General features: G+C 36.6%; 59 protein-coding genes, 1 pseudogene and 1 riboswitch (2 of these 61 cut by a window edge). Of the genes and pseudogenes, 39 read left to right on the forward strand and 21 right to left on the reverse strand.

All coding sequences use genetic code 11. The features are described 5' to 3' along the window. From QQZ16_RS20915 to QQZ16_RS20925, 3 genes are all read right to left on the reverse strand, one after another. Positions 1 to 315 carry the 5' end (the start) of a sugar kinase gene (locus QQZ16_RS20915; protein WP_031537670.1) on the reverse strand. Its footprint begins 651 nt before the window's first position, so only the first 315 of its 966 coding nucleotides appear in the window; it begins with the start codon at positions 313 to 315; its stop codon lies off the left edge, out of view. Further along, positions 302 to 1087, reverse strand: coding sequence for a hypothetical protein (locus tag QQZ16_RS20920; RefSeq protein WP_284561750.1), 786 nt, complete (start codon positions 1085 to 1087; stop codon positions 302 to 304). Before QQZ16_RS20920 ends, QQZ16_RS20915 begins: the two co-directional genes overlap by 14 nt. Positions 1088 to 1845: 758 nt before the next feature. Further along, complete coding sequence (locus QQZ16_RS20925; RefSeq protein ID WP_284561751.1) at positions 1846 to 3210, reverse strand: MATE family efflux transporter; 1365 nt, start codon at positions 3208 to 3210, stop codon at positions 1846 to 1848. A 346-nt stretch (positions 3211 to 3556) separates the two neighbouring features. On the opposite strand from QQZ16_RS20925, the gene QQZ16_RS20930 reads away from it, so the two are divergent. The 4 genes from QQZ16_RS20930 to QQZ16_RS20945 all read left to right on the forward strand — a co-directional run bounded on the left by QQZ16_RS20930 (position 3557) and on the right by QQZ16_RS20945 (position 8690). Further along, on the forward strand, positions 3557 to 4756 hold the full coding sequence (locus QQZ16_RS20930; protein ID WP_031537673.1) for an MFS transporter: 1200 nt from the start codon (positions 3557 to 3559) through the stop codon (positions 4754 to 4756). Positions 4757 to 5347: 591 nt separating this feature from the next. Then, entirely contained in the window at positions 5348 to 6367 is a 1020-nt protein-coding gene (locus QQZ16_RS20935) for a PTS transporter subunit IIC (RefSeq protein WP_235251738.1), read from the forward strand. Between the two features lie 255 nt (positions 6368 to 6622). Beyond that, on the forward strand, positions 6623 to 7981 hold the full coding sequence (locus tag QQZ16_RS20940; RefSeq protein ID WP_031537676.1) for an FAD-dependent oxidoreductase: 1359 nt from the start codon (positions 6623 to 6625) through the stop codon (positions 7979 to 7981). A 106-nt stretch (positions 7982 to 8087) separates the two neighbouring features. Next, complete coding sequence (locus tag QQZ16_RS20945) at positions 8088 to 8690, forward strand: DNA-3-methyladenine glycosylase (protein ID WP_031537677.1); 603 nt, start codon at positions 8088 to 8090, stop codon at positions 8688 to 8690. A gap of 56 nt (positions 8691 to 8746) precedes the next feature. Here QQZ16_RS20945 and QQZ16_RS20950 read toward each other — a convergent pair whose 3' ends face one another. Further along, positions 8747 to 9718: a bile acid:sodium symporter family protein gene (locus tag QQZ16_RS20950; RefSeq protein ID WP_235251737.1), complete on the reverse strand. Its 972-nt coding sequence runs from the start codon at positions 9716 to 9718 to the stop codon at positions 8747 to 8749. Between the two features lie 272 nt (positions 9719 to 9990). Here QQZ16_RS20950 and QQZ16_RS20955 point away from each other — a divergent pair, with 272 nt between their 5' ends. The 4 genes from QQZ16_RS20955 to thiW all read left to right on the forward strand — a co-directional run bounded on the left by QQZ16_RS20955 (position 9991) and on the right by thiW (position 13656). Beyond that, positions 9991 to 10758, forward strand: a complete 768-nt coding sequence (locus QQZ16_RS20955; protein ID WP_031537680.1) for an ABC transporter ATP-binding protein — start codon at positions 9991 to 9993, stop codon at positions 10756 to 10758. 16 nt (positions 10759 to 10774) lie between these two features. Then, positions 10775 to 11584 (forward strand): ABC transporter permease, encoded by an 810-nt coding sequence (locus QQZ16_RS20960; RefSeq protein ID WP_031537682.1) that lies wholly within the window; start codon positions 10775 to 10777, stop codon positions 11582 to 11584. Positions 11585 to 11747: 163 nt separating this feature from the next. Further along, complete coding sequence (locus QQZ16_RS20965; RefSeq protein ID WP_109768776.1) at positions 11748 to 12770, forward strand: ABC transporter substrate-binding protein; 1023 nt, start codon at positions 11748 to 11750, stop codon at positions 12768 to 12770. 119 nt (positions 12771 to 12889) lie between these two features. Further along, positions 12890 to 12999, forward strand: a riboswitch (TPP riboswitch). 159 nt (positions 13000 to 13158) lie between these two features. After that, a complete protein-coding gene (gene thiW / locus QQZ16_RS20970; protein ID WP_048717435.1) occupies positions 13159 to 13656 on the forward strand; it encodes an energy coupling factor transporter S component ThiW in 498 nt (165 codons plus the stop codon). A 477-nt stretch (positions 13657 to 14133) separates the two neighbouring features. Here thiW and QQZ16_RS20975 read toward each other — a convergent pair whose 3' ends face one another. Next, complete coding sequence (locus QQZ16_RS20975; RefSeq protein ID WP_048717433.1) at positions 14134 to 14859, reverse strand: GntR family transcriptional regulator; 726 nt, start codon at positions 14857 to 14859, stop codon at positions 14134 to 14136. 269 nt (positions 14860 to 15128) lie between these two features. Here QQZ16_RS20975 and QQZ16_RS20980 point away from each other — a divergent pair, with 269 nt between their 5' ends. The 9 genes and pseudogenes from QQZ16_RS20980 (at position 15129) to QQZ16_RS21020 (ending at position 24290) form a co-directional block, all read left to right on the forward strand. Further along, entirely contained in the window at positions 15129 to 15437 is a 309-nt protein-coding gene (locus QQZ16_RS20980) for a PTS sugar transporter subunit IIB (RefSeq protein WP_048717431.1), read from the forward strand. 4 nt (positions 15438 to 15441) lie between these two features. Beyond that, positions 15442 to 16800, forward strand: a complete 1359-nt coding sequence (locus QQZ16_RS20985) for a PTS sugar transporter subunit IIC (protein WP_235251736.1) — start codon at positions 15442 to 15444, stop codon at positions 16798 to 16800. 91 nt (positions 16801 to 16891) lie between these two features. Then, a pseudogene (locus tag QQZ16_RS20990) lies at positions 16892 to 17163 on the forward strand (PTS lactose/cellobiose transporter subunit IIA). After that, positions 17160 to 18491 (forward strand): 6-phospho-beta-glucosidase, encoded by a 1332-nt coding sequence (locus QQZ16_RS20995; RefSeq protein WP_235251735.1) that lies wholly within the window; start codon positions 17160 to 17162, stop codon positions 18489 to 18491. The pseudogene QQZ16_RS20990 and the gene QQZ16_RS20995 overlap by 4 nt, the downstream one beginning before the upstream one ends. A gap of 60 nt (positions 18492 to 18551) precedes the next feature. Beyond that, positions 18552 to 19253 carry a chitin disaccharide deacetylase gene (chbG, locus tag QQZ16_RS21000; RefSeq protein WP_031537685.1) on the forward strand — a complete coding sequence of 234 codons (702 nt, stop codon included), beginning with the start codon at positions 18552 to 18554 and terminating at the stop codon, positions 19251 to 19253. 315 nt (positions 19254 to 19568) lie between these two features. Further along, positions 19569 to 20810, forward strand: a complete 1242-nt coding sequence (locus QQZ16_RS21005) for a helix-turn-helix domain-containing protein (RefSeq protein WP_031537688.1) — start codon at positions 19569 to 19571, stop codon at positions 20808 to 20810. A 163-nt stretch (positions 20811 to 20973) separates the two neighbouring features. Continuing rightward, positions 20974 to 22110 carry an alanine dehydrogenase gene (ald, locus tag QQZ16_RS21010; protein ID WP_031537689.1) on the forward strand — a complete coding sequence of 379 codons (1137 nt, stop codon included), beginning with the start codon at positions 20974 to 20976 and terminating at the stop codon, positions 22108 to 22110. 255 nt (positions 22111 to 22365) lie between these two features. After that, positions 22366 to 23307, forward strand: a complete 942-nt coding sequence (locus QQZ16_RS21015; protein WP_235251734.1) for an ABC transporter ATP-binding protein — start codon at positions 22366 to 22368, stop codon at positions 23305 to 23307. After that, complete coding sequence (locus QQZ16_RS21020; protein WP_048717420.1) at positions 23304 to 24290, forward strand: ABC transporter permease; 987 nt, start codon at positions 23304 to 23306, stop codon at positions 24288 to 24290. The genes QQZ16_RS21015 and QQZ16_RS21020 overlap by 4 nt, the downstream gene beginning before the upstream one ends. A 324-nt stretch (positions 24291 to 24614) precedes the next feature. Here the strand turns inward: QQZ16_RS21020 and QQZ16_RS21025 are convergent, their stop codons facing one another. After that, positions 24615 to 24752, reverse strand: a complete 138-nt coding sequence (locus QQZ16_RS21025; protein WP_192840934.1) for a hypothetical protein — start codon at positions 24750 to 24752, stop codon at positions 24615 to 24617. 250 nt (positions 24753 to 25002) lie between these two features. On the opposite strand from QQZ16_RS21025, the gene QQZ16_RS21030 reads away from it, so the two are divergent. From QQZ16_RS21030 to QQZ16_RS21050, 5 genes are all read left to right on the forward strand, one after another. Then, positions 25003 to 25329, forward strand: coding sequence for a MerR family transcriptional regulator (locus QQZ16_RS21030; protein WP_016202571.1), 327 nt, complete (start codon positions 25003 to 25005; stop codon positions 25327 to 25329). A 533-nt stretch (positions 25330 to 25862) separates the two neighbouring features. Beyond that, on the forward strand, positions 25863 to 26627 hold the full coding sequence (locus QQZ16_RS21035; protein ID WP_048717417.1) for a threonine/serine exporter family protein: 765 nt from the start codon (positions 25863 to 25865) through the stop codon (positions 26625 to 26627). Between the two features lie 15 nt (positions 26628 to 26642). Next, on the forward strand, positions 26643 to 27101 hold the full coding sequence (locus tag QQZ16_RS21040; RefSeq protein ID WP_031537695.1) for a threonine/serine exporter family protein: 459 nt from the start codon (positions 26643 to 26645) through the stop codon (positions 27099 to 27101). Between the two features lie 226 nt (positions 27102 to 27327). Next, positions 27328 to 28656, forward strand: coding sequence for a 6-phospho-beta-glucosidase (locus QQZ16_RS21045; protein ID WP_031537696.1), 1329 nt, complete (start codon positions 27328 to 27330; stop codon positions 28654 to 28656). Between the two features lie 154 nt (positions 28657 to 28810). Then, the gene (locus QQZ16_RS21050) at positions 28811 to 29719 is read left to right on the forward strand and encodes an NAD(P)/FAD-dependent oxidoreductase (protein ID WP_048717413.1); all 909 of its coding nucleotides are present in this window, start codon (positions 28811 to 28813) and stop codon (positions 29717 to 29719) included. Positions 29720 to 29754: 35 nt separating this feature from the next. Here the strand turns inward: QQZ16_RS21050 and QQZ16_RS21055 are convergent, their stop codons facing one another. Continuing rightward, the gene (locus QQZ16_RS21055; protein ID WP_235251733.1) at positions 29755 to 30477 is read right to left on the reverse strand and encodes a class I SAM-dependent methyltransferase; all 723 of its coding nucleotides are present in this window, start codon (positions 30475 to 30477) and stop codon (positions 29755 to 29757) included. A gap of 153 nt (positions 30478 to 30630) precedes the next feature. On the opposite strand from QQZ16_RS21055, the gene ybaK reads away from it, so the two are divergent. Further along, positions 30631 to 31107, forward strand: a complete 477-nt coding sequence (gene ybaK / locus QQZ16_RS21060) for a Cys-tRNA(Pro) deacylase (RefSeq protein ID WP_031537701.1) — start codon at positions 30631 to 30633, stop codon at positions 31105 to 31107. A gap of 56 nt (positions 31108 to 31163) precedes the next feature. Here ybaK and QQZ16_RS21065 read toward each other — a convergent pair whose 3' ends face one another. The 5 genes from QQZ16_RS21065 to QQZ16_RS21085 form a co-directional block, all read right to left on the reverse strand. Further along, complete coding sequence (locus tag QQZ16_RS21065; RefSeq protein WP_235251732.1) at positions 31164 to 32087, reverse strand: DMT family transporter; 924 nt, start codon at positions 32085 to 32087, stop codon at positions 31164 to 31166. A 198-nt stretch (positions 32088 to 32285) separates the two neighbouring features. After that, positions 32286 to 34019 carry a thiol reductant ABC exporter subunit CydC gene (gene cydC, locus QQZ16_RS21070; RefSeq protein ID WP_048717407.1) on the reverse strand — a complete coding sequence of 578 codons (1734 nt, stop codon included), beginning with the start codon at positions 34017 to 34019 and terminating at the stop codon, positions 32286 to 32288. A 12-nt stretch (positions 34020 to 34031) separates the two neighbouring features. Continuing rightward, positions 34032 to 35732, reverse strand: coding sequence for a thiol reductant ABC exporter subunit CydD (gene cydD, locus QQZ16_RS21075; protein WP_235251731.1), 1701 nt, complete (start codon positions 35730 to 35732; stop codon positions 34032 to 34034). After that, complete coding sequence (gene cydB / locus QQZ16_RS21080; RefSeq protein ID WP_031537709.1) at positions 35732 to 36748, reverse strand: cytochrome d ubiquinol oxidase subunit II; 1017 nt, start codon at positions 36746 to 36748, stop codon at positions 35732 to 35734. Before cydB ends, cydD begins: the two co-directional genes overlap by 1 nt. Then, complete coding sequence (locus QQZ16_RS21085; RefSeq protein WP_396953887.1) at positions 36741 to 38138, reverse strand: cytochrome ubiquinol oxidase subunit I; 1398 nt, start codon at positions 38136 to 38138, stop codon at positions 36741 to 36743. Before QQZ16_RS21085 ends, cydB begins: the two co-directional genes overlap by 8 nt. Before the next feature lie 461 nt (positions 38139 to 38599). Between QQZ16_RS21085 and QQZ16_RS21090 the strand changes: the two genes are divergently transcribed. The 3 genes from QQZ16_RS21090 to QQZ16_RS21100 all read left to right on the forward strand — a co-directional run bounded on the left by QQZ16_RS21090 (position 38600) and on the right by QQZ16_RS21100 (position 41065). Next, positions 38600 to 38908 (forward strand): hypothetical protein, encoded by a 309-nt coding sequence (locus QQZ16_RS21090; protein WP_235251730.1) that lies wholly within the window; start codon positions 38600 to 38602, stop codon positions 38906 to 38908. Between the two features lie 292 nt (positions 38909 to 39200). Continuing rightward, positions 39201 to 39407, forward strand: coding sequence for a hypothetical protein (locus tag QQZ16_RS21095; RefSeq protein ID WP_284561752.1), 207 nt, complete (start codon positions 39201 to 39203; stop codon positions 39405 to 39407). A gap of 803 nt (positions 39408 to 40210) precedes the next feature. After that, positions 40211 to 41065: a Cof-type HAD-IIB family hydrolase gene (locus tag QQZ16_RS21100; RefSeq protein ID WP_235252517.1), complete on the forward strand. Its 855-nt coding sequence runs from the start codon at positions 40211 to 40213 to the stop codon at positions 41063 to 41065. Positions 41066 to 41153: 88 nt separating this feature from the next. On the opposite strand, the gene QQZ16_RS21105 is transcribed toward QQZ16_RS21100, so the two are convergent. The 3 genes from QQZ16_RS21105 to QQZ16_RS21115 all read right to left on the reverse strand — a co-directional run bounded on the left by QQZ16_RS21105 (position 41154) and on the right by QQZ16_RS21115 (position 43617). Further along, positions 41154 to 41804 (reverse strand): TetR/AcrR family transcriptional regulator, encoded by a 651-nt coding sequence (locus tag QQZ16_RS21105; protein ID WP_284561753.1) that lies wholly within the window; start codon positions 41802 to 41804, stop codon positions 41154 to 41156. A 66-nt stretch (positions 41805 to 41870) separates the two neighbouring features. Further along, positions 41871 to 42893: an ABC transporter permease gene (locus tag QQZ16_RS21110; RefSeq protein ID WP_235252519.1), complete on the reverse strand. Its 1023-nt coding sequence runs from the start codon at positions 42891 to 42893 to the stop codon at positions 41871 to 41873. After that, positions 42883 to 43617, reverse strand: a complete 735-nt coding sequence (locus QQZ16_RS21115; RefSeq protein WP_235252521.1) for an ABC transporter ATP-binding protein — start codon at positions 43615 to 43617, stop codon at positions 42883 to 42885. Before QQZ16_RS21115 ends, QQZ16_RS21110 begins: the two co-directional genes overlap by 11 nt. 210 nt (positions 43618 to 43827) lie before the next feature. Between QQZ16_RS21115 and QQZ16_RS21120 the strand changes: the two genes are divergently transcribed. Both QQZ16_RS21120 and QQZ16_RS21125 read left to right on the forward strand, forming a co-directional pair. Beyond that, positions 43828 to 44277, forward strand: coding sequence for an SRPBCC family protein (locus QQZ16_RS21120; protein WP_031540212.1), 450 nt, complete (start codon positions 43828 to 43830; stop codon positions 44275 to 44277). A 264-nt stretch (positions 44278 to 44541) separates the two neighbouring features. Further along, a complete protein-coding gene (locus tag QQZ16_RS21125) occupies positions 44542 to 45492 on the forward strand; it encodes an alpha/beta hydrolase (protein ID WP_235252523.1) in 951 nt (316 codons plus the stop codon). 60 nt (positions 45493 to 45552) lie between these two features. On the opposite strand, the gene bshB2 is transcribed toward QQZ16_RS21125, so the two are convergent. From bshB2 to pdxK, 3 genes are all read right to left on the reverse strand, one after another. Further along, complete coding sequence (gene bshB2, locus QQZ16_RS21130) at positions 45553 to 46218, reverse strand: bacillithiol biosynthesis deacetylase BshB2 (RefSeq protein WP_031540220.1); 666 nt, start codon at positions 46216 to 46218, stop codon at positions 45553 to 45555. 52 nt (positions 46219 to 46270) lie between these two features. Further along, positions 46271 to 46618, reverse strand: coding sequence for a YojF family protein (locus tag QQZ16_RS21135; protein ID WP_031540221.1), 348 nt, complete (start codon positions 46616 to 46618; stop codon positions 46271 to 46273). A 111-nt stretch (positions 46619 to 46729) separates the two neighbouring features. Next, positions 46730 to 47551, reverse strand: coding sequence for a pyridoxine/pyridoxal/pyridoxamine kinase (gene pdxK / locus QQZ16_RS21140; protein ID WP_031540222.1), 822 nt, complete (start codon positions 47549 to 47551; stop codon positions 46730 to 46732). 269 nt (positions 47552 to 47820) lie between these two features. Here pdxK and QQZ16_RS21145 point away from each other — a divergent pair, with 269 nt between their 5' ends. From QQZ16_RS21145 to QQZ16_RS21155, 3 genes are read left to right on the forward strand one after another with little or no spacing between them, the layout of a single operon-like run. Further along, positions 47821 to 48282, forward strand: a complete 462-nt coding sequence (locus QQZ16_RS21145) for a molybdenum cofactor biosynthesis protein MoaE (RefSeq protein WP_031540223.1) — start codon at positions 47821 to 47823, stop codon at positions 48280 to 48282. Then, on the forward strand, positions 48279 to 48512 hold the full coding sequence (gene moaD / locus QQZ16_RS21150; RefSeq protein WP_031540224.1) for a molybdopterin converting factor subunit 1: 234 nt from the start codon (positions 48279 to 48281) through the stop codon (positions 48510 to 48512). The genes QQZ16_RS21145 and moaD overlap by 4 nt, the downstream gene beginning before the upstream one ends. A gap of 18 nt (positions 48513 to 48530) precedes the next feature. Next, positions 48531 to 49553, forward strand: a complete 1023-nt coding sequence (locus QQZ16_RS21155) for a MoeB/ThiF family adenylyltransferase (protein WP_284561754.1) — start codon at positions 48531 to 48533, stop codon at positions 49551 to 49553. 639 nt (positions 49554 to 50192) lie between these two features. Here QQZ16_RS21155 and QQZ16_RS21160 read toward each other — a convergent pair. After that, positions 50193 to 50519, reverse strand: coding sequence for a general stress protein (locus tag QQZ16_RS21160; protein WP_031540142.1), 327 nt, complete (start codon positions 50517 to 50519; stop codon positions 50193 to 50195). Positions 50520 to 50718: 199 nt separating this feature from the next. On the opposite strand from QQZ16_RS21160, the gene QQZ16_RS21165 reads away from it, so the two are divergent. The 7 genes from QQZ16_RS21165 to QQZ16_RS21195 all read left to right on the forward strand — a co-directional run bounded on the left by QQZ16_RS21165 (position 50719) and on the right by QQZ16_RS21195 (position 55265). Beyond that, on the forward strand, positions 50719 to 51468 hold the full coding sequence (locus QQZ16_RS21165) for a DUF4230 domain-containing protein (protein WP_235252525.1): 750 nt from the start codon (positions 50719 to 50721) through the stop codon (positions 51466 to 51468). A 14-nt stretch (positions 51469 to 51482) separates the two neighbouring features. Beyond that, a complete protein-coding gene (locus QQZ16_RS21170) occupies positions 51483 to 52160 on the forward strand; it encodes a uracil-DNA glycosylase (RefSeq protein ID WP_048717304.1) in 678 nt (225 codons plus the stop codon). Between the two features lie 190 nt (positions 52161 to 52350). Continuing rightward, positions 52351 to 52530 carry a hypothetical protein gene (locus QQZ16_RS21175; RefSeq protein WP_031540148.1) on the forward strand — a complete coding sequence of 60 codons (180 nt, stop codon included), beginning with the start codon at positions 52351 to 52353 and terminating at the stop codon, positions 52528 to 52530. Next, positions 52527 to 52820 carry a YwdI family protein gene (locus QQZ16_RS21180; protein ID WP_031540149.1) on the forward strand — a complete coding sequence of 98 codons (294 nt, stop codon included), beginning with the start codon at positions 52527 to 52529 and terminating at the stop codon, positions 52818 to 52820. Before QQZ16_RS21175 ends, QQZ16_RS21180 begins: the two co-directional genes overlap by 4 nt. Before the next feature lie 67 nt (positions 52821 to 52887). After that, positions 52888 to 53259, forward strand: a complete 372-nt coding sequence (locus tag QQZ16_RS21185) for a DUF423 domain-containing protein (RefSeq protein ID WP_048717306.1) — start codon at positions 52888 to 52890, stop codon at positions 53257 to 53259. Positions 53260 to 53364: 105 nt separating this feature from the next. After that, positions 53365 to 54504, forward strand: a complete 1140-nt coding sequence (locus tag QQZ16_RS21190) for a YibE/F family protein (protein WP_419181476.1) — start codon at positions 53365 to 53367, stop codon at positions 54502 to 54504. Further along, positions 54501 to 55265, forward strand: coding sequence for a YibE/F family protein (locus QQZ16_RS21195; protein ID WP_235252527.1), 765 nt, complete (start codon positions 54501 to 54503; stop codon positions 55263 to 55265). Before QQZ16_RS21190 ends, QQZ16_RS21195 begins: the two co-directional genes overlap by 4 nt. Positions 55266 to 55395: 130 nt before the next feature. On the opposite strand, the gene gerQ is transcribed toward QQZ16_RS21195, so the two are convergent. Together gerQ and hemQ are read right to left on the reverse strand one after the other, a co-directional pair. Continuing rightward, complete coding sequence (gene gerQ, locus QQZ16_RS21200; protein ID WP_235252528.1) at positions 55396 to 55863, reverse strand: spore coat protein GerQ; 468 nt, start codon at positions 55861 to 55863, stop codon at positions 55396 to 55398. Between the two features lie 395 nt (positions 55864 to 56258). Next, a complete protein-coding gene (gene hemQ, locus QQZ16_RS21205) occupies positions 56259 to 57014 on the reverse strand; it encodes a hydrogen peroxide-dependent heme synthase (RefSeq protein WP_031540155.1) in 756 nt (251 codons plus the stop codon). Between the two features lie 346 nt (positions 57015 to 57360). Between hemQ and pta the strand changes: the two genes are divergently transcribed. After that, positions 57361 to 57671, forward strand: partial view of a phosphate acetyltransferase gene (pta, locus tag QQZ16_RS21210; RefSeq protein ID WP_031540156.1) — the 5' portion only. The gene runs 667 nt beyond the window's last position; the window shows 311 of its 978 coding nt (coding positions 1-311); it begins with the start codon at positions 57361 to 57363; the stop codon falls past the right edge of the window.

The following is a 57671-nucleotide window of genomic DNA, read 5'->3' on the forward strand; positions in this document are numbered from 1 at the left end:
TTGTACTTCTGGATCCCCTTGTGTCACACGTGATTTTAATTGAAAGCCTGTTGGAAAAAGGGTGTCTGTTAGGATTTGATCTACTTGAACATGATGTTTCTGTAATTTCTCCATTATAAATTTTCCGAAGGCATCTGCACCTACTTTACTTACAAAGCTTGCATGGTAGCCTAATTTAGCTAAGCCTATTGCCACATTTGTTTCCGCTCCTGCAAGTTCCATTGTATAGTGATTTATCTCATGTAATGGGCCACAAGAATCAGCAATAAACATAGCCATTGCCTCACCGAAGGTAATAACATCAATTGATTGCATGTGAATTTTCCCTCCTTTGATTTGTTTGAACAATATCTATATATTTATTCATTTCCTCTAAAGATCTCTCTAAGGAAAACTCTAATGCTCTCGGAATCGAGGCTGGAATCCATTGATCGAACTGTCGCCAATAAGCGTCTTGTTCAATTGGTAAAGACACGGTAAAAAAATGATTATCCTCTTTACATACATGCTTCAAATGAAGATAGAAAATAAAGGGTTGGAAAATTTGAAAAGCTTCATAAGCATCTTCGTTTTGAAACGCCCAATTACCGATATCAAATGTCATGCTCACTGGAATATCTATTTTAGAAGCGTTTTCAAAAAAGGATGCTAGTGGCTGTATTTTTCCTCCTTCCAACGTTTGGTCATTTTCTACTAATAAAGTGACATTTGGATGGTTCTTTAAAATCTGCCATAATGATTGGAAATCTGACTTATCCTCTATATAATGACCCAAGGGAAGCTTCACCCATTTTGCTGAAATACAGTTACTTTCTTCAAAGATAGTTTGAAGTGCCTGTTCGTTTACTGACCCTGTGCTATTCCAAACGGGAACAGGAGCGGAGTAAACGGTAGCTAAGTTAGCTTTGTGAAGAATGGGTTGTATATTTTGTAAGATAGATAGTAATTCCTTTTCCTTTAATAATTCTCTTCTAATTTCAATTCCAGATGCTTTTGATTTTCCAACGATTGAAATAGCTTGAAGTAGGTCTTTCATTGTTATTTTTTCAGCAAATAAAGAATTTAGAGGAATATATATTTCTGACATTTAACATTACACCTCGCATAAAACGATTTAGTAAACCGGTTTAGTTGTATTATAATCGGTATGAAAGCGCTTTTCAATACCTAATTTGAAAAAATTCAATAATTAGGGAAAAAGTCGGAGGAGAAAGATTTGCGGATAACTAATTTGATAGCAAAACAAAAAAGAGGCTAGGACAAAATAAATAACTAATCTTTAAAGACGAACAATCTCTAATTTAGCTCTTAAATAAAGACACTTTCTCAAGATGGTTATCTATGTTTTTAAGTATGGTCAGGTGTAAAAACTTAAGTCGTTCCATTGCGAGGCCACTGAAAAAGTGAATTACCTGGTGAATCGGTAGTTACCAAACCATTCTAACTTAGTGTAGGCTTTTGTTTTCCGAGGCTTACCGCACGACTCACCGGGGCGAGCGCCGAGCCGCTTCACAGCTCACGCTCCTGCAGGGTCTCGGACTTTCTCGCATCTCCCGTAGGAGTCGAGCGGACACCTCTCCAAACCAACTTATTATTTGCTTTCAAATAAATAAACCTCATTTAATTTGGAGAACTAGACTTTTTCAGTGCCCTCTTCCATTGCGCTGCGGGGTCTAAAGCGTCTCTATTTCCCGCAGGAGTCGATCGTCCTCCACTCCAGTTCATTTCATTTTTAACCCCTTTTCTAAAATAAAAACACGAACGATTATGCGGACTTATCACATAATCGTTCGTGTTTATTGTTAGCTGAAATGTTTATGTCCCAGCCTCTTATGAAAAAATGAATTATGCATGCTCCTTCATTGCGCGATTAACCCTTACTCTTTCCCAAGGCTTTGATTTCCAGCGTCTAAAGGCGAATATGCCTCTGAACCATTCATCCATTCCTTGTGCAAGCCAAACTCCGAGTAACCCTAATCCTAATGTAATTCCTAAGGCATAGCTCAGTGTAACGGCGATTCCCCACATCGAAATAATGCCAATGATGACAGGGAAACGGACGTCTCCAGAAGATTTTAAGGAACTCATTAATACGATATTCATTGCTCTTCCAGGTTCTGTGAATACAACTGCCCATAAAATAGGCAAGCCGATGGCAATAATTTCATAGTTGTTTGTAAATAGCTCTAAAATTGGTTGACCGATAAATGCCATTACCAATGCTGCTACTAATGAAACCATCATTGCAAGTCTAAGGGTTTTGATTCCGCGTTGTAGGGCACGGTCAAATTGCTTTCCGCCAATATAGCGAGCAACAAGAAGCTGAGTACCTTCAGCAATAGCCAAAGTAAATAAGTAGCAGATCATAGAGATATTACTAATATATACTCTTGCCGCTAAAGAAGCATCTCCAAATGATGCAACGATTGCAGTAATCATTAACTGCGAAAATTGATAAGATAAATTTTCACCAGCGGAAGGAATGCCAATATATAGCATATCACGAATGTCTTGTTTATTAACCTTAATAAAATCTTTTATTGAAAAAGTTAAAGCAATTCTTTTATAAACAAGATAAAGCAAGACGAGAACAGCAAATGCTCTAGCAACAACAATCGTCCAGGAAACTCCGATTACACCTGTAATAGGTAAACCAAAAATGCCTAAAATACTGATAGCATAACCTAATACGCTTATCACATTCATTAAAACACTAACAATCATGGATTCTTTTGTAAAACCGTGGCTTCTTAATACAGCACTAAGTGCAAGTGAGAGAGATTCTAAGAAGAGGGACGCACCACATATACGAACAAATATTAATCCGTATTCTAATACTTCACCGCGTATATCAAAAAGTTGTAATAAATGTTCACCGAAGACAACAACGAGGGCTGCGATTATTATTCCAAACCAGAAGTTTAGACCAACTGCAGATCGGGCAAATCTTCTAGCTTTGTTAAGCTCATTAGCTCCTAGTTTTTGTCCAATTAAAATCATAGCGGCGATAGATGTTACGTTGAAGACAAGGATAAAAATTCCAAGAAGTTGATTGGCAACCCCAACCCCTGCTGCTGCGCCATCGGAATAATGGCTTAACATTAAAGTAGCGGTAACTCCCATCCCCATGTGTAAAGCAAGTTCAATAAACAATGGCCAAGATATATTAAAAAGAGACTGATTTTGTATTTTTGTTGTTGAAACGCTCAACAGTTAAGCTCCCCTTTACATTTAATAATTGCAAACATAAGAACCATTTTATGCTTATTTAGAAGAAAGTAAAGGGAAATACAATAAATTTTTTAGGGAATTTTTCAAAAATCTTGAATAAAATAATAGTTACGCCTTTTTAACCTAAATTTATGGAATCAGTCCATTATTTACCACAAGGAAATAGCCTTCAAAGAGTAATTAATGACTGATTAATCTTTAAAAATTTTTTTCGAGAAAATAGACGAAATGTAATGATGGATGTCATGACAAGTGTTACTATAGTAGATAGTTTTCATAAATAGGATACATATGGGAAGCCTAAGAAAAAACTGGGAGGAATAAGATGAAAAAGGAAATATCAAATAGAAAAGTTCTTGGTATTGCAGGACTAGGGTGGATGTTCGATGCAATGGATGTCGGAATGCTTTCCTTTATTATTACTGCACTCCAAGCAGATTGGGGATTAACGGTAAAAGAAATGGGCTGGATAGGCAGCATGAATTCCATTGGAATGGCAGTCGGGGCTCTTGTTTTTGGGTTAATGGCAGATAGAGTAGGAAGAAAACATGTATTTATGATAACATTGTTATTATTTTCCATTGGGAGTGGGTTGTCAGCCTTCACTAGTTCATTAGCAATCTTTTTAATCCTACGTTTCTTTATTGGAATGGGACTTGGTGGAGAATTGCCAGTAGCGTCTACACTAGTTTCGGAAAGTGTTCCAAAGGAAAAAAGAGGAAGAGTGGTAGTACTACTTGAAAGCTTTTGGGCTTTTGGCTGGTTACTTGCAGCAGTAATTTCCTATTTTGTTATTCCAAAGTATGGATGGCAAGTAGCATTATTAATTAGTGTACTTCCAGCATTTTATGCCATCTATTTACGATTGCATTTGCCAGATTCACCAAAATTTTTAAAAGTAGATAAAGAAAAGAAATTAACGATTAAAGAAAGCATGCAAGCAGTTTGGTCAAAGGAAAACCGGAAGCAAACGGCAACACTATGGATTTTATGGTTTTGTGTAGTGTTCTCTTATTACGGAATGTTTTTATGGCTTCCAAGTGTAATGGTTTCACAAGGTTTTAGTATGATTAAGAGCTTTGAATATGTTTTGATTATGACATTAGCACAATTACCAGGCTATGCAGTTGCAGCTTATTTAATTGAAAAAGCAGGAAGAAAATTTGTACTAGTATTATTTTTAGTTGGTACAGCAGGAAGCGCGTTTATGTTTGGGCTAGCTGATAGCACAGCAATGTTACTTACGTCAGGAATTCTTTTGTCCTTCTTCAATTTAGGAGCATGGGGAGCTCTTTATGCCTATACGCCGGAACAATATTCAACGAAGGTTCGGGGAACAGGTGCAGGGATGGCAGCAGCTATAGGAAGAGTTGGCGGAATCTTAGGACCTTTATTAGTGCCTTACTTAACAGCACAAAATGTATCGATTCCATCTATCTTTACCATTTTTTGTATCGCTGTTTTAATTGGTGCTGCAGTTGTACTTTTCTTCGGAAAAGAAACAAAGAATACAGAAATTATCTAAGAGTGGCTAGCCACTCTTTTTTTGTGTTAAATATTCTGACAAAACTTCATTTTATTAAATAATATCCATTCTATCCTTCAAATCGATCATGTTTATCTGAAATACTAATCATTTTATCCACAAATAAAAAAACAATTTTACATTCTGATTTTAATGATAACGCTTTAATATATTCTGAAATAAAATAATTATTTACATTTTCAGAATATTGGTGATATTATAACTACACACTAATTAAACGGTTTAGGAGGAGCATATCATGAAGATCAAAGCAAATACATTACCGATTATTATACTCATATTATGCTCTTAGGATTAAATGATCCCTCTTTATTATACCGGGAATTGTTTAGTCCAGTTTTTGTTATTAAAAAACAAGGCGCTAAACAGTTTGAAAGACTTGAAGGTGCCTATCCAATATTGGACAGGTTTTTTTTGTTTTTATTGGCTGTTTGTAAAGATTGTTGCTTCTATAATTATTTGAAATTGCGAGTATGGTGTAAACCCACTTCTATCAAAAAACAAGATAGGTGAAAACAGTTTTTTAAATTTATTTTATAGAATTATTTTTTAATAGAGGAGAAGAGAACGATGAAAAACAAAGAGTATTTTATGGAACGAATGTATAAAGCTTCAGCAGGAATGTCTAATGCAGTTCTTGTTACATTGGGAATGGGATTGCTGTTGGAGTCAATTGGTAAAGCATTTGGCTGGGATGTATTGATTCACATTGGCGGAGTAGCGAAGGTATTACTAGCACCTGCATTTGGGGCAGGAATTGCCTATCAATTAGGCGGAAACACATTAGTAATTTTTAGTGCAATGGTCTGTAGCACGATCGGAGGAAATGCTCTTCATGCAACAGATGCAGGAATGGTACTGGTTTCTGGCCAGCCAATCAGTGCAGTGCTAGCAGCTATTGTTGCAACATACGTCGGTAAAAGGGTGAACGGAAAAACAATCTTAGACATGGTAGCTATTCCAGCCGCAGCTATTTTAGTTGGAGGAATGGCGGGAGTTGGTTTAGCAGCAGTAACAACACCAATGCTAGAATGGATTAGTGCACAAATTACTTCTTCTGTTCAAGGCTATCCATTAGTAGCACCAATGGTTATCTCATTAGTATGGAGCATTCTACTAATGACTCCAGCATCATCGGCAGCTTTAGCAATTGCATTACAAATGGATCCTGTTTCAAGTGCAGCTGCGTTAATCGGTTGTACTGTACAATTTGTCGGATTTACAGCAATGTCTCTGCGCCAAAATGATTTAGGAGGATTTCTTGCTCAATCGATCATTACACCGAAAGTGCAGTTTCCGAATTTGGTGAAAAATCCGCTATTAATCATTCCACCTTTTGTAGCAGCGGTTATTTGTGCCCCTATTGCTACATTAGGATTTGGGTTCACGGCAACGTACGAATTGGCAGGATTAGGATTGAATTCTTTAATTGCCCCAATCAGTATTTTAGCCACACAAGGATTACAGGGATTCTTAATCTATGTGGCAGTAGGGATGGTCCTTCCAATCGTGATTACACTACCTCTATATTTTGTAATTCTTCGAGTTGGTTGGGTGAAAACAGGAGATTTGGCTATGCGAGTGCAGTAATATTTGATGATTAAAAGAGTCGCCAGTTTAAGGCGACTCTTTTAATGTGTGAAGAATGATACAAAAAAGTTAGGGAAATATAGGAAGGGATAATTTTCTTGTGAATTCTATCACAAAATAGTTGCAATAAGAAATATTCGATGTATAATAAAGGTGTGAACGAAATGTGAATTCTATCACAATATATGTGATTTTTTTCACTAATTAAGTGAAGTTTTTCACATTATAATCTATTACAAAAGGAGTTTTTAAACGATGAAAGTAGTTGTAATTGGATGTACACATGCTGGAACAGCAGCAGTAAAAACGCTAGCTAATTTAAATAAAAACATAGATATAACGGTTTATGAAAAAAACAATAATGTTTCCTTTTTATCTTGTGGAATTGCTTTATATGTCGGTGGTGTGGCAAAGGATGCTAGTCAATTATTTTATTCCTCACCAGAAGAACTGAAATCTCTTGGAGCAACTATGCATATGGAGCATGAAGTATTAGAGGTTGATACAGTAAACAAGGAAGTACATGTGAAAGACTTAACTACAGGGGAAGAAAAGATTGATCATTATGATAAATTGGTGATGACAACAGGCTCTTGGCCAATTATTCCGCCAATTGATGGCATTAACTTAGATAATATTTTGCTATCAAAAAACTATAATCAAGCAAATGAAATTATTGAACGATCCAAGAATGTAAAGAGCGTGACAGTAATCGGAGCTGGATATATTGGTGTAGAGTTAGTTGAAGCATTTGCATTAAATGGAAAAAACGTAACGTTAATTGATAGCGAAGAACGCATCTTAAATAAGTATTTAGATCAAGAATTTACAGATGTGGTAGAGGCTGAATTTGCAGAGCGCAATATTAACTTAGCTTTACAACAAACGGTAACAAAATTTGAAGGAAATGAGCAAGGAAAAGTAACAAAGGTTTACACAACAAAAGGGGAATATGAAACAGATTTAGTTATCCTATGTGTCGGCTTTAGACCAAATACGAATCTTTTAAAAGGAAAAGTAGATCTATTACCTAACGGTGCGATTAAGATTAATGAGTATATGCAATCAAGCAACCCAGATATTTATGCAGCAGGTGATAGCTGTGCGGTTAATTACAATCCAACAGGAGAAAAAGTATATATCCCTCTTGCGACAAATGCTGTTCGAATGGGAACATTAGTAGGACACAATATTGCGGGGCATCCATTGAAGTATATGGGGACACAAGGGACTTCAGGATTGCATATTTTTGGATTGAATATGGCATCGACTGGTTTAACAGAAGTAACTGCAAAGCATAATAATATTCCTTATGAAGTAGTAGAAGTTATTGATAATGATCGCCCTGAATTTATGCCAACATTCCATGAAATTCGCTTAAAAGTTCTTTTCCATAAAGAGACTAGAAACATTTTAGGAGCACAATTGATTTCAAAAGCAGATGTTACTCAAATGATGAACACATTATCTGTATGTATTCAAACGAAAATGACGATCGAAGAATTAGGATTTATCGATTTCTTCTTCCAACCACATTTTAATAAACCGTGGAACACATTGAATCAGGCAGGATTAGCTGCTTTAGCGAAAAAGAAAGAACTTATTGAGCAATAGGTATTTAGAAGAAATGGAATCATCTCTATAATCAAAGGGATGATTCTTTCTTTTTGGGGGAAAAGAAACGTATACTAGTAAGAAATAATTGAGGAGACGGACAATGATTGATTACATAAACCAGCCAACAGAAGACATTGCAAGAAAACTGTTAGGAAAGATTCTTATTCACCAGACGCCGACTCATTCGTATAGTGGTTATATTGTGGAGACAGAGGCTTATATTGGGGTGGAGGATATGGCTTGTCATAGTTATGCTGGAAGACGCACCCCTAGGTTAGAATCCATGTATAAAATAGGGGGGACAATTTATATTTACACAATGCATACCCATCAGATGCTAAATATTGTAACAAAAAAAGTGGGTGATCCGCAGGCTGTCCTGATTCGAGCAATTGAACCCCTTGGCGGAATAGAATGGATGGAACGTAATCGAAAAACAAAAGGGGTAACAATCTGTAATGGCCCTGGGAAATTAACGAAAGCAATGGAAATCACAAAAGCTTTAGATGGAAATGTAATAAATGGAACGTCATTATTTATTACGGATGGAAAAAAACCATTACAAATAGAAGAATCAGCAAGAATCGGTATTCCCAATAAAGAAGAGTGGACTTCAAAACCGTTACGATACTATGTAAAAGGGCATCCTTTTGTTTCAGGGATGAAAAAAGGAGAGATGGATTTAAAAGGAGAATTATGGAAATGAAAAAGTAGGGTAACTTTCTCTATAGAAAGAGTTACCCATTTTTCCTTTGAATGAATTCACAACATTTTCCCTTCCTTGACTTTTCCAATGAAAGGTTTCTCATACACTAATTTGATGAAGTAGCCATATAAAGCTGCTAAGATTTGTTGGAATAGCATGCCGATAACGACAGGAACAGCTGCTGCTGGAGGGAAGAAGCTTACAGCAAGAACTGCCCCTGCACTAATATTTCTCATGCCCCCAGAATAAATCATTGCAACAATTTCCTCTTTCCTTCTTCTCGTTAAGATTCCTAATATCCATGCGAAAAAGTAACCAGATAATGAAATGATAAAAATAGTAAGTGTTACTTGAAGGAACTTCTTATCAATATTCCGCAAATAAGGTGCCACGACAGAACTATTAATACTAACAACAAGCGCTAAGCCAATTTTGGAAAAGGGAGAAAGTGTCTGATTCCATGCTTTTGCTTTTTCCTTTGAAAATTGATTAACAAGCATACCGGCAATCGAGGGCAAAACAATCATTCCAAGAAGCCCCTTCATCATTCCCCAAACTTCTAATTCAACAGCTTCTCCAACAAATAAACTCATACTTAAAGGGACAAGAAATGGAGAAAGTAAAGTATCTAATAGAATAATAGCAAGCGTAAGCGCGATATTTCCTTTATATAGACTAACCCAAATAACACTTGTAATCCCAGTAGGAATAACAACAGCCAAAGTAAGACCAGTAATGGTATAGGCATCCCCTTGGAAAAATAGATGTCCGATTAGAAAAGCCCATAAAGGAGTGACGATATGAAGAATAGCCAGTGTTAACAGTAAAGAAAGCGGGTGAGTAATCGTATATTTCACCGATTGAAAGTTAGATGTCAAGCTACCTACAAAAGTCATAATCGCAAAAATCCATGGTACTAAGTAAGCGGCATGATGCAATACACCGGCTAGCAATACACCAATGACTACACTCACAGGGGTTAAAATCGGCATCCACTTTCCAAGAAAAGCATTCATTTTTTGTAACATGTACAGGACTCCAGTTCTTGAAAAAAAATATACGTTCATTTTAACACATAATTTATCTGTGTTTGTTATAATTTTCAGATTATTAAAAAAGCAGAAGAAAGGTTTTTTTAACTAGATAGCTTTTTTCTATAATAATTATCCCATTCGCCTATTTTTACATATAGTATAGCAAGAGCAAGTTTAGAAATGTGGAACGTTCATTGAAAATCTAGAATTTCTATGTAAATAATACGCAAATACAATGAATATTTCAGAATGGGGAGGGATGCAGGTTGTACAAATTAGAGGTAATAAAAAGTGGTAAGGTTTTTCGGAAAAATGGAAAAGAATTTTTCGCATTAAAGGATGCGAATTTGCAGATTCCAGAGGGGAAATTTGTCAGTATCATTGGTCCTAGTGGTTGTGGAAAATCAACGTTATTTAATATTATTGCTGGATTAATAAAACCATCTACTGGTCATGTCTTTTTAGACGGAAAAGATATTGTTGGTAAAAGTGGGCATGTCGGCTATATGCTCCAAAAAGATTTGCTCCTGCCGTGGAGAAATATTCTCCATAATGTGATTTTAGGATTAGAAGTAAAAGGTGTTCCGAAAAAAGAGGCAATCCAAAGAGCCTTGCCTTTGTTAGAAAGATACGGATTAGAAGGATTTGAGAAACATTTCCCAGAGGAATTATCTGGAGGGATGAGACAACGAGCAGCTTTGTTAAGGACTTTGCTTTATGATCAAGATGTTATTTTATTGGATGAACCTTTTGGAGCATTGGATGCACAAACGCGATTGCTTATGCAGGAATGGCTTTTACAAATATGGGGAGATTTTAAGAAAACGATTCTCTTTATCACACATGATATTGATGAAGCCATTTTTTTATCTGATGAAATATATATTCTCACACCAAGACCGGGAACGATTAAGGAAAAGGTATCCATTCATTTACCGAGACCACGAACTGAACAAACCCTTCTGGACCCTGCGTTTATTCAATTAAAGGAATATGTTCTACAAGCGCTGAAGTCGAATGAAGAAACAGAATAAGGAAGGAGGGCTATGTATGGAAACAAAAAGAGAATTTTATATCGAGGATGAAGAAGCCATTGCGAAAAGGAGAAAGAATTTTACCCGGATAGGACAATGGAGCTTTGGAATTCTTTTTCTTCTAGCATGGGAACTGCTGTCCAAATGGAAGGTTATTGATTCCTATTATTGGAGCAGTCCAACTACGATATGGAAAACAGGTTATATAGCTTGGACAGAGGGCTCGTTATGGAATGATTTAATATACACATCAGGGGCAACCATCTTTGGTTTTGGATTAGGAACCTTTTTTGGCGCCTTATTAGGGCTTTCCTTCTGGTGGTCCTACTATTATTCTCGTATTTCAGAACCGTATTTAATTGCATTTAATGCCGTCCCGAAGCTAGCTTTGGCACCGGTCCTTGTTATTTTATTTGGAATAGGCTTTGGCTCCAAAGTAGTTCTCGCTTTTATGATGACCATTATTACTACAGCTCTTGCGGCATATAGTGGTGTGAAGGCAGTAGATAAGGATTTGGAAAAATTAATGTATTCTCTCGGTGCCAAGAGATGGCATGTCTTCACAAAAGTTGTCATACCAACTACGATGCCATGGATTGTAAGTAGTTTGAAAATAAATATTGCTTTAGCTTTGGCAGGTACCATCGTTGGCGAATTTATAAGCTCCAGACAAGGCATTGGCAGAATGATTCTATATGCAGGCCAAATTATGAACATTAATCTCGTCTGGGTCGGAGTAGCAGTATTGTCCATCTTATCGATTGTTATGTACTTTGCTACTGTATGGATAGAAAAGCTTCTGTTAAAAGGGAGAAATGTTGAATAAGATATTTTCCTTTTGGAAAGCACATAATGAGAAAAAATGCTCCATATATATGAAATAGAATAGTTAGTTCCATCATCCACATTATACTTCTTATTCATCTTCCTTTTTCAATCCACTAATCATTTTTCCCATTCTATTTATATATAAAAAGGGGGCATTACCTTTGAAAAAGTGCAGGATTTTTTTACTTGCATGTCTTAGTATTGTGTTGATCCTTTCTGGATGTAGTTCACATGAGGGGGCAAATGAAACGAAGGATGGTTTGCGAAAGCTTGTTATCTCTGAGCCCGTTCACTTGATTGGCTATCTTCCACTATATGTTGCGATAGAGGAAGGTTATTTTGAAGAAGAGGGACTGGAGGTAGAAGTTATAACAGCAACAGGAGGTGCTCATGTTACTTCTGTTGTGAGCGGAGATGCTTGGGGAGTAATTGGCGGACCAGATTCCAATCAAATGGCGAATCTGGGAAGCTCTGATCCTATTCAGTCAGTAGTCAATGTTGTCAATCGAGCAAATGTCTATTTGATGGGAAATTCAGATGAACCAGTTGATAGTGAGAATGAGGAAGAGCTGGCAAATTATTTAAAAGGAAAAACGATTGCTGCGGGTCGATATGGAGGAAGCCCCAACCTGTTGACAAGATGGCTGTTAATGGAGTTAGGATTGGATCCTGAAAAAGATGTAACACTAGAAGAACCAGCTGATGCAAGTGCAGTTGTGTCCCTAGTGGAATCTGGGAATGCTGATATTGCAAACGGAGGAGAACCACAAATTACAGAAGGAATGAACAAAGGCGTCTGGAAAGAACCGTTTTATAGCTTCGCTAGTTTAGGAGATTATCCGTATTCAGTTGTCAGTGTCAAAAAATCCACAATAGAAAAAGAGCCAGAAGTAGTGGAGAGCTTTGTCAGAGCAGTATTAAAGGGATTAGAAACAGTGGAGGATAATCCGGAACTATCCATGCAAGTGCTAAAAGCGGAATTCCCTTCCACATCAGTGGAAAGTCTGCAGGCTTCGCTAGATCGAGCTTATGCAGATGAATTATGGAGTAAAGATGGCTATATTTCCGAAGAATCTGTAGCAAAACCAATGGATGTCGTAGAAAAGACGGGTGTATACACAGAAGGCTATAACTACGATGAATTAATCGACATGCAGTTTGTGGATAAATTGTCAGAAGAGTAAAGTAGTCTAGAAGTGTTCTATACTAGTTAGTTGAAAGGATACTCCAATACCTTTAATTAAAGAAAAATAGTGCTTTTTGTTAGAAAGGAAATAAGTTACAATAAAGAGCATAAGCATATATTGACTACTAGGGGTGCCAGGTGATGGCTGAGAGAAAAACCTGTTCGTTTTTTAACCCTAAAGACCTGATCTGGATTATGCCAGCGTAGGGAAGTAGCAGATTAACTCTATTTCTTTTTGACTTTATCAGTCAGGTCTGTTTAGATCTGGCTTTTTTGTTGTTTATCAATGGTCAGTATGTAAATAGACGATATTCATGTATTCATTCCTACGTATCAGTCGGTGCCGTTACTTTTATGCTTAAAATGATTAAGAGGAGGAAATGAATTTGAAAAGAACGAAACTTCTAGTGTTAATGGCTATGTTTACTGCTATTGGCACATATGGTTCCACCCTTCTTTGGTTTCCAGCAGGTATTGCCAAAGCATACCCAGTTCAACATGCGTTAAATGTAATAGCTGGAGTCATACTCGGTCCAATTCCGGCAGTGATCATTGCCTTTGCAACTTCACTGTTAAGAAATTTATTAGGAACTGGATCTTTATTAGCCTTCCCAGGAAGTATGATTGGTGCACTTTTGGCAGGTTATCTATTTCATAAAACCTCGAAGCCGATTTTTGCTGCATTAGGAGAATTTGTTGGAACAGGAATCATTGCTTCTTTAGTTGCAGTGCCTTATGCTTCCGTTTTGTTAGGCACAAAGACAGGGGCATTATTTTACCTGCCATCCTTTGCTGTTAGTAGTTTTGCAGGGGCTATTATCGGTTTAGTGCTAGTCAGTCGTTTGGTAAAAATAAAGTCGTTTCAAATGTTAAACCAAAATTAATAGAATAGATATTAGGACCGGTTAGGAAAGTCATGTGACTTGTGCTAATCGGTTTTTTTGTGAGTAAGTCGACTGCTTTTGTGGATAAAATGTGGATAATATAGTAAATTTGGTGCTTCTGTGGAAAAATAAGTGGTAATGAGAAAGAAATATTCGGTCGGAAAACTGGCATTAGGAATTTATTGTGGAAAAAAACTGTTTGGTGAAGAGCTGAAAGGGTGTAATGTGGATTATTTGTGGAAAAAAGAGTTTTCATAAAGAGGATGAAAGCCATATTTAATAGGTTGGTTGAGAAAAAGGGTGTTCATAAAGAGCAAGCAAGCTTTTACTAGATTCGTATAGAAAAGAAGAGTTTATAAAGAAAAATAACTTTAGCCAAATCCCGGAGTAAAAGTCACCAGAAGTTACTTCATTAGAAAACCATCTTTTAATCCAGGCGGATATTTGTAGTAACAAATACCCACCTATTCTTACTAATTAATAATTCCGTTCAATGACAAAGTGCGCTCTGTCACCTCTATAAATCGTCTTTGAATATTCAATAGCTGTTTCATCCTCTGCATAAGCAAAAGTTTCCAATAAAAAACAAGGGGAGCCAGCTGGTATCTTTAACATCTTAGAAATCGTGTCATCTGCCAAAATCAATTCAAGATGCTCTACTGTTTTGCTTATCTTAATATTGTATTTTGTTTCAAGCATTTTATATAAGGATTTTTCACATGCCGAACTATCTAATCCAGGTACTTTATACCAGGGTAGATAAGAGATTTCATATTGAAGAGGAGCATCGTTTACATAACGCATCCGTTCTAGGCAGTTAACTGGTTCTCCTATGTTTTGGTTAAATTGTTTGGCAAGGAAGTCTGTGGCTTCTATGACTTTAAGCTGTAGTACTTTTATAGATGGATCTTTCCCCTGCATCATAATTTGTTCAGAGAACTGTTCCACTGTACTAGTTAAAGATTGTTTTACTTTATTTTCCGCAACAAAGGTACCTTTCCCTTGCACTCGGTACACATATCCTTCCACCGTTAGCTGTTGCAGTGCAGTGCGGATGGTTGTTCTACTAACTCCAAACGTTTTGCAAAATTCTGCCTCAGTTGGCAATTTAGTATCCGGTTGATATTCGCCACTTTTAATCATGTTGATAATAGACTCTTTTACAATGGAGTGCAGTGCAGCTTCTTTGTTTATTTCTTCCACAATCGTTTCCCTCCGTAATATCTATATGTATAGAATATCTTTTCTAATCTTAATAAGCAAACAATTAATAAATTTGTAATAACAAATAAAAATATATTGAAATATAAACAATTTGTTATTACAATATAGACAAGGGTTTTCCCTATTTCTTTATCTCACTTAAGAAAGCAGACTAGCCGAGGAATTCGCAAGTAAAATAATCAGAAGGGATATCCGTTTTTTTAAAATTAAAAGTCAGAATAATCTATCAATTAAAAGGGGATGAATTATTGAATATTCTATTATGTTGTTCAGCTGGAATGTCTACAAGTTTATTAGTTTCGAAGATGGAACAAAGTGCAAAAAAACAAGGGATAGACTGCAAGATTTGGGCGATAGCAACCTCTGAAGTAAATGACGAGATAGAGAACGCTGATGTCGTTTTGTTAGGCCCTCAAGTACGATTTCTATTGCCTCAAGTAAAAAAAGCAGGCGATCAAAAAGGGATTCCTGTTGCAACCATTAACCCGCAAGACTACGGACTATGCGATGGTGAAAAAGTGTTGGAACAAGCCACTACTTTAATTAAGGGGGAATAAAGAAATGATGGGATTTATTGAGAAATTTATTATGCCATTTGCATTAAAGCTCGGTAATCAAAGACATCTGCTTGCGATTAGGGATACATTAATTGGTATGATTGCTATTACTATTGTAGGTTCCTTTGCAGTACTTTTTAATAATCTTGGGCAAATTATTCCGCCATATGGAAGAATGATGGAAGCAATATTTGGTCCAAACTGGTCAACGCTAGGTGGGGATATATGGTTTGGAACATTTGCTTTTCTCTCCGTTTTTGCGGTATTTGGAATTTCTTATAAATTGGCTAGATCTTATGGAGATGAAGGCTTTGAGGCAATGCTCATTTCTGCAGCATGCTTCTTCTTGTTATTACCTCAAACAGCGAATGTAACGTTACCCTTAGATGAAGCAGCTAGCGAAACAGTTGCTGGTGGAGTCTGGGGATTAGTATCCGTTAACTATTTCAACGCTACAGCCCTTTTTACAGCCATTATCGTAGCATTGATTACAACAGAAATTTTCTTACGTTTATCTAAAATTAAAGCATTGGTTATAAAAATGCCAGATGGGGTACCGCCAGCTGTTTCTAAGTCATTCGCAAAATTAGTGCCAGGTATGGGAACTATTTTTTTAGCAGGACTATTTGGGGTAGTTTTCAGAATGGTTACAGATGGAAAGGTACTAAATGATTGGTTAAATACAGTGATTGTATCCCCATTAACAAATGCTGTTGATTCTCTTCCTTTTGCCATATTAAGTGTATTGTTAATACACTTATTCTGGATGTTAGGCTTACACGGGACAAATGTATTAGGTGGAATTACGACGCCTTTGTTTGAAAAAACAGGAGCTGAAAACATCGATTTAGCTCAAGCGGGAGTAAAAGCATTAGGAGAATATCATATCCTTGCAGGTTCATTTCTCGATGCGTTTGTGTTTTTAGGTGGAGCCGGTGCAACCTTAGGATTAATTATTGCCATGATTATTGCAGGAAGAAAACGATATAAGCAGATGATTGGGCTTGGTGGGGCTCCGGGTGTTTTCCAAATTAATGAGCCAATTCTATTTGGTCTACCAATTGTTTTAAATCCAATTTGGTTTATTCCGTTTGTACTTGGACCTGTTATTACAACTATTATCTCGTATCTTGCAGTTGAATACGGAATTGTCCCACCAGTAACTGCAAAAATCCCGTGGGTAACACCACCGATAGTCGGCGGCTACTTAGCGACTGGGGGAAGCTTTCTGGGGGCTGGCTTGGCTGCTTTAAATTTACTTATATCAACGGTTGTTTATTTACCATTTGTTTATGCGCAGGTCAAAATTGATTCAAAAAATAAAACAGAGCTTGCAAAAGATTCCGATTCTGTAAGTGTCTGAAAGAAAGTAGGGAAATAAGGTGAATACGGAAGAATTATACCAACTCTCCTTTCAGCTGATTTTACATAGCGGAAATGCGAGAAGCTTTGCGATGGAAGCCATACAGGATGCGAAAAAAAAGGATTTTCATGCTGCCAAAAAGAAGTTAACAGAGTCAGATACGAACTATCAGAGGCTCATAAAATCCAGACAAAATTACTCCATCTGGAGGCTGGTGGGGACCAATTTATGATTCCGATTATCCTTATCCATGCACAAGATCACCTAATGACAGCAATGACATTGAAAGACCTTGCTCTTGAGATTATTGAATTGCGAGAAGAAGTTTTGCAACAGACAACGAGAAAGGGGATGGCAGAATGAGCCAAGGCTTAAAAATAGTTACTATAGGTGGAGGCTCAAGCTATACGCCTGAACTAATCGAGGGCTTTATTAAGTACCATGAAGAATTACCTGTAAAAGAAATATGGCTTGTTGATATTGAAGAAGGTAAAGAAAAGTTGGAAATTGTCGGCGAATTAGCGCGTAGAATGGTAGCAAAGGCGGGTGTTTCGATTGATATTTTTCTCACATTAGATCGGAGAAAGGCGCTTGGCGGGGCTGATTTTGTTACAACCCAATTGCGGGTGGGGCAGCTTGCAGCAAGAGCGCTTGATGAGAAAATTCCGTTGAAGCATGGCGTCATTGGTCAAGAAACAAACGGACCTGGCGGATTATTTAAAGCGTTTCGGACTATTCCAGTTATGTTGGAAATAGCGAAAGAGATGGAAGAACTCTGTCCCGATGCTTGGTTAATTAACTTTACAAACCCTGCTGGAATGGTAACAGAAGCAGTTTTGCGCTACAGTGGGATTTCAAAAGTTGTTGGTTTATGCAATGTACCGATTGGAATGGAACGAGGGGTTGCGGATTTATTGAATGTCGATCCTGCAAGAGTAAGAATAGATTTCGCAGGTCTGAATCATATGGTTTACGGAATTGATGTGTTTGTTGACGGCAAAAGTGTGAAGAGTGAGATAATCGAATTAATAACAGACCCTGACAAAGCAATTACGATGAAAAATATTCATGCGATGGGCTGGGAGCCTTCATTTTTAAGAGGATTAAATTTATTCCCTTGTCCATATCACAATTATTATTACAAAACAGGAGATGTACTTGCACAGGAGTTAAAGGATGCGGAAAAAGGGCAAACTCGTGCGGAAGTGGTGCAAAAATTAGAAGCGGGATTATTTGAATTATATAAAGACCCAGAACTTGCTATAAAACCTCCCCAGTTAGAAAAACGTGGAGGCGCATACTATAGCGATGCTGCTGTTCGTCTAATTCGTTCTATGTATATGGATAAATGTGATATCCAAGCAGTCAATACAGTGAACCATGGTGCAATTACGGGAATTCCATATGAATCAGCAGTGGAAGTCAGTTGTATTATTACGAAAGACGGACCGAAGCCGATCACGGTTGGAGAGCTTCCAATAGCGGTTCAAGGATTAGTTATGCAAATCAAATCCTTTGAAAGAGTAGCTATTGAAGCAGCTATTTCTGGCGATTATGAGAAAGCGCTGCTTGCCATGACCATTAATCCACTCGTGCCAAGTGACCGAGTTGCTAAGCTAATTCTTGATGAAATGCTAGAAGCACATAGAGCGTATTTACCACAGTTTTTCCGGAAAAAAGTGTTTGTATAAAAAAAGCTGAGCTGTGTATATAAATTGATGGCTCCATAGGCTTTAAAAGGAGACGAATCCATGACAAAAGTGATTATTAATGCAGATGATTTCGGTCTTAGTCGAGGAGTTAACTATGGAATCATTGATGCCCATCTCAAGGGACTTGTTACGTCTGCAACGATGATGATGAATGCAAAGGCAACAAAGCATGCCATTTCCTTAGCTAAAGATACACCATCTTTAAAGGTAGGTGTCCATCTTGTGTTAACATGGGGAAGGCCGCTTTTAGAGGATGTTCCAAGCCTTATAGATGAAGCGGGGAATTTTAAAAAGCAAATCTTTGTTTACAAAAATCCGGTTTCAATAAGCTTGGATGATCTAGAAAGAGAATGGACAGCGCAAATTGAAAAATGCTTTGATGCCGATCTTACTCCATCACATTTAGATAGTCATCATCATGTGCATGGAATAAAAGAATTTTATCCAGTAATAAAAAAGCTTTCAGAAAAATACGGGTTACCTGTAAGAAATGCAGGCACTCATTTTACGGATATTCAAACATTAACAGATGTCTTTTTAGATGATTTTTATGGTGATGGAGTTACGGATAGCTATTTTGAAAATTTACATGAGCAAGTAGAAGGTGGAAAAAGCATCGAAATAATGACCCATCCTGCTTATTTGGATGAAACATTAATGAAGGAATCTTCTTACAATATGCAAAGGCTCAAGGAAACAAGGATTTTAATGGATGCAAAGTCTATAAAACAGAAAATATAGCAATAACAAGGACCTTTTGAAGGAGGAGCACTCTTTTGAAAGGTCTTTTTTGGTTTGTAATTTGATAAGAACGCCCTATTTAATGACAACAAGCCAATCTTTTAAAGGAGCTAATAGAAGATCATTAATGGAAAATAACCGATCCTTCGACTACACAACTTTGTTAGCTTTTATAAAAGTGGCAGAGGGAGCGAAGGTAAAATTAGTTTATGTATTTTTCTAAAGATTCTTATTGTTGAATGCCCTCCAAACAAGATAAAATATAGATAACGTTATGAACGATTTCAGATTGTTTATTTGGAAAGGGGTAGATGAATGACAAGTGAGCCGCGAAATCCGTTTAGAAGGGATATGTATGATTCCCTCGAAAGCTTTGTAGATCATGTTAGTGAGCTATTAGGATGTCCTATCACGTTGGAGGATCCCCATCATCGTGTGTTAGTATACAGCAGTCATGACGAAGAAACGGATATGGTCAGAATTTCTACCATTATTAGTCGCAGAGTTCCAGAGAAAGTAATCAATCGCTTTTGGAAGGATGGAGTGATTCCACAGCTTCTTCAAAGTAAAAAGCCAATTCGGATTAAGGGGAAAGAGGATATTGGTCTTGGAAACCGGGTTGCTGTTTCCATTTGGAGAGGGGATGAGGTAATCGGATATATTTGGGCCATCGAAATGGGAACCCCCTTAACGGAGGAAAAGATGGGGTTTTTAGAGAACGCGGCATCGGTAGCACGGCATCTTTTGTCCCGTTTTACAACAAGCAAAACCCCTACTTTACAGGATAATCAAGAATTCTTTTGGAGGATGTTAACGGGATATGTGAAAGAGACGGACGTTAACGAAAAATTAAAGGAAATGGGGGTGCCTTCCTTAGCTTGTTTTACGGTGATGATTTTCCCGTTTTCTAAAATGATTACAAAGGAAATAGAAAAGCATATACTTTATCTACTGAAAGTATCCCAGGATGTGAAAATTTCCTTCTCAACTATTGAAGATAATGAATTAGTTATTTTGGCAACACCTCTTGAGGATAACGGGAATTCAATTGCTTGTTTTACAAAATTCATCTGTAGTTTTCAGCAAAACTTAGAAGACAGATTTTCTATTAAAGAAGTGAAGGGTACCTTTGGGGGAGTTTACAAACAGTATCGAGATGTACCAAAAAGTTTCAGAGAGGCGAGAACTGTTTTAGAGGTGCGAGAGAAATTTCCTCAGGAGGCAGGTGAGTTTTACCATTATCAAGAACTAGGTATCTATCAGTTTTTAGATATCCTTTTAGAAAAGAGAAGGCAGGATGGATCGGAAAATATCGCTATTCGAAATCTAAAAGAATATGATAAAGCGCATAATACAGAATTATTAGCAACACTAGAAGCATATTTAGATGAAAGTGAAAATATACAAAAGACTGCTGCTCGTCTGCATATTCATCCCAATACGCTTGCATATCGTTTAAAGCGGATGGTAGAAATTATGGAAGTTGATTTATCAATGCCTAATCAAAAGTTTATGATCTATTTAGATTTAAAATTAATGCATTGGCAGAAAGAATAGCGATTGGGCACGACAACCAGTCCTCTTTTCTCTTTGTGTTTTTTCACAAAGGAGTAGTTTTTGATTCATTAATTTTAACAAAGATAATTTTCAGAATTCGTCCTATTATATTAATAAGATATCTAACAAAATATGTTAGATTTTATAACAAGGAGGAATTCTGATGATTATTGGTATCCCAAAGGAAATTAAAAACAATGAAAATAGGGTCGCAATTACTCCTTCCGGTGTGTCTTATTTAAAAAATGGTGGCCACGAAATTTTAGTAGAACAAAATGCAGGATTCGGAAGTGGCTTTACAAATGAAGAATATGCTGCAGCAGGTGCGAAAATAATCGATTCAGCAGCTCAAGTATGGAATACAGCAGAAATGATTATAAAAGTAAAGGAACCATTAGCATCCGAGTACCAGTATTTCCGTAAAGGACTTATTTTGTTTACGTACTTACATTTAGCAGCAGAACCGGAATTAGCTAAAGCTTTAACGGATAACGGTGTAATTGGAATAGCTTATGAAACGATAGAAGCAAATGGTAAATTACCATTATTAACACCGATGAGTGAGGTTGCTGGAAGAATGGCTGTCCAAATTGGTGCTCAGTTCTTAGAAAAGCCGCATGGAGGAAAAGGAATCTTATTAGCGGGCGTTCCTGGTGTGAAAAAGGGAAATGTAACAATCATTGGTGGCGGTATTGTTGGGATGAACGCTGCAAAGATAGCGATTGGATTAGGAGCAAATGTAACGTTATTAGACTTAAATCCTGAAAGATTAAGAGAATTAGATAATCAATTTGGTGCAAGCTTAAGCACTGTAATTTCTAACCCTGCGAATATTGAAGACGCAGTTGTGAATGCAGACTTAGTAATTGGTGCTGTATTAATTCCAGGTGCAAAAGCACCGAAACTAGTAACGGAAGAAATGGTCAAGAAAATGATGCCAGGTTCTGTTATTGTGGATGTGGCAATTGACCAAGGAGGAATTTTCGAAACAGTAGATCATATTACAACACATGATAATCCTACCTATGTGAAGCATGGAGTTGTGCATTATGCTGTTGCTAATATGCCTGGTGCGGTTCCAAGAACATCTACAATTGCTTTGACGAACGTAACAATGCCATACGCACTTCAAATTGCAAATCTGGGAGCAGTAGCAGCAATTGAGGGTAATTATGCTATTAAACAAGGTGTAAATACATTTGCCGGAAAAATCACCTATGCTCCTGTAGCAACAGATCTTGGCTATGACTATACACCTGTCCAAGAAGTTATTAATAATTTATCAACAGCAACTGTCTGAACAAAATAAATGGAAGCTTATCCACAACCGTTCTCCTTTAAAAAACAAGGGAGAGCGGTTTTTTTAGATGGTTTCAGGAAAATTACAATGAGAGTGGGAGAAAGGCAATACTTTTTGCGGGTAAATATTTTCCAAAAAAGTTCAATTAATTGAAACTTTTTCTAGTAAAAATCGTATTAGTAAAAGAAAAGTGTAGTAATACATTTTATGGGGAGCGAAAGAGGTTTATAGTGATGATATAGAAGGGAGAAAAAGATGAGCTTAAATGCATTGGAAGTCAAAAATCTTACAAAAAGAATCAAAGGTAGGAATATTGTTGATGATGTGAGTTTTTCTGTTGAAAAAGGAGAAATATTTGGGTTGTTAGGACCTAATGGAGCGGGGAAGACAACAATTATCCGAATGATTGTTAGTCTGATTAATAGAACAAATGGTAGTGTTGTTATTGATAATTATAATCTTGATAATAACTTTTCAGAAGCAATGAGCAGCTTAGGGGCAATTGTAGAGAACCCAGAGTTCTATAAATATATGAGTGGATATAAGAATCTAAAGCATTATGCCAGGATGGCGAAGGAATCAATAACCGAAGATCGCTTCAATGAAGTTATTAAATTAGTAGGATTAGAAAATGCCACCCATCAAAAAGTAAAAACCTATTCGCTGGGCATGAGACAGCGTCTTGGAGTAGCACAGGCATTATTACATAAACCAGCTCTTCTGATTTTAGATGAACCAACAAATGGGTTAGACCCACAAGGGATTCGGGAGTTTCGAGATTATTTGCATTTATTAGCAAGGGAAGGAATTTCTGTTTTAGTGTCTTCCCACCTTTTATCGGAAATGCAGTTAATGTGTCATCGGTTTGCAATTATTGAAAAAGGGAAGTTAATTCATATTTCAAATATGGACGAAACAGTTTCGGAGGAAGAAGTAAGTGTAAGAGAAGTAACGTTTGAAATCGAGGAACTAGAAAAAGCTGTTGATTTGCTTGCAAATAGTGGGATGGAAGTGGATGTCATATCTCGAAAAGATAGTGCGTTGGTCGTGAAGGTAGCTAAAGAAGCGATTCCGCTAGTAAATAAGCTGTTTGTTGAAAATCAAATTGCTGTATACGGAATTTATGTAGTAAAAGCAACGTTGGAAGACCGCTTCTTAGAAATTACCAATCAGAAGCGAGAGGAGGAGATAAAATGATTGGGTTAGTACAAAATGAATTAATCAAGATTTGGGAAAAGAAAAACAGTTGGATTTTCCCTATTATACTAATAATTGCCCTTATTGGTGGAAGTGTTCTAGAGATGAAAATGACTCCGCAATATAAAGGGGATGACTGGCGTGCAGCAGTCCAGTCAGAAATCACAAAGCTTGAAAAGAAATTGCCTACAGCGAAGACGGAAGAAGAATTAATGAACAGCGAAGGGATTTTTGATTGGGAAGATACAAAAGAATCAATTGAAATGAACATTCAAGATTATAAAACTAATTTAGAGAAGGATGTTAGTCCCTATACAACCGCTTGGTCAAATATGAACGGAATGGTTATTGGAATGAAATCTTTAATTACCTTATTTGTGGTAATTATTTGCGCTGGAAGTGTATCCTCTGAATTCTCTGATGGAACAATTAAGCAATTACTTATTAGACCACATAAACGATGGAGAATTCTCTTGTCCAAATATATTGCTGTATTAATTTATACCGCCAGTTTAATTGTCTTTTTAATGATTGTCGGGTACTTGATAAGCATAGCATTCTTTGGCATAGGAAGCTTTGGGGATAATGTGCGTGTTATGGGGCAGAGTGGTGAAATCATCGCAAATGGTGGAACGCTATTTTTGAAAATGATTCTTTATTACTTGCCTGGATTAATGCTTGTATTAAGCTTGTCCTTTATGCTATCCACATTATTTAAGAATCAGGCGATAGCTGTTGGGGTCGGGGTGTTTGTGTTGTTTGTTTCCTCAACAATTGGTCAGATTATTCAAATGTTAGCGACAGAATACGCTTGGTTAAAAGTATTGCCATTCCCACATTTGGATCAAACCATTTTCCTATTCCAGGACAAAATAATCGAGACAATAACGATGCCAGCCTCTTTAGGTATCCTATTTATCTATTATGCTCTATTTATGATAATCACCTTTTGGTTTTTCCAAAAGAAAGATGTTAGTATTTAATTAATAAGGGTCATCTATTCCAATCCTGCATTTACGGGAATTAGGATAGATGGCCTTTTTTTGTTAGAGTATTAAAAAAATTCAAACGTTCACTTGCAGTAATGGAAGTATTCTTATAAAATGATGTTAGATTTATTAACAGCAGATAGGAAGAAATATCACTTGGTTGGAGAAGTTTATGGAAGTGAAGCGGAAAAATTTAATGCGGAGCAGATTCGAGTCTAAATAAAACGCTAAAATAAAAGATGGGGATCTCATAAACCTTGTTTGGTTTGGAGATCCCCATATATAAAGAACATGAATTGTGAAGGTTATACAGTTTATTTAGCTATTTTGAACCATTCGAAGAAGTTCGTGGGCGTGTTCACCAGCAACCTCTGCTAAGTGTTCCCAAATCTCGTCTCTCATAAGATCCAGCTCCACAATCTTTTTAGCTAAATCAACTGCTTCTTTGGTTATCATGTAAGAAGGCTCCTCTCCGTTCATAAAAATAATACCTAATACCTATTCCTTGCAAAGAACTTCAAGTAATAGTTTATACATTTAGCATTTTAACGCAAAATAAATAAAAAATCATTAAAAATGTAAGGAAATCTTACCTATTTTTTGATTTTTGTGTTAGGAAATATAACAAATAGTGTTCTGTTTTATCTGAAAAGTATTATAATTAAAATAAGAGAGATTAATATTTAACTTCATGAGGTGAGATGTAATGGATCATGAGCCATCCTATAAGAAAAGAAAGGTAATAACGATTGGTGTCGTAAGTGAACTAACTGGTTTAACAGAAAGACAGATTCGATATTATGAACAAAGAAAATTAATTTTTCCAGAGAGGCCAGAAAGAGGAAATCGAAAATATTCATTCTCCGATGTAGAAAGACTCATAGAGATTGCTAATAAACGAGAAGAAGGCGTTCGTACACACGAAATCAGACAAGAAATTATGAAAAAGAACAAAGAAGAAGAAGAGCGCAAAATAAAAAAACAAATGCTTCGTGGTCAAATTAATGCGAGATTTGGGATTCAGAACGATTAGTGAAAAGAATATATGTCCTTATGTTAAGTCCATTTTAATACGATAATGGACTTTTTATTTTGGAAAAAATTTTTTTCACCTTCCTTTTCTTCTCTGTAAAAATTCCATCATTTTAATTCTGCTCAAATATTGATAAAATAACCATATTTCATATAAACTGTAATTTGTTGATAAAGATCCAAAAGTATATTTTAGCGTACACGATTATTCTAAAAGATAAGTGTCGTTTCGATAGAAAATATTATGAAGTATTGCGGAGCATGCTAAATGCATAGGCCAACTAAAAGGGCAGTATATGTAGGCCCATTGAACAACATTTATTTTTACAAAATCATCCCGATAGAATGACTTGGATGTAAATTTTATGAGAATTGCTTTGCACCAAATGACATGTAAATGTAATTGATCTTTCATACATAGATGTAGACAATAGCTGTTCCTATTTGTATTTTATGGCCAGTTTGCTATCTTTTATTTTTACAGCGATTGTCTGTTAAAGTGGTGCCAATGCTTTTCTTCAATGGAGAGATAGTATGACATATATTTCGGTGGAAAAAACATACGACATTATGGAGATTTGCATATTAGCAGGGAGTATAATGTTACAGAATGGTGCAGAAACACATCGGGTGGAAGATACGATGACAAGAATTGCCACTGCTTATGGGGTGAAAGACTCCGATTGCTTTGTTACGCCAACAGGCATTATCTTATCGTTAGAAGGAGAAGAACCAACAAAGACAAAATTAAATCGCATTATTGAGCGAACTACTAATTTAGAAAAGGTTGTTCGAGTAAATGATATATCTCGTAGAATAAGTACGGGGACGGTAGGCATGAATGAAGCATATCATTTATTGAAAGATGTAGAAGATGAAAAATGTACGTATTCTGATTTGTTTCAAGTAATGGCCGCAGCTATTGCAAGTGGCTGTTTTTTAATCATGTTCGATGGTGTTTGGCGAGATTTTATTCCAGCATTTATAGCAGGTGGGCTAGGGTTCTTGTGTTCCTTGTATTTTCACAAAGTCTTGCAAATAAAGTTCTTTGCTGAAGTCTCTGCCGCTTTCGTGATTGGAGTGGTTGCTTTTCTTGCTGTTTCGACTGGATTTGGCTCGGAAGTGGATAAGATTATTATTGGGTCTGTGATGCCTCTTGTTCCAGGCTTGCTCATAACAAATGCAGTAAGGGATTTGATGGCTGGACATTTAGTATCTGGTATCTCAAAAGGAGCGGAGGCGATTTTAACCGCTACAGCTATTGGTTCAGGAATTGCTGTTGCATTTTTGGTTTTTTAAGGAGAGGAAATAGAAATGAGTGAATTTTTTGCACAGGCAATCACTAGCTTTGTTGCGACATTTGGCTTTGGAATTATCTTTCATATTCCTCGAAAGCTATTAGTCCAATGTGGGTTTATAGGGATGCTTGGATGGATGGCCTATTGGGCAATTGTATTTTTTTATCATAATGAGGTGCTAGCAGCGTTATCGGGTTCCTTTCTTGTAGCGGTTATAAGTCAACTGTTTGCTAGAGTTTACAAATCTCCAGTGATTATTTTTAGTGTTGCTGGGATTATTCCATTAGTACCCGGAGGAGCAGCCTATAATGCGATGCGTCATTTTGTAGAGAATGACTATTATGTAGCTGTTAGTCTTGCAGCGAAGGTATGTTTAATATCTGGTTCCATTGCAATGGGACTAATGTTTTCAGAAGTTATAAATCAATTAATATTTAGGGCGCATGCTCGGAAGAAGGGGCTAAATAAGGTGTAAATGACCTTTATTCAGCTCCTTTTTTGTATAAAATATTCCTTCTAATCTTTATTGAAACACAGTGTTCCTATTTTGGAACACGTTCCATTCTGTGTGAAAAAGTCCTAAAGATCCTGATTCTATTTACTTAAAATGGGTTAGAAGGTAACGTTGTATACGAAAAAACACTTGCGGGCTGTTAAATTTGTAAGGGATTGCAAAAATAAAGGGAAGAAGGCGATCGGTTGTGAGAAAAGGAGTTAAAATTGTTACCATCGGCGGAGGTTCGAGCTACACACCTGAATTGGTAGAAGGTTTTATTAAAAGATATGATTCGTTACCTGTTCGTGAACTATGGTTAGTAGATATTCCAGAAGGGGAAGAAAAGCTAAATATTGTAGGGAATTTGGCAAAAAGAATGGTGCAAAAGGCTGGAGTACCGATTGATATTCATCTAACATTAGATCGAAGAGAAGCGCTTAAGGATGCTGATTTTGTTACAACACAATTTCGTGTTGGTTTGCTTGCTGCTCGTGCAAAAGACGAAAGAATTCCATTAAAATATAATGTAATCGGCCAAGAAACAAATGGTCCAGGAGGATTGTTTAAAGGTTTACGAACAATTCCGGTTATTTTGGATATTGTAAAGGATATGGAAGAGCTTTGTCCAAATGCTTGGCTCATTAACTTTACAAACCCAGCAGGAATGGTGACAGAAGCAGTTCTTCGCCATAGCAACTGGAAGAGAATCATTGGGCTATGTAATGTGCCGATTTCTATTCAAATGGGTGTTGCAAAGCTTTTAGAAGTAGAATCTAGCCGGGTACATGTAGATTTCGCGGGGTTAAATCACATGGTATTTGGGCTAAATGTATACTTAGACGGCAAGAATATTACGCAAGTATTTTTAGAGGAAATGACGAAGCATAAGAGTGATACGATGAAAAATATTGCAGCCATCGATTGGGAACCAGATTTTATTAAAGCGTTAGGGGTTATTCCTTGCGGATATCATCGTTATTATTATAAACAAGCAGAAATGCTTCAAAATGAGTTACAAGAGGCGGCAGAACAAGGTACTCGTGCTGAAGTAGTTCAGCAATTAGAAAAAGAACTATTTGAGCTTTATAAAGATGAAAATTTAGCGATAAAACCACCGCAGCTAGAAAAAAGAGGAGGAGCATACTATAGTGATGCTGCTTGCAGCCTTATTGATTCGATGTATAACGATAGAAGAGACATTCAACCAGTGAATACAATAAATAATGGGGCAATTGCTAGTATTCCAGATGAATCAGCAGTAGAAATTAGCAGTATTATTACGAGAGATGGACCAAAGCCAATTGCTATTGGCGATTTACCTGTAGCAGTACGCGGACTGGTTCAACAAATTAAATCCTTCGAAAGGGTGTCGGCAGAAGCGGCAGTGACCGGAAATTATCACACAGCATTGCTAGCAATGACAATCAACCCATTGCTTCCATCTGATAAAGTAGCAAAACAAATTTTAGATGAAATGCTAGAGGCACATAAAGAGCACCTACCACAATTCTTCAAAGAAGAAGTAATTTACTAAAAGAAAAAATGGCTATATATTCGGGCAACCGCTTATATAGCCATTTTTTCCTTTGTATATGTAAATTCGCCCTTATCGATTAGGGAAGGAAGAATAAGAATCAATTCCCCGTAAAAACTAAAGAAATCATTGAATGGAAAGAAGGGACATGAAGATGACCAGAACTTTTGATTGCATTATTATTGGCGGTGGCATTGCTGGATTACAGGCGGCAATTCAATTAGGAAGATATAACCATGAAGTGCTTATTATCGATGCAGAAGATGGTCGCTCTACTTTATGTAAAAGCTATCATAATATATTGGGTTATCCAGATGGCATAAGTGGTGATGAATTGCGAAGCTTAGGAAAAAAACATGCAGAGAATTTAGGAGTAAAGTTTATTAAAAGTACTGTCATGGCTATAAAAAAAGAAGGGAATTATTTTACTGCTCAAACAGAAACAGATATTATTCGTTCTCGAAAAATCTTGATTGCAACAGGAGTAATGGATAATATACCTCCCTTTCCTGAATTATATCCTTGTCTAGGAGTAAGTGTCTATTTATGCCCAGATTGTGATGGCTATGAAGTAAAGGATAAGAAAACAATCGTAATCGGTAACGGAAATGTTGGCGCAAATATGGCAATGACTTTAATGTATTGGACAAAGGATATTCTATACATTAACCATGGGGGAGAAGCGGTAGAGGAAAAATTGGAAAAGCAATTGGCCGCAAATAATATTCCTATTTTTACAGCAAAAATAAAACAAGTGATAGCAGATGATTCCCAAATAAAGGGCTATGAATTAGAGGATGGAAAGAAAATAGAAGCACAATCTAGTTTTATTGCATTTGGTGGGAATAAAGTAAAATCAGACCTTGCAGTTCCTTTAGGAGTTGAAATAATGGCAAATAATCACATTATCGTAAATCCGCGCACGAAAATGACGAATATAGATGGGGTTTGGGCGGCAGGAGATGTAGTTGCCCATTCTGAACAGGTTACAATCGCAATGGGAGAGGGTTCACAAGCAGCTATTTGGATTCATAAAGCTTTATTACAAGAGGGTGGAAAATAAAAAGAGGTCTCTTAAATAGGAGAACCTCTTCCTTCTTAAAGGCTAGCTCGATATACACGGTAGCCGATTATATTTCCATACGTATAAAGAATATAGGAGTGATCCATCAGCTTTCCTTCTAACTGCATATTAACAGGCACAGATGTATCGATTGCTTCGTCCTCTGGTTCCATTCCTGTCATCATATGAGAAAAAACAGAGTGGCCAAGCGTTACTTCTACTTTTGGGAATCCTGCTTCCTTCATCAAATTGATCCATTCCTTTTCTGTATAAACTTTCTCAATCCCATATACTTCACACATATTCTGGTGTTCCATTGCATAAAGAGCTCTTTCAGCTGTCATTTCTACCAAAAGAAGGACACCACCAGGTTTTAGCACTCTTTTGATTTCGGCAAGAGAGTTTTTGCAATTAGTAAAAATAAGCACGGATTCTACTAATATAATGTCGAAACTATCGGAAGGAAAGGGCATTTTTTCTAAGCTGCCTTGAACTAATTGGATGGAAATATGCTCTTTTTCAAAACGTTTATTTGCTCTTTTTACCATAGTGGGATGGTAGTCAATACCTGTTACAGAACAAGGGTAATTCTTTTTTATATAGGCAGCTGTCTGGCCAGTACCACAGCCGCCATCTAGGAGTGTTGTTTCTTCGGTGATTTTTTCCTGCTCTAATAAGAACTTTGTTAACGTTAATCCACCTGGATGTGCACCACTTACCCCAAAATAAGCTAGGGCATCTTGATAGGTCGGTTTCATCTTTTTCCTCCCAACAAGTCAATTTCTACTTTTCCATACTATATGAGGAATAAGCTGCATTGGTTCGAGATTATTTAACACTCCTTTTCACTTTGTTATGATAAGGTTTAATAAGGGAAGAATTTACACTTAGTGGGGAAAGGAAGAGAATACATGGCTATTACTAAAACAAATGCAATGCGAATATTGGACGCCGAAAAGATTCCATACAGTATTCATACATATGACAATAAGGATGGGAAAATTGACGGCGTTTCCGTTGCGGGCAAGATTGACAAAGAAATAGAAATGGTGTACAAAACACTTGTGGTGAAAGATGGTGGCTCGGGAGTTTATGTATTTGTTATCCCTGTTGCAGCAGAGCTTGATTTAAAAAAAGCAGCTAAAGTAGTAAAGGCTAAAAAAATCGAAATGATTGCAGTGAAGGATATTCAAAAGTTAACTGGCTATATTCGGGGAGGCTGTTCACCAATTGGTATGAAGAAAAAGTATGAAACCATCTTAGATAAAAGTGCGGACAAGCAATCTGCGATCATTGTTAGTGGCGGAAAGATTGGTGTTCAAATCGAAATAGCTGTTGAGCTGTTAATCCAGGTTACAGATGCAAAGGTGGAAGAGGTTATTCATTGAGGAAATGGTTCGGCTCATGCACTTAACTAATCTCTGTGCTTGAGCCTATAACTTTACTAAATCGGCTTCTCTGCTAATTCTCTTTCTGTGCTTCTACGTTTAAGAGAAAGCAATAAAATGGTGGTTAAAATAAAAAAAGCGCCTATCCATTCATATATATTAAATGGAACCTTTAACCATATAACGGCAAGGAATGCTGCGGATAATGGCTCTGCACATGATAGCAAACTAGTCTCCGCTGCCTCCAAATGCTTTAAGCTTTCTAAATAACAGAAGAAGGCGATCAAAGTACCAAATAATATGACAAATACAATTGCTAGGATAGAAGATAAGGTAAATATCCCATCTCCGGTCTTCCAAGGCGGATAGAAAAACGACATTCCAAAACCACCAAGGATCATTCCCCATGCGACAACCACTGTAGAGCCGAATTCCTTCAACAACTGAGCAGGCTGTAAGGTGTACAGGGCAAGAAAGAAGGCAGAGCTTAATCCCCAGGCTAAAGCTTCAGGTTTAATGGAAATGGTCGAAAAACTCCCAGCAGATACTAGAAAATAGGTCCCTAATAAAGCAGTAATGATTCCAACTATATGCTGAAAGGGAGGGATAGTTTTTCTGATAAGAGCAGTATAAAGAATAATAAGGACAGGTGCTAAGTACTGCAATAACGTGGCTGTTGCTGCATTGCTGCTTTCTATCGCAGCAAAATAAGTAAACTGAACTCCAGCCATTCCCAGCAGTCCGAAAATAAGTATATTTACCACGCTAGCTCTTCTTTTCCAAATACCCCATATGTCTGTTTTACTTGTTAAGCCTAAATAAAGCAGTAGTAAAGCACCGCTAGTAAGAAGGCGAATACACACAAGCCAGCCAGTGCTAAATTGCTTGTGAGTGAATAAAAATTGTGCTACAGAGCCAGAAACTCCCCATGAAATAGCGGCAGTTAGAACAAGGAATATCCCAATAGACTTTCGTTTCATTTATATTTCCTCTTTTGTCGTAATAGATTTTGTTCCTATTATATAAAAAATATAGAAGTTTGAATATACAGAAAAGTATATTTTGTTCTTACATCTTTGGGGTCTAAAAGAAATAGGGAATTGATCGTTTATTCGGAGTAGTTTTCATCCATTTCTTTTCATAACGGGAGGCGATCTTCGATAGAAAATCGCCTCCCATTATGATAGATGAAAATCTGGATGGTCTAAGGCATACAGGTTTTGATAGCGGCTACTTGTTTCAAGAAGTTCTTTGTGGCTTCCTCTTAGAACAATTTCGCCATGATCCATAAAAATGATTTCATCCATTTCTTCCACACCTACTAAATGGTGGGTAATCCAAATCAACGTTTTTCCATTTAATGAGGAAAAGATTGTATTAAGTAATGCTTTTTCTGTCTTTGGATCAAGACTCGCATTTGGTTCATCCATAAGGACAATAGGAGTTTTTTGTAGCAAAATTCTTGCTAATGCTACTCTTTGTCTCTCTCCGCCAGAAAAGCGTTGCCCAGTTTCCTCCATAAAAGTATCCAAGCCGTTCGATAAAGAGGAAACCAAATCCTCTAATTGTGCCAATTTAATGGCGTTTGCCAGTTCTTCCTCTGTCGCTTCTTCTACACCTAGTAAAATATTATTTCGGAGCGTCGTAGCAAACAGGTGAGGTGTTTGATTTAGTACAGAAATAATGGAAGAAGTATCTGCCTGAAAGGAAGCAGCTGATTCTCCGTTAAATGTTACACTACCTGCTGTTGGCTCGATAACTCCTTGTATTAATTTTAATAAGGTCGACTTACCAGCACCACTTCGTCCAATTACGGCTATTTTTTTTCCTTGTGGAATGTCCAAGCTTACATTTGATAGAGAAAATGCTTGCTCTTGATCATAGCGGCAAGAAACTTGATTTACCTGAATATCCACCTGATCCGTTTCGATTGCTACACGATTAGGTGCCTTTTTTTGTATAGGTACTTCTAGCTTTCTAAGTCTGGCTAGAGAATCTTGATAAGCAGGCAGCTTTTCAAACGCGTCAGATACGACTAAAAAAGCATCGAGAATTGGTAAGGCAACAAGAATGATAGCAGCAATTAAGGTAACAGGTATATTTCCTTCTACATATTGTTGACTAGACCAGAATACGAGAGAAAGGATAATAAGGGCAGCAACTGCCTGTGAAACTAAGTTGCGCCAAAGAGTAAATTGAACAAGCTGATGATTGATCTTTGCAACAATCGCTTCCTCTTTTTCGTACTCTTTTATAAAGCTTTTGGAACGACCACTAATCACCCAATCACTTATTCCTAAAATACTATCTGTTAGTTTTTGATAGAGTCCATTTCTTCTTTGTTTAAATGCTCTTTGTTTTTGGCGCATAAGTACTAAAGAAAGAACAGGGAAAAAGAATAATAACAATCCTAAATATAGTGCCATAAGGAAAGCGAAAGGAACATCTAAAATGCCAATCGCACAGACAACAATGATATACAATACGATTGTTGCAAAAGTCGGGAAAATAGTCCGCAAATAAATATTTTGTAGCTTCTCAATATCTTCAGAAAGAATACCTAACATATCGCCTACTTTAAATCTGTTCTTTAAAAATAAAGCCTGTGGTTCTAAAATTTGGTAGAGCTTTAAGCGCATTTTCGATAAAATACGTAGGACGGTATGATGACCAGCTAACTTTTCCAAATAGCTAAACACAGCTCGGCTAATACCAAAGGTTCTTACACCAACAATCGGCACATATACCATCAAAATATTTTCAACAGGAATGGCTGATTTAGAAATAAGATAGCCAGACGTAAAGGTAAGCATCGCAGCTGTAAGTAAAGCAAGGATACTCAAAAAAAGTATGAAGGTAATACGGCTTTTATTTGCTTTTAGAAATGGGAAAATCCATTTGTTTTCATTCAACTGAGCTCCTCCTTACTGCTGTAATAGCTTATAATAGTAACCTTTGGCTACCATTAATTCTTCATGTGTGCCTGTTTCTACAATTTCGCCTTGATTCATAACAAAGATATAATCCATGTCTTTCATCCAGTGAAGTCGATGTGTCGCAAGGAAAACAAGCTTATCGTTAAATAGTGGCAGCATCGTTTCCTTTAATTCAAATTCAGTTTCGATATCTAAATGGGAAGTAGGTTCATCTAACAGCATGATTTTTCGATTCGTTAAAAACGCTCTAGCTAAAGCAATTCTTTGTTCCTGTCCACCACTTAAATTCCTTCCCCCATCGCCTAGCACTTCATCTAGACCATTAGGGAAGGTTGTGAAAATATCATATAAACCAGTTGCTTTTAATGCTTGGATAATTTCTTCATCTGTAGCTTCTGGATGGTAAAAAGCAATATTCTCCCGTAATGTCATGCTAAAGATATAAGGAGATTGTGGGATATACGTAGTAAGCTGTCTCCATTCATCTGCCATTAGACTAGGAATAGCATCGCCATTTAAAGAAATGGTCCCATTACAATGGTTTGAAAATCCGCTTAGCAGATCAATAAGAGTAGACTTACCAGCACCACTTTCACCGACAATGCCAATTTTTTTATATCCATCAATCATAAATGAGAGATTTTTTAAAGTTACTGCTTCCTCTGGACGGTGTCGAAATGCAACGTTATGAAAGGCAAGGGATGGTTTGTCACCTAGAGAAATGGATTGACCAGTTCCTTGTTCAGGTGTTGGAATTTGAATGATTTGTTGAATTGCTTCCCCAGCTTCCTTTCCGTCTAATGTTGCATGAAAATCTGCTCCAACCATCCGCACGGGTAGAAAGAATTCTGGTGCCAAAATAAGAATCATTAAGGCGGGCAATAACACTAATTCACCATTTATTAAGCGCAAACCTAAATTAACAGCAACAACTGCAACAGAAAGGGACGTAAAGAAGTCTAAGGAAAAAGAGGATAAAAACGCTAATCGCAATGTTTTCATCGTTGCTCCCCGATATTGTTCACTAACCTTTTCGATTTTTTCACTGTGCTGTCTGCTTCTTCCTAAAAATTTAAGTGTTTCTAACCCTCTTAATGAGTCTAAGAAATGATTGGATAGGACTTTGTATGTTGCTAGTTGGCGATCCATTTGACTGCTAGCTGCCATGCCAACAAGTATTAAAAAAACGATTAAAATCGGCATTGTAACTGTTAGGATTACACCTGAGAGCCAGTCATTCCAATATACAAATAGAATAATCATGCCAGGAATAACCCCTGTAGCAAGCATTCTTGGTAAGAAAAGTTCCAAGTAGGTTCTATATTGAGTTACGCCTTCAAGGACAAGGGTCGCAATGTTCCCGCTGCCTTGTTTTTTTGTGTATTTTGGCCCAAGCTCGAATAGTTTTTGCATTAAATGAAAACGTAGCTCCTTGCTTGTTTTTTCAGCAAACGATGTCGCGATATTTTGTTGAACCGTGTGCAAGAAGTGTCTTCCTAAAAAAGCTAATAAGAACAATATGATTTTTACATACTGCTCTTGAAAGGTGTTTCCGTTATATAAAGAGGCTATTATTTCTGCAAGCCATTTGGCCTGCAGAATAATAGCAGCTCCTTCTACAATTGTTAATATTCCAATAAGAACAAGAATCGGCTTGATTCCATTAAGTTTTAATAGATTTTTATCCATTAGTATTCTAAATGGGACTTTTCAGTAATACGTTTCCGGAATACAATATAGCTCCAAATCTGATAGCCTAAAACAAAAGGCAGAAGAGTTAAAGCCACAATCGTCATTACTTTTAAAGAGTAGTTACCGGAAGCTGCGTTTTGAATCGTTAAGCTAAAAGCATCACTTATCGAACTAACCATTACTCTAGGGAATAAGCCGATGAAAATAGAGGCAAAGGATAAAGTGATAACTGCACCAGTCATTCCGAAAGCCCAGCCGTCCATTTTTCGAGAAATAAAGAATCCACCAACTACAAAGGCAATAACCCCTAAAGAGAAGATAAAGGAAAGGATTAAGCCACGTTCTTCGAAAATATCTGTTTTGATATACGTTAGGGCAGAAAACAATGTTAATAAGATACCTAGTAAAGGTAAAAGTTTTTGTGCTAAGTTACGTGCTCTTTCTTGTAAATCACCAACAGTTCGTAATGTGGTAAATACTAATCCATGTACAAGGCATAGGACAAGGACAGTAAGACCGCCTGTTAATGTATAGTAGTTTACAACATCAAAGAAGCCTGCTTTTAATTCCATATTTTGATCAATTGGCAAACCTTGCATGAAACAAGCAAATACCACTCCAAATAATAATGGAGGAAGGAAACTACCTAAGAAAATACAAACATCCCAGGTTTTTTTCCATGTTGGATGGCTATCTTTTGCACGGAATTCGAACCCTGTGGCCCGAACAATCAGTGCTAATAAAACAACTACAAGTGGTGTATAAAATCCGCTGAACATTGTAGCATACCAATGAGGGAAGGCTGCAAACATGGCACCTCCTGCAGTAATTAACCACACTTCATTAGCGTCCCAATAAGGACCAATCGAATTAATGAGAATCCGTTTTTCTACATCGTTTTTTGCTAATAGTTTTGTTGACATTCCGACACCAAAATCAAACCCCTCTAAAAAGAAGAATCCGATAAATAAAACCGCGACTAAAATAAACCAAAGGACATTTAACTCAAGCATGGAAACCCTCCTTCGCAAACGGGTCATTCGTAACTTTTGCATCTTCTTTTTCCATCATGTATGGCCCTTTTTTAATAACTTTTACATATAGATAAACCATGATTGCACCTAATACAGCATAGATCGTACAGAATGCAATAATAGAGAATAATACTTGACCTGCTGAAACACTTGGAGAAATACTATCTTCTGTTGTCATTAATCCGAAAACAGTCCACGGCTGTCTGCCAATCTCCGTCATAATCCATCCGGAAGTATTTGCAATAAAAGGAAGAGATATCCCTGCAACCATCAAACGGTAGAACCATTTATTTGGCTTAGCCACTAATTTCTTTTTCCATGCTAAAAATACGCCATAGATGCCGAGGAGAATCATTGCTACTCCTGCTGCAACCATTATTCTAAAGCTCCAGAAAGTAGTTTTGACTGGAGGAATATAATTACCGTCCCCATATGCCTGAACATACTCTGCTTGAAGCTCATTCATCCCTTTCACACTTCCATCTAATGTGTTATAAGAAAGAATGCTCAATAGATAAGGAATCTTTAGTTCGGCACTATTTTCTTTATTTTCTACATCGATATTGGCAAAAACAGTCCAAGGTGCTGGATCTTCACTGTTCTCCCATAATCCTTCACTAGCAGCCATTTTCATTGGTTGTGTTTCTACTAAAAATTGTGCTTGAGCATGCCCTGCAACAAGTGTTAAGAATGTAGAAGTTAAGGCGACTGTAATACCGATTTGAAAGGATTTCTTAAAGAAATCTACATCTTTTTTTCCTAATAATTTAATCGCACTAATTCCACATACTAAGAATGCCCCTGTAGCTAATGCGGCAAATACGGTATGAGGGAATTCGACAAGAACCTGGCCGTTTGTAATAAGTGCGAAGAAGTCATTCATTTCTGCTCGACCATTATTAATCTCAAAACCAACTGGCCGTTGCATAAAACTATTTGCTACTAGAATCCAGAAGGCAGAAATAGTTGTTCCAAATGCAGTTAACCAAATACATGCCAAATGTACTTTTTTCGATAAGCGATCCCAACCGAATATCCATAATCCGATAAAGGTACTTTCCATAAAGAATGCAAGTAATGCTTCAATTGCAAGTGGTGCACCGAAAACATCACCAACAAAACGAGAGTAATTAGACCAGTTCATTCCAAACTGAAATTCTTGAAGAATTCCTGTAACAATTCCGATAACAAAGTTGATTAAAAATAATTTGCCCCAAAATTTAGCCATTTTCTTGTATTCTTCATTTCCTGTCTTCACATAAAAAGATTCCATGATTGCGATAATAAATACTAAACCGATTGAAATAGGAACAAAAAGAAAGTGGAAAATGGTCGTTGAAGCAAATTGCAAACGTGATAGAAAAATCATATCCAAGGATTTCTCCTCCTTTTTTTGGTTTTTTGAATAAAATTGTGAATCTTATTGTGCGCAAAAGCGATAAAAATCATTGCATAAGATGAATAGGAATAAGCTGCATGCTAAATAGGAAGCTTGAATAACAGATAAAATTGTTATTTTCTTGAAGATCATCCTATGTAATTAGATGATGAAAAACGTCGATAAACATTGTTGTGAAAGGTTTTAACAGGTTTCTTTTTCCGATCGTCCCCTTTAGGTGAATGATAGATATATCATAATGAAATTTTGATTGTTTGCGGTAAACTTCACTCATTGTTTGAAAAATGTTCACATATTCGTTCACAGAAATGACAAAAACGAGAGTGGGTTTAGTAGGAATGGTAAGGAGGGAAGGAAAACAGAGAGGCTAGTTGGTTGGTAAATAAGGAGAATGGTGAAAGAGTAGCGGTGGCGAGAAAAGTGGTGGGAGTTTGCGAGTAAGTTGTGAAGTTGCAAGGAAAGATGTGGAAATGGCAAGGAAAGATGTGGAAGTGGCAAGGAAAGATGTGGAAGTTGCAAGAAAAGATGTGGAAGTTGCAAGTAAAGATGCGGAAGTCGCAAGTAAAGATGCGGAAGTCGCAAGTAAAGATGCGGAAGTCGCAAGTAAAGATGTGGAAGTGGCAAGTAAAGATGTGGAAGTCGCAAGTAAAGATGTGGAAGTGGCAAGTAAAGATGTGGAAGTCGCAAGAAAAGATGTGGAAGTCGCAAGTAAGTTGAGAAAGTTGCAAGAAAAGTTGTAGAAGTTGCAAGAAAAGTTGCAGAAGTAGCAAGAAAAGTTGCAGAAGTAGCAAGTAAGTTGTAGAAGTCGCAAGTAAGTTGCAGAAGTTGCAAGAAAAGTTGTAGAAGTTGCAAGTAAAGTTGCAGAAGTAGCAAGTAAAGTTGTAGAAGTCGCAAGAAAAGTTGTAGAAGTTGCAAGTAAGTTGAGAAAGTTGCAAGTAAAGTTGTAGAAGTAGCAAGAAAAGTTGTAGAAGTTGCAAGTAAAGTTGCAGAAGTAGCAAGTAAGTTGAGGGAGTCGCAAGTAAAAATGCGGAAGTGGCAAGGAAAGATGTGGAAGTTGCAAGAAAAGATGTGGAAGTTGCAAGTAAAGATGCGGAAGTCGCAAGTAAAGATGCGGAAGTCGCAAGTAAAGATGCGGAAGTCGCAAGTAAAGATGTGGAAGTGGCAAGTAAAGATGTGGAAGTCGCAAGTAAGTTGAGAAAGTTGCAAGAAAAGTTGCAGAAGTTGCAAGAAAAGTTGTAGAAGTTGCAAGAAAAGTTGCAGAAGTAGCAAGTAAAGTTGTAGAAGTAGCAAGTAAAGTTGCAGAAGTTGCAAGTAAAGTTGCAGAAGTAGCAAGAAAAGTTGCAGAAGTCGCAAGTAAGTTGTAGAAGTCGCAAGTAAGTTGCAGAAGTTGCAAGAAAAGTTGTAGAAGTTGCAAGAAAAGTTGCAGAAGTAGCAAGTAAGTTGAGGGAGTCGCAAGTAAAAATGCGGAAGTGGCAAGTAAAGTTGCAGAAGCTGCAAGAAAAGCAGCTAAAGTCGCAAGTAAGTTGAGAAAGTTGCAAGTAAAAATGCGGAAGTCGCAAGAAAATCTGCAGAAGTAGCAAGTAAGTTGAGGGAGTCGCAAGTAAAAATGCGGAAGTGGCAAGTAAAGTTGCAGAAGCTGCAAGAAAAGCAGCTAAAGTCGCAAGTAAGTTGAGAAAGTGCAAGTAAAAATGCGGAAGTCGCAAGAAAATCTGCAGAAGTCGCAAGTAAGTTGAGGGAGTCGCAAGTAAAAATGCGGAAGTGGCAAGTAAAGTTGCTAAAGTCGCAAGTAAGTTGAGAAAGTTGCAAATAAAAATGCAGAAGTCGCAAGAAAAGTTGCAGAAGTTGCAAGTAAGTTGAGAAAGTCGCAAGTAAAAATGCAGAAGTTGCAAGAAAAGCCGCAGAATCCGCAAAATAATTTACAAAAAGACAAGCGACTCTTAAAGTTCTCTTCCTTTTGTTGCTTGTTCTTTCATGATATGATGATACAGGAGTATGAGAATTCGAAAATAATTAAGATGAATAAAAGATTTGAGGGTGTTTAGATGATTAGATGCATAGCGATTGATATGGATGGTACGTTATTAACATCCACGCAAGAAATTACAGAAGAAAATCGAGAAGCAATTAAAGATGCACAAGCTAAGGGTGTAGAAGTAGTAATTGCTACTGGCCGTGCGTATGAAGAAGCTGGAGATCTTTTAAAGGATGCCGGAATTATCACACCGATGATTTGTGCAAATGGGGCAGAAATAAGAACAAATGAGCATGTCATCGTTGATACGAACCCATTAAGTAAAGGTCTAGCGAGACAAATTGCGGAACTTTTACATAAACATCAAGTATATTATGAGGTTTACACCAATAGAGGGACGTATACAGTAGATAAAACAGTAGCCAGATCCCTTATTATGGATATCTTTACTGTGAGTGGCCATGTTAAGGATATGGAAGAGATAAAAAGAGCGGCTGAAGAACGATTAGCGGTTATTCACCAATTAGATAGCTATGAAGAATTATTTGAAGATGATGACCAAATTATTTATAAATTATTAGCCTTCCATTTTGATCCAATCGTTTTAGGCAATGTTAGAGAAGAGTTGACTAAGCTTGTAGGGGTAGCAATAAGTGCTTCTGGTAAGGAGAACTTAGAAATTACTTCTGTTCATGCACAAAAAGGAGTGGCCCTAGAGGAGTTTGTGAACGCTCGTAATATTTCTCTTTCAAACACGATGGCAATTGGGGATAATTATAATGATGTTTCCATGTTTCAAAAAGCAGGCAGAGCAGTAGCAATGGGTAATGCAGTGGAAGATATTCAACGTCAATGCCATTTTGTGACAGGAACAAATGAAGAAAGTGGCGTAGCTCAAGCGATTAGAAAAGCATTAGAGGTATAAGAGGCAGCAAATTTTTTGCTCGCACTAAAAAATGGTGGATGAACTTAGTATTAATGAGTTCATCCACCGTTTTTTTTATAAGAATGGCCTATTCACGAGGTTTTAATCCAAAAAGAATAAACTGAATGGTTCGTTCGATTTCCTCTTCGTCATCCCACTGTATATCGGGAAGGAGGATATGGCGAGCGATAAAGTAACAAATAATCGAAGTAACTGTTAGACGAACAGAGCTAAAAGAAGGAATAGAAATAATCTCTCCCTTTTCTTTATAGGACTCCATGATTTCTTGAAAACGACCAAAGATTTTCACGGCAATCTGATTTTTAAATGTTTCACGGAGATCATCATGAAAGGGGATTTCTTGTATTAAAATTTTAAATAATGTATTATTTTTTTGCAGAAATTCCATTCTATTTTTTACAATTGCGCGTAGAAAATCTTCAAAGTTATGATGAGAAACATTTAACACTTTGTCAAAATCTTTAATCACTCTTGGTGCAATCAACGTGCTTAATAGTGGAGAGAGAAGCGTTAGCAGTAAATCTTTTTTCGTTTTGTAGTGACGGAAAATCGTCCCTTCTGCCACACCTGCCATTTTTGCAATTTCACTAGTAGAGGTGGCTGCATAACCTTTCTCAGAAAACGCATCAATGGCAGCTATCAATATTTTTTTCTGCTTATCTGTTATCGATTGTTCTTCTTTCAAAATAATCTCTAATATATTCTCGCTATTATTCATAGGAAACTCCTTTATCCATACAATCTACTCTAATTATATAAGATAGTGAAGGGAAAATGTAATAACTTAGATACTGCGATATTTTTTCAAAGCAAAGATATTAATAATCATCAAGACAATGGAATAGCCAAGCAATATAACGAGATATCCTACTATTTCCATAAACCCGTTGCCACGAATCATTACTTCTCGCAGGGCATCTGCTGCATAATATAGAGGAGTTAAGTAAGAAATCCAACTAATAGCAGAAGATATCGTATCTAAGTTAAATAATCCAGAAAAGAATACTTGTGGTACAACGACAATAGGAATAAATTGAATCATTTGTAATTCATTATTGGCAAAGGACGATAGGAGAATTCCTAATGTAAGTGCTACTAATGCCAATAGTAATGTAATTAATAATACATATAAAATGGAACCAGCGTTTGACATATGAAGTACATAAACCGAATAAAGGACGATGATTCCTGATTGCACCATTGTGAATAAACCAAAGCCAATGATATAGGAGAGAACAAGCTCCCATCTTCTAATAGGGCTCGAAAGCAATCGTTCTAATGTACCCGTTGTTCTTTCTCTTAAAAAGGATACACCGGCTACTAGAAAAACAAAGAAGAATGCAAAAAATCCAAGTAAAATAGGACCGAATGCATCAAATTGTTTCATATCAATAGAGCCGTAAAGTGCGTCTACATCAATTGCTGCTTCATTAGGAGATAGACTTTGCATGGCTCCCTGTATCTTTGCTGTCGTTGCTTTGCTAATGGAGGGATCGCTTCCTTCTACCATTAATTTGGTCTTTCCATTTTCTACAGCGAAATAAGCATCGATGTCCCCAGCCTTTAACGAGGCTATTGCTGTTGCTTCCGATTTATAGATGGAGGTTCGTAAATCTTCTTTTTCAAAGGCTGTACTTATGGGCTCTGGCACATTAATTAACCCTATTTTTGTTTCATAGTCATCCCCATTAAATACTAGATTTACTAAAGTTAATATGAGAATAGGAGCTAAAATCATCAATGCAAGGGTTCGTTTGTCACGGTAGAACTGTTTCAAAATGCGCAATACCAGTGCATTAATTCTCATTTGCTAAACCTCCATAATATAAAAATGCTTCTTCCATCGTCTGTGCATTACAGTTACTCATCAAGTTGCTTGGAGTATCGATAGCAATAAGTTGACCATTTCTTATCATTCCTAGTCGATCGCATTTTTCTGCTTCACCCATAACATGTGTAGTTACAATAATCGACGTCCCATTCTCTTTAAGCTTGTTGAAGGTTTGCCAGATAGCTTTTCGGAGAATTGGATCAATCCCTACTGTAGGCTCATCTAAAATAAGAAGCTTTGGATTGTTTAACAGTGCAATACAAATAGATAACCTTCTTTTCATTCCCCCTGAATACTGGGATACAGGCTTGGAAAGATGTTCAGACAACTCTACTAAAATGGCAGTACTTTCGATTCTATTTTTCTTCTCTATTCCTTTTAATCCATATAATCTAGCAAAGAAATCAAGATTTTCTCTAGCGGTTAAATCTTGGTATAAAGCGTCAGCTTGTGCCATATATCCGATTTTTGACATTATGTTCAGATTTGGCATTTTTTCATCCAATACATGAATGGAACCATTATCAGGTAAATCTAAACCAATAATCTCTTTTATAAGTGTTGTTTTTCCAGCTCCGGAAGGACCGAGCAATCCTAAAATTTCGCCAGGATAAACTTGTAAGTCGATAGCATTTAAAATTCGTTTTTTTTCAAATGATTTGGAAAGGTTTTTAACAGAAACAATGGATGGCACAATCATGTAAAGACCACCTTTCTAAGTTTGTGAGTGATTACTCACTTCATATATTACGATAGAAGAAACAGTTTGTAAAGTGAGTAATCACTCATTTTCAATAAATATCTGCTTACATTCCATGGAACTTTTGAAATCAATTATTCAATTCCATATGGTATTCGCTATAATAGAAATAATTAAATTAAAAAAGAGAGATCCTATTGAGGTGGAAAAATGGCTGATTTTAATGCGAGTGTAATTATTTGTGAGCCCATTGAAGAAGTGTTTGCCTATTTTGCAGATATGGCAAATGCTCCAGAATATATGAATAAAGTGGAATCAACAGAGAAAAAAACAGATGAGCCGATAGGCGTCGGTACAAAATATACAGAAGTTAGAAATGTGCGGGGTAATAAGGTGTATGCAGAAATAGAATATTTATCTTATGAAAAAAATGTAAGGTTTACACGACGTAGTAGCTCGAATGGATTAACTATTGACTATGCATATCGTTTTTCAGAGATTCCTGAAGGTACTCAAGTAGAGTTTGCAGGAACCGTTCATGTTAAAGGGCTCAAAATGCGACTAATGAGAAGCTTTCTTGTGAAAATGGTGAAATCAGAAGATAGTGATCATGTCCAAAATGCAAAAGAAGTGTTAGAAGGGGTAGTAGAAAGTTTGTAATAGTGTGAAGAGCTGAGGCAAAAGGTTTTTAGAAAAGACTTTTTATTCAGCTTTTTTTTAAAAATAGGTTGACTTAAAGAAGGGAAATGGGTATTATAAAATTAAGTTGTGCACAATTTAATTTTATAATTTTTAACCATAAGTTATAAAAATGTTACTCTCTATGCTAATGAGAAGAAATCATATAGCGAATAGGAGTAAAAAATTTTAATTATTTTAGTTGTGCACAATTTAATTTTAGAAAATTATAAGGAGCGGATACTCATGAAAAACAAACATCATATTATATTAGAACCAGCGGCTAAAAAGTTTACAGAAGATACGGCTAACCCTCCATATTTATTCGATTTGGAGCCAGAACAAGGAAGGGTCGCAGTAGATGAAGTACAATCTGGAGAGATAGAAAAATTACCTGTGGAAGTAAAGGAATTGTTTATTGAGGGTGGACCAACGAATCAAGTTTCCATTAAAATTGTCCGTCCAGAGCATACATCTGCAGTTAAACTACCAGTTATTTTATATACACATGGTGCAGGATGGGTATTTGGAAATGCCCATACACATGATCGTTTAATTCGTGAACTAGCGGTTGGGTCAAATGCAGCGGTTGTATTTACAAATTACAGCTTATCTCCTGAAGCGAGATATCCGATTGCAATAGAAGAAGTATATACAGTATTGGAATGGATTGCAGAAAAAGGAGCAGACTATTACTTTGATACAAATAATATTTTTGTCGCAGGTGATAGTGTCGGTGGGAATATGTCTGCGGCAATCACATTAATGGCAAAAGAACGTAAAGGTCCCGTTATAAAAAAGCAATTGTTATTTTATCCTGTAACAGATGCATCTTTTGAAACAGAATCCTATCAACAGTTTGCAGAAGGTTTCTTTTTAAGAAAAGATGGAATGCAATGGTTTTGGGACCAATACACTACAAACGAAGAAGAAAGAGCGGAAATTACAGCATCCCCTTTACGAGCAACAAAAGAGCAATTAAGTGGTCTGCCAAAGGCTTTAATCATTACAGCAGAAGCAGATGTATTAAGAGATGAAGGGGAAGCCTATGCCAATAAGCTTCGTGAGGCAGGAGTAGATGTAACAGCTGCTCGCTTTGGTGGAATCATTCATGACTTTGTGATGCTCCATGCATTAGCTCATACAGAAGCAGCGAAAGGAGCTCTAATGCTTGCTAATGCTTGGATAAAGGCATAATAATGAATTATAGTAAAAAAAGCAAGCACAGAATAATTTTCCGTGCTTGCTTTTTTCATATTAAAATTTATAGGTCCAATATCTCTCGGTATATAATCGAGTTAAAACATCAGCTTCTTGATTATTTAGCCCTTCTTGAAGAGTGGCTGCATATTGTTGTGTTTGGGAAAGATGGGCAGCAATGGTTGCGACCTTCTGCTCTGCAAAATTTTGAACATCGATTTCAATATCCGGTTGTCCTAGGTCTTCTTCACAGTTTTTGGAAAAGGCTACACAATAAAGTGTTGGTCGTTTAGATGCTTCTCTTTTTTCAATTGCTTTTACAACAGCTGCTCCTGTAGCATCATGATCAGGGTGAACAGAATATCCTGGATAGAAGGTGATTACTAAAGAAGGATCTAATTCATCTAGTAACGCGGTAAATTCATTGACTAGAACCTCCTCCTTTAAGAATTCGATCGTTTTATCTCGATACCCTAGCATACGAAGGTCCTCTAAGCCCATTGATCGGGCAGCTTCCTGTAATTCATTTTTGCGAATTTCTGGCAAGGATTCTCTTGTGGCAAATGGCGGATTTCCTAAATTTCTTCCCATTTGCCCTAGTGTTAAGCAAGCATAAGTAACTGGAACACCTTCGTGTATAAATTTAGAAATCGTTCCGGATACACCAAATGCCTCATCATCTGGATGGGGGAAAATAACTAATACTTGTCTTTCTGTCTCCATTATATAATCCTCCTTTCGTAGAATGGTAAAAACTACACACTCGTTCTATTGATTATTCAAAGGGTGTTTCACTTATTTCTAGTGCTACTGCTAATTTCCCCGTAAAATCTAAGCCTGCTAATAACAATCTATTTTTATCATCTACTTCATAATGGGTAATACCTTCAGCATAAACCCAGCCAATAGCGGTTTTTAAGCCAATTCGATAAGGGCCGTTACCTGTAATCTTGCCGTATTCATAGGATAGCTTTGCATTACGGATATAAGCACCAGAGTTAAAGAAGGTTTCATCATTATGATTTGCATAGGCACCATTTGTCGTTTCTAAGTGAATATATATTTCTTTTTCGCTTAAACGATCGATTACTTTTTGTACTTTTTCGATTTGTACAAATTCCAAAAAACATCCCTCCTTTTTACTAGTTTATGGATTGGACAAAAAGTGGTTAGGCATGCAATTATTTATCTATTAAAAAGGAGATATGCCATACATTCATTGTTTTAGAGGCTCTTACTTCACGCTAAGTTTTTCTTTTTCATTACGATATGCTCCGTGCATAGTTGGTCCCACATACTCATTTAATTTAAAACCATTGCGGATAGCTGCAGTAATAAAGTCTTTTGCTGTCTGAACAGCTTCTCCTACTGAAGCTCCTTTTGCTAGTTCAGCCGTAATAGCCGCAGAGTTTGTGCAACCTGCTCCATGTGTATACGTAGTATCAATTAGTTCGCTTTCAAAAATCGTAAATTCTTTTCCATCATATAGAAGGTCAATCGCTTTTTCATGTCCTAATTTGCTTCCACCTTTAATTAGAACATATTTTGGTCCAAGTGCATGGATTTTTACAGCAGCCTCTTTTAAATCTTCCACTGTTTTAATTGGTTTATCTGTTTGAGCAAGCTGCCATGCTTCAAAAAGGTTAGGTGTTACGATAGTTGCTCTTGGTACAAGCAGTTCACGAAGGGCATCTGCCGTTTCTGGATGAAGTACTTCATCTTCCCCTTTACAAATCATAACTGGGTCGATGACAACGTTTTTAATATCATTCTCATCAATTAGCTTTGCAGCAGCTTCGATGATTTCAACAGATCCAAGCATTCCTGTTTTCATGGCATCAATACCAACAGATAACACGGTCTCTAATTGCGATTTAACTGTATTGATATCTTGAGGAAAAACATTATGATGCCAATGGTTCTTTGGATCCATTGTAACAATCGTTGTTAAGGCAGTCATTCCATAAACACCGAGTTCTTGAAATGTTTTTAAATCTGCTTGAATACCTGCACCACCGCTTGTGTCAGATCCTGCTAAAGTTAATACTTTCTTCATTTGTTATGCCTCCTATGTAATTGCCATTTTTAAGTGAAAAGTAATTTTGTTTGATTGAATAATTGTAGACCATTTTAATGAAGGTTACAACTTTTTCGTCTTCTTTCTTAGTTTGGTTTACAGAACCTTTTTGCATACCATTCACGAAAATTGTGTAAGAGGTGAGAATAGTGAGAGAATTCTGTCTACATTTATGGTAATCTATATATATACTTGATGATAGTTCGATAAGAAAAGAGTAAAACGGATGCAGGAAGAAAGGAATCTATATGAGTTTTGAAATAATAGATCATCCAATTAATATACAAAATGTTATGGATAAAGTAATAAGAAGAAATGCAGGTGCTGTGACTACTTTTATTGGTACAGTGAGAGAAATGACCGCAGGAAAGAAAACACTCTATTTATCATATGAAGCATATATTCCAATGGCAATAAAAAAAATGGAACTAATCGGCGAGGAGGTCAAGGAAAAGTGGGGCGATATTGAAATTGCGATATCACATCGAGTAGGGAAGCTTGAGATTAGTGATGTGGCAGTAGTTATTGCTGTTTCAACCCCTCATCGCAAGGATGCCTATGAAGCAAATCAATATGCAATAGAAAGGATAAAAGAGATTGTTCCAATTTGGAAAAAAGAGCATTGGGAAACTGGTGAAGAATGGATTGGAAATCAAAAGGGTACCAAAATGTATGTAAATGGCAAGCCAAGTGAGGAGGATTTTGGATGATAACATTGCTTTTTTTTGCAGGAGTGAAAGAAACGATAGGTAGTGAAACGTTAAAATTAGAGGGGGAGCAACAGACGATAGCCGAAATTAAAGAACACTTACAACATACTTATCCTACTCTATCTCTTCAAGGAGTAATGGTTGCAATTAATGAAGAATTTGCAATGGATGAGGATATCGTTAAGGAAAACGATAGAGTAGCATTTATACCACCTGTTAGTGGAGGGTAAAGGAAGGAGAAGAGCGAAGTGGAGCAAAGTAGGTATTCCCGGCAGATGTTATTCAACTCTATTGGAGTAGAAGGACAGAAAGTAATAGGAGAGAAGCATGTCTTCATAGTAGGGGCAGGCGCCTTAGGTTCGTCTCTTGCAGAGATGCTATGCAGAAGTGGGGTTGGGAGTCTTACCATTATAGATAGAGATTATGTGGAAAAAAGCAATCTACAGCGCCAGCAATTATATACAGAAGAAGATGCGAAGGAACGAATGCCGAAAGCTATTGCTGCTGAAAGAAGATTAAAGGAAATTAATCGGGAATGCAATGTTCAAGGAATTGTTGGGGAAGCGACAGTCGAGTTATTAGAACATCTAGCTAAAAATGTGGATTTAATAATAGATGCAACAGATAATATGGAAATTAGAATGATCCTAAATGATTTAGCTGTAAAGCATGGTATTCCATGGATATATGGCGCATGTGTGGGAAGTTCAGGAATGAGCTACACGATTATACCAGGAGAGACCCCTTGTTTACATTGTCTATTACAATCAATGCCTATGACCGGGATGACTTGTGATAGGGTAGGAATCATTGCTCCAGCTGTTCAACTGGTGGTTTCTCATCAGGTAACCGAAGCGCTAAAGCTGTTGATTGGGGACATTGTCTCATTACGTGGAACTTTTTTGACATTCGATTTATGGAAAAATGACTACCAAAACATAAAAGTTAGTCGTGCAAAGAGAGTAGATTGTCCTACATGTGGAGATAATCGGACCTATCCTTTTTTGGAAAAAGAAAACCAAACGAAGGTAGCTGTGTTGTGCGGAAGAGAAACCGTGCAAATTCGTCCAGCCATTCCTAAGGATATTCCTTTTCAACAACTTGCAGAAAGTTTTCAAAAGAAAGGATATGCAGTAAAACAAAATCCATTTCTATTGTCCGTTCAGCTAGAAAGAAACAGAGTTGTGTTTTTCCGAGACGGAAGAGCCCTGATACATGAAACAAATGATAGCATATATGCAAAAACACTATACGATCAATTACTCGGTTAGATAGAAAAAGAGGCTGGGACATAAACATTTCAGCTACAATAAATACGAACGATTATGCGGTAAGTTTACATGATCGTTCGTATTTATATTTTAGAAAAAGGTTTAAAAATGAAGTGAAATGGAGCGGAGGACGGTCGACTCCTGCGGGAAATAGAGGAAAGGCTGAGACCCCGCAGCGCGAGGGCACTGAAAAAGTCTAGTTCTCCAAATAAAATGAGGTTTTATTTATTTGAAAGCGAATAATAAGTTGGTTTGGAGAGGTGTCCGCTTGACTCCTATGGGAGCAGCGAGAAAGTCCGAGACCCTGCAGGAGCGTAGCGACGAAGCGGCTCGGCGCTCGCCCCATGAGTCATGTGGTCACCTCGGAAAACAATTTACACATCTAAGTTTAAAAGGCGGTTACGACCAAGCATCAATAGCTATCAGTTTTTCAGTGGTCTCCGCAGCGCAGCGAGGAGGCTCAGCTTCCTCCCCGGCGCATCGACCGTCTGTAGCGCAATGGAACGACTTAGTTTTTACACTTGAATATATTTAAAACCATAAATAACTAATATGAAAAAGTAGCTTTATTTAAGAGCTAAATTAGAGATTGTTCGTCTTTAAAGATTAGTTATTTAGATTTGTCCCAGCCTCTTTTTCTTATTGTTCGAGCGAACCAACAATAACTAACTTACCTGTATCCAAAACTTCCTCGTATTTAGATGCTTCTGCTTCAGTTAAGCCGACTGATTGCATTTTAGAACGCAATTCGTCTCCTCTTTTTCGGAAAACATTGCTGATAGAATCAAGTAATCCTTGTTCCTTCATGGATACATTTCCTGTTTCTGTCGCATTTGATAAATCTTCTGATCGGTCTTTATCATGTGCGAAAATATAAATATTTTCCTTTTTATAGCCTTGGTTTTCTAACGAATTAATAATATTACTTGCTTGTACACCATTTTCTACTACTTCAACTTTATACATAATGATAACCTCCTATTATAATAGTGGAATTTATCTATGTATTTTATATAGCCTTCTATAAACAAGATGAAACACCTAATCTATTGGTAATATTTTCATCTTTCGACATTTGGGAAATTGTACATAGATAAATATCCCCACAATCGACAAATTTCCTTATATAATAAAAGAAGAGATTAATAGAAACAGGAGGGGTCGAATGGTAAGCAAAAGAGAAAAAGAACAAATTAATCGAGAACTACGAGCAGGAAAAAAGGAGCAAGCAAGTGCAACAATGGAGATAAATAACAGAAGGGGGATTCGTTTTCCCTCATTTGGTTTATATAAAGTAAAGAGAAGGCTAAATAAAAAAATCATGCTTTTTTTAAGTATTTTAATCATACTTTTAATAGTTGGGATAGTTGGATTGTGGAAAATTGCTTTTCCGAAAGAGCCTGTTGTAAAAACAGGAGCGTATTTAGAACAGATGAAAGATTTATCGACATTAGCCACTTCTCAAGCCTTTGTAAAAACGATCTTAGAAAAAGAAGATAATGAGATTTTTGGAAAAGAGATTGAGACAAATATTCCTGGAACAAAAAGAAAGATATTGTTAGTTGTACCGGGAACACTTATAGCAGGAGTCGATTTATCAAAATTAACGGAAGACCAACTTAAAATCAACGAAGAAGAAAAATCGATCACCATTTTATTACCTAAAGCAGCTTTTCTTCAAGATCCTGCTATTAATTTTGATGAAGTAGAGACTTATTCTGTTTCTGGAATTTTTAGAGGAGATGTGGAATGGGAAGAAGCCTATAGTTTAATGGATGAAGCAAAGGAAGTCATGAAGGAAGAAGCAATAGACCAAGGTATTTTAGTGAAAGCGGAGGAAAATGCTGAAAAAATATTGAAGGAATTCTATGGAAGACTAGATTATTCTGTTCAAGTAAGCTTTGAAGGGGAATAAAGGAGGGAGACGGGATGGCTACATCCTGGGAACAGCTATTAGAAAAGGAGCGCCAAAAGGATTACTTTATCCAATTAGAAGCATTCTTAGAAAAGGAATATAGTGAATTCACTATTTATCCAAAAAAGGAAGACATCTTTAATAGTTTATCATACACAACTTATGAAAAGGTGAAAGTAGTCATTTTAGGACAGGATCCTTATCACGGTCCAAATCAGGCACATGGATTAAGCTTTTCTGTTAAGCCAGAAGTGAAAATACCGCCATCCTTAAAAAATATTTATAAGGAGCTATATCATGATTTGGGCTGTCCGATTCCAAATCATGGCTATTTAAAAAGCTGGGCCGAGCAAGGGGTACTATTGCTAAATACGGTTTTAACGGTTCGCGCAGGTCAAGCTAATTCTCATCGTGGAAAAGGGTGGGAAGAATTTACAGATCAAGTGATACACATGTTGAATGAGAGAGAGGAGCCAGTCATTTTCGTGTTATGGGGTAATCCAGCTCAAAAAAAACTTGCTCTCATCAACCAAGAAAAGCATGGCATTATCTTATCAACACATCCAAGTCCCCTTTCAGCCCATCGAGGGTTTTTAGGAAGCAGGCCGTTTTCTACCATTAATAGAATGCTTGAAAATAGAGGGAAGACTCCTATTAATTGGTGCATAGATGATTTTTTAGTAAAAGAATAATATAATAAAGGAAATATATAGGCTGAGGATTATAGCACTAGCAAATTCAAAAAACGCTAAAAAAGCCCAAACAAAGAAAGTACGCGGATTTTTGTTGGCTACTTCGTTTTCTGGTTTATTTTAAAGCTGGGATACTTATGTCCCAGCCTCTGCTTGTGTTTTTCTTTAATGGATTAAGAAAGGGTATGGAATGGAAAAGAATAAGGTAAATTGTTATAAATGTAAGTTCTACTATGTAACATGGGATAGTCAGTTCCCTAAAGGATGTAAGGCGTTTCAATTTAAAGGAAGAACGATGCCTTCCGTTGAAGTAAAGAGAGCATCTGGACAAGAGTGCCTTCGTTTCCAGGCAAAAGGAGGGATGAAATGAATATATCTGTACAGCAATTGTTAGCTAAAATAGAGGATCAGTTACTAGAAGCAAAGACAAGCGATTCGGATGCAAGAATAAGGGAAAGAGTTTACGCTATTAAATCCTTATGCGAATTAGTACTTGAACAAGAGGGGAAAGAAAGCATAACCTACCAGCACCCTGTGCAAAAGCCATCCTTCCAAGCTATGCAAGCACCATTAACCATTCCAAAACAACAACCGATACAGACACAAACAAATAAAATAAAGATGGCTGAAGGAAATGGCGATTCTTTATTTGATTTTTAGATCGGATAGTTTTGTAAATGAAGGAATTTCATGATACCAATAATCTGCAAGAAAAAAGGAGATAAAAATGAAAACTTTTATCATTATTGGAGCCATCAATGCATTATTGTCCGTTGGTTTAGGAGCCTTTGGTGCCCATGGTCTAGAAGGTAAAATTCCAGATAAATATTTGGAAACATGGAAAACGGGAGTAACATATCAAATGTTCCATAGTACAGGCTTAATACTAATTGGCTTGCTCTTAGGGAAGTTTCCAGCAAGCAGCTTGTTAAACTGGGCAGGGTGGCTAATGTTTATTGGCATTATTCTATTTGCAGGAAGCCTATACATATTGGCAGTTACCCAGATCAAAGTACTAGGAGCTATTACACCAATAGGTGGCGTAGCATTTTTGACCGCGTGGCTATTAGTTATTATCGCTGTATGGAAGTGGATGTAAGAAGATAAATAAAAAAGGATAGGTGAGCAGAAGATAAAATATTCTTACCTATCCTTTTTTCTTGTTATTGATTGAAGGATAAAATTTTTAGTAGAGAGGATGCTCTTGAAACAAATGATTAAAAAATTTACGGAAACGAGCAGAAAAATGAAAGGCTTTATTAGTATTGTTTTACTTACCTTTATAGGCTCGATTATTTTTGTTCATAATAACTACTCTTTTTATGAAAGGCCTATAGTGGAAGTAGTAAAAACGGAACTACTAAACCAAGCTGAAATAAAGGATCATGTAAATAATAAAGATAAATTATTTACACAGCAGATTATTGGAGAAGTAAAAAACGGAAAGGAAAAAGGGAAGCAAATATACCTAACGAATGAATTTACTTCCTCCAAGGCTAATAATGATGAATATCATATTGGAAGCGAGTTATTCGTTCATATCGATTCCGAGGTAGGAGAGAATGGATACCTCAAAGGAAGTGTTGACGATGTAAAACGGGATAAATATTTGTTGATGATTACGTGGGTTTTTATTTTTTCCTTATTATTTGTAGGTAAATGGCAAGGACTGTTTTCTCTGTTTAGTTTAGTCATTAATGCCATTATATTATCGATTGCATTGGATGTTTATGTAAACACTTCAGAGAAAAGTCTCCTTATAATTTGTAGTATCAGTGTTATTATATTTACGATTATTTCTCTTATACTCGTAAGTGGACGAAATGAAAAAACATATGCAGCGATTATAGCAACCTTATTAGGTACTTTTCTTTCTTTAGCCATTACTTACTTCGTTTTATGGGTAACTTCAGAAAAAGGTCTTCGCTATGAGGAGCTACAATTTATTACTCGTCCTTATAAATTGGTTTTTCTAGCGGGATTATTTCTTGGGTCGCTCGGTGCTGTGATGGACGTAGCTATTACGATGTCTTCTTCCATATTTGGATTATATGAAAAGAATAACAATATATCAGTTAAAGCGCTAATAACATCAGGAAGAGAGATTGGAAAAGATATAATGGGAACCATGACGAATATTTTGCTCTTTGCCTATATTAGTGGAACAATACCAATGCTTATCCTTTATTTTAAAAATGCGTCGCCATTAGGTTTTACACTCTCGATGAATCTATCATTAGAATTGGCACGAGCGCTAGCTGGCGGTATAGGAATTGTGTTAACGATTCCGATAGGTTTATATATAACTATTTTTTTCGTTAACAGAAAGCGAGCAAGCGAATGAATGTATTAGTGGTGCTAGGTATTATTTTATTTATCTTAATGAGCATTATAGGTGGAACAAAGGGAGTAAATTCGTTTTTTGCACTATTTTTTAACTTTAGTGTGGTTATTATTATTACGATTTTCATGACTAACCCAAGCATAAATCCGATTATCCTAACCCTATTTGCAAGTATAGTAATTAGCTGTATCAACCTATTTTATATTAATGGAGTGAATATCAAAACAAAGACGGCATTCTTATCCACCATGATTACGATTATTCTTCTGCTCGTGTTTATTCTCTACCTATCGAATAAAGCAATGATTCAGGGATTTGGGGTCGAAGAATTAGAGGAACTTAGTATGTTTTCCTTTACTATCAGTGTAGATTTTATTAAAATTGGCACTTCTTTAATTATCATGAGTACAATTGGTGCCATTACAGACACAGCCATGGCCATCTCATCGCCAATGCGTGAAATTCATTTTCACAATCCTCATATTAGTAGAGGGGAATTATACAGGGCTGTATTAAGTATTGGCAAAGATATTCTAGGAACAAGTACAAATACATTATTTTTCGCTTTCTTTGGCGGATATATTGCCCTGCTAATTTGGTTTAAGGACTTATCCTATTCAATAGGAGAAATCATCAATTCAAAAATATTCAGTGCAGAAATGATTACAATTCTGAGTGCAGGAACTGGTGTTACACTTGTCATTCCTATTACTGCATGGATAACTGCTTATTTTTTGGTGAAGCATAAAATATCTAAATAGCTTGTATAACGTAAAAAAAGGGATTTTTTCCATTCCCTTTTTTATAAGCTGAAAGTATTGTAAAACAAAAAAGTACACCACTATATAAGTGATGCACTAATAATATTTTAATAACATAGGCGCTTTTGACTTATCTAGGCGGATATGTAGTTAGATTTGGTGCTGCAACGCCATACGGATATTCATACTCAATTTCTTCGTCAAATGTAACGTAATCCACATATACCATTGGAATTAAATAGCGAGTTCCTGTTTGTGGATCGCTTAAGATAAGATGATCTCGCCCTGCAGCTTCAATAATGCCTTTAAAGATTTTTGCATTCCATTCTCTGTTGTTTTCAAATGTTGTATATACAGTTGCTATCTTCCCTTTGTTAAGGCGTAAAATATTCTCAATATAAGACGCTTCAATTGGCAGCTGTCCTGGCAAGGTAGTAGGTGTTGCACTTGGTGTAGGTGCAGGAGTAGGTGTAGGTACTCCTTGCTGAATCGGTGCTTGTGGCTGATACATTTGCTGATTCCCGTAGGTAGGAATTTGTCCGGGGAAATTCCCGTAGCCCTGCGGATAACCATAGTTTCCATAATTAGATTGACTCATTTTCATCCCTCCATTGTCTTTTATCCAATCTTCACAACATACTTCCAAGCATCGAAGTTGACCATAAAATGTAGAAATTAGAAGTAGACGGTGAATGTTAATTCATTCATAGGTCATCGCTCACTATTTCATCCTATGAGGAAACAGAATAAGTTATGACAAGGAGTTGCAATTTAAATAGAAGAGGTTATTAAGAAGGACTAGGTGAGGAACGTATATTGCCTTTAAGAGGCTTCAAGCAATATGAATTCTAACAATTGCTTAAGGTATATGATATATAGAATGTAGGTTTAAGAAAGCTATATGCGTTAAAAAAGGAGCGTTCTCTAAAAGTTTTGCTCCGTCATAGATTAAAAACTATACAAAGTTAAATTCTTTTAGAGAACTACTCCCATTTATTCATTTACATGTAGATAGTCTGTTATTGCCTCTTGTTTAAGAATGGTTCCTACAAAGAAAGAGCCGAATTCACCATAGCGAGCGCTCACTTCATCAAAACGCATTTCATATACTAGTTTTTTGAATTGAAGAACATCATCAGAAAATAATGTTACTCCCCACTCATAATCATCAAAGCCAACAGATCCCGTAATAATCTGTTTTACTTTCCCAGCATATTGTCTACCAATCATCCCATGGCTACGCATTAAGTCTTTACGATTTTCCATCGGAAGCATATACCAGTTGTCTTCCCCTTGACGACGCTTATCCATTGGATAGAAGCATACATAATTGGATGTCGGAAGGATAGGGTATAATCTTGCTTTCACATATGGATTTTCATACGGGTCTTTATCAGAATCCGATGGTAGATAATTGCTTAATTCTACAACAGACACATAGGAATGAGCTGGAATTGTAAATTCAGCTAGCTTTGTTTTGTTGAATTCTGTTTCTAGTTGCTGTAATTCTTCCATAGTTGGGCGCAGAATCATCATCATAAAGTCTGCTTTTTGTCCAACGATTGTATATAGGGCATGGCTGCCGCTAGTATTTTCCTGAACAACGTTCCATTTTTCCAAGAGTCCTTGAAATTCGTTGATTGCTGCTTGTCTCTCTTCATCAGGTAACATTTTCCAGGTTGTCCAATCTACAGTTCGGAAGTCATGAAGACAATACCAGCCATCTAATGTTTTTGCCGCTTCACTCATTTATATGTTCACTCCTTATTTAATAACGTTTATATGATTTTAACTATATCATAGTTTCTCCAGATACAAACGGAATAAACCTTGAGTAAATTGTGAACAAATTGTGACTGATATAAAAAGAAGTTTGAAATAGCACAATAAAGTATAAGGAAGATAATTATAGGGAAATATCAGATTGTATAAAGGGAGCATTTCATCCATATTTACTTTTATCTCATATGTATGAGGAACGTGAACTAATCGTGTTTTTGGGGGATAAAATTAGAAAAAAGTAAGGAATATTCCTTGAATTTTTACCATGGTAGAGTATCCTAATAAGTGTACATAAAAAGGAGGAAGAAATTTAATGAGTGATTTATTTACAAGTTTAAAAGAAAAAGTAACTGGTCAAAACGTGAAGATTGTTTTCCCAGAAGCATTAGATGAAAGAATTTTAAAAGCTGCTGGTCGTTTAGCAGAAGATAAAATTTTAATTCCTGTTTTAATTGGTGACATAGAAGAAGTTCAAGCTAAAGCAAACAATCTAGGTGTTTCTTTAGAAAACGCTGAAATTTATGATCCAAAGAAATATGCTCAGTTCGATGCACTTGTTGCTTCTTTTGTAGAAAGACGTAAAGGAAAAGTAACAGAAGAAGATGCTCGTAAAATCCTATTAGA

Source organism: Bacillus sp. T2.9-1, from assembly GCF_950097965.1.
GTDB classification, from domain to species: Bacteria; Bacillota; Bacilli; order Bacillales; family Cytobacillaceae; genus Niallia; species Niallia hominis.

Bases quoted from the DNA above. Each gene is read 5' to 3' on its own strand.
- cydD (WP_235251731.1), bottom strand. From the start codon at position 35,732: ATGGATAAAAATCTATTAAAACTTAATGGAATCAAGCCGATTCTTGTT.
- QQZ16_RS21020 (WP_048717420.1), top strand. From the start codon at position 23,304: ATGATTGGGTTAGTACAAAATGAATTAATCAAGATTTGGGAAAAGAAA.
- QQZ16_RS20935 (WP_235251738.1), top strand. From the start codon at position 5,348: ATGAAAAACAAAGAGTATTTTATGGAACGAATGTATAAAGCTTCAGCA.
- ybaK (WP_031537701.1), top strand. From the start codon at position 30,631: ATGGCTATTACTAAAACAAATGCAATGCGAATATTGGACGCCGAAAAG.
- QQZ16_RS21100 (WP_235252517.1), top strand. From the start codon at position 40,211: ATGATTAGATGCATAGCGATTGATATGGATGGTACGTTATTAACATCC.
- QQZ16_RS20995 (WP_235251735.1), top strand. From the start codon at position 17,160: ATGAGCCAAGGCTTAAAAATAGTTACTATAGGTGGAGGCTCAAGCTAT.
- QQZ16_RS21105 (WP_284561753.1), bottom strand. From the start codon at position 41,804: ATGAATAATAGCGAGAATATATTAGAGATTATTTTGAAAGAAGAACAA.
- hemQ (WP_031540155.1), bottom strand. From the start codon at position 57,014: ATGAGTGAAGCGGCAAAAACATTAGATGGCTGGTATTGTCTTCATGAC.
- QQZ16_RS20960 (WP_031537682.1), top strand. From the start codon at position 10,775: ATGGAAACAAAAAGAGAATTTTATATCGAGGATGAAGAAGCCATTGCG.
- chbG (WP_031537685.1), top strand. From the start codon at position 18,552: ATGACAAAAGTGATTATTAATGCAGATGATTTCGGTCTTAGTCGAGGA.
- QQZ16_RS21050 (WP_048717413.1), top strand. From the start codon at position 28,811: ATGACCAGAACTTTTGATTGCATTATTATTGGCGGTGGCATTGCTGGA.
- QQZ16_RS21160 (WP_031540142.1), bottom strand. From the start codon at position 50,519: ATGTATAAAGTTGAAGTAGTAGAAAATGGTGTACAAGCAAGTAATATT.
- QQZ16_RS20940 (WP_031537676.1), top strand. From the start codon at position 6,623: ATGAAAGTAGTTGTAATTGGATGTACACATGCTGGAACAGCAGCAGTA.
- ald (WP_031537689.1), top strand. From the start codon at position 20,974: ATGATTATTGGTATCCCAAAGGAAATTAAAAACAATGAAAATAGGGTC.
- QQZ16_RS21175 (WP_031540148.1), top strand. From the start codon at position 52,351: ATGGAAAAGAATAAGGTAAATTGTTATAAATGTAAGTTCTACTATGTA.
- QQZ16_RS21185 (WP_048717306.1), top strand. From the start codon at position 52,888: ATGAAAACTTTTATCATTATTGGAGCCATCAATGCATTATTGTCCGTT.
- QQZ16_RS21120 (WP_031540212.1), top strand. From the start codon at position 43,828: ATGGCTGATTTTAATGCGAGTGTAATTATTTGTGAGCCCATTGAAGAA.
- gerQ (WP_235252528.1), bottom strand. From the start codon at position 55,863: ATGAGTCAATCTAATTATGGAAACTATGGTTATCCGCAGGGCTACGGG.
- QQZ16_RS21145 (WP_031540223.1), top strand. From the start codon at position 47,821: ATGAGTTTTGAAATAATAGATCATCCAATTAATATACAAAATGTTATG.
- QQZ16_RS21125 (WP_235252523.1), top strand. From the start codon at position 44,542: ATGAAAAACAAACATCATATTATATTAGAACCAGCGGCTAAAAAGTTT.
- QQZ16_RS21180 (WP_031540149.1), top strand. From the start codon at position 52,527: ATGAATATATCTGTACAGCAATTGTTAGCTAAAATAGAGGATCAGTTA.
- QQZ16_RS21055 (WP_235251733.1), bottom strand. From the start codon at position 30,477: ATGAAACCGACCTATCAAGATGCCCTAGCTTATTTTGGGGTAAGTGGT.
- QQZ16_RS21085 (WP_396953887.1), bottom strand. From the start codon at position 38,138: ATGATTTTTCTATCACGTTTGCAATTTGCTTCAACGACCATTTTCCAC.
- QQZ16_RS21110 (WP_235252519.1), bottom strand. From the start codon at position 42,893: ATGAGAATTAATGCACTGGTATTGCGCATTTTGAAACAGTTCTACCGT.
- QQZ16_RS20950 (WP_235251737.1), bottom strand. From the start codon at position 9,718: ATGTTACAAAAAATGAATGCTTTTCTTGGAAAGTGGATGCCGATTTTA.
- QQZ16_RS21165 (WP_235252525.1), top strand. From the start codon at position 50,719: ATGGTAAGCAAAAGAGAAAAAGAACAAATTAATCGAGAACTACGAGCA.
- QQZ16_RS21170 (WP_048717304.1), top strand. From the start codon at position 51,483: ATGGCTACATCCTGGGAACAGCTATTAGAAAAGGAGCGCCAAAAGGAT.
- QQZ16_RS21040 (WP_031537695.1), top strand. From the start codon at position 26,643: ATGAGTGAATTTTTTGCACAGGCAATCACTAGCTTTGTTGCGACATTT.
- QQZ16_RS21065 (WP_235251732.1), bottom strand. From the start codon at position 32,087: ATGAAACGAAAGTCTATTGGGATATTCCTTGTTCTAACTGCCGCTATT.
- pdxK (WP_031540222.1), bottom strand. From the start codon at position 47,551: ATGAAGAAAGTATTAACTTTAGCAGGATCTGACACAAGCGGTGGTGCA.
- moaD (WP_031540224.1), top strand. From the start codon at position 48,279: ATGATAACATTGCTTTTTTTTGCAGGAGTGAAAGAAACGATAGGTAGT.
- bshB2 (WP_031540220.1), bottom strand. From the start codon at position 46,218: ATGGAGACAGAAAGACAAGTATTAGTTATTTTCCCCCATCCAGATGAT.
- QQZ16_RS21115 (WP_235252521.1), bottom strand. From the start codon at position 43,617: ATGATTGTGCCATCCATTGTTTCTGTTAAAAACCTTTCCAAATCATTT.
- QQZ16_RS21035 (WP_048717417.1), top strand. From the start codon at position 25,863: ATGACATATATTTCGGTGGAAAAAACATACGACATTATGGAGATTTGC.
- QQZ16_RS20920 (WP_284561750.1), bottom strand. From the start codon at position 1,087: ATGTCAGAAATATATATTCCTCTAAATTCTTTATTTGCTGAAAAAATA.
- QQZ16_RS21015 (WP_235251734.1), top strand. From the start codon at position 22,366: ATGAGCTTAAATGCATTGGAAGTCAAAAATCTTACAAAAAGAATCAAA.
- QQZ16_RS21195 (WP_235252527.1), top strand. From the start codon at position 54,501: ATGAATGTATTAGTGGTGCTAGGTATTATTTTATTTATCTTAATGAGC.
- QQZ16_RS20930 (WP_031537673.1), top strand. From the start codon at position 3,557: ATGAAAAAGGAAATATCAAATAGAAAAGTTCTTGGTATTGCAGGACTA.
- QQZ16_RS21030 (WP_016202571.1), top strand. From the start codon at position 25,003: ATGGATCATGAGCCATCCTATAAGAAAAGAAAGGTAATAACGATTGGT.
- QQZ16_RS20985 (WP_235251736.1), top strand. From the start codon at position 15,442: ATGATGGGATTTATTGAGAAATTTATTATGCCATTTGCATTAAAGCTC.
- cydB (WP_031537709.1), bottom strand. From the start codon at position 36,748: ATGCTTGAGTTAAATGTCCTTTGGTTTATTTTAGTCGCGGTTTTATTT.
- QQZ16_RS21025 (WP_192840934.1), bottom strand. From the start codon at position 24,752: ATGATAACCAAAGAAGCAGTTGATTTAGCTAAAAAGATTGTGGAGCTG.
- QQZ16_RS21005 (WP_031537688.1), top strand. From the start codon at position 19,569: ATGACAAGTGAGCCGCGAAATCCGTTTAGAAGGGATATGTATGATTCC.